This window comes from Amedibacillus sp. YH-ame10 (assembly GCF_053848885.1).
In genome coordinates, this window is sequence record NZ_JBSPFA010000016.1 from 1 (window position 1) to 57,671 (window position 57,671).

Here is a 57,671-nt window from a genome sequence, read left to right on the forward strand (position 1 = left end):
TAATTTGACTCTAACACATTGTTGTTTTCCATAGTTAAATTATACCAAAAAAACACGTCTTCCTCTTATGAGATTGACGTGTTTTTTTATGTTATGGCTGTTTCTTATTCGTTACAGCCTCTTAATCCATCATAGTCTTTACGAGTACAGCCTTTTGTGCATGTAAACGATTCTCTGCTTCATCAAAGATTTCATTTGCATGTGCTTCGAAAACCTTCTCTGTAATTTCTTCTTCACGATGTGCTGGAAGACAATGTAATACCATCGCATCTGCTTTAGCAACTTCCATCACTTGATCGTTAATTTGATATTTCCCTTCAAAAATACGTTTACGCTCATCCGCTTCCCCTTCTTCTCCCATACTTGCCCATACATCGGTTACCACAACATCTGCATCTTTCGCTGCCGCTAACACATCTTGTGTTAATGTAAAACGTCCAGTTGCACTTGCTCTAGCAACAATGTTCTCATCTGGCAAATATTCCACTGGACAAGCACAAGCAACTTCCATACCTGCCAATATACCACCATTGATTAAAGAATTGGCCATATTATTACCTGCCCCAATAAAACACATCTTTAAACCTTCAAGTTTCCCTTTATATTCACGAATGGTTTGTAAATCTGCCAACACTTGGCAAGGGTGTACATAATCCGTTAATCCGTTGATAATTGGAATACTTCCAAATTCAGCTAATTCTTCCAAATCACTGTGCTTATACGTACGAATCATAATACCATCAAGATAACGACTCAACACACGTGCTGTATCTTTAATTGGTTCTCCACGTCCTAGTTGCATATCGTTTCCATTTAAAAACAATGCATATCCACCTAATTGTGTCATTCCAACTTCAAAAGATACACGTGTTCTAGTAGAAGATTTGGTAAATATCATACCCAATGTTTTATTCTTAAGATAATCCTTAAAGATTCCATGTTTCACTTCATCTTTTAATTTATCAGCCAAATCTAATATTTCATACAATTCTTCTTTTGTAAGATCAGCCAGTGTTAATAAATGCTTCATATTATACCTCCCACGTTGCTAGAACGTCTTCTAGAATATCCAATGCTTTCTTCAATTCGGTTTTTGTAATGGTAAGTGGTGGCAAAAAGCGTAGCTTATCTTTTGCCGTCAACAACAACACGCCTCGCTCAATACAAGCTACAACAACATCTTTTGCGGCAACATTATCTAACACAACACCACGCATCAATCCCATACCATTCACTTGAACAACATGTTTCATAGTAAGTAAGCGTTTCTTTAAATACTCTCCTTTTTCTACGATATCGTCCAACATTTTTTGATTCATATTCTTCAATACAACGGATGCTCCTGCACATACAATAGGATTACCTCCAAAGGTAGTCCCATGATCACCAGCACCAAGTACATATTCCACTTTTTCGTTCAATAACACAGCGCCAATTGGTAGACCATTTCCTAGCCCCTTCGCACTTGTCACAATATCTGGTGAAATATCGAATTGTTCATATGCATACAAAGTACCTGTACGACCAATTCCCGTTTGCACTTCATCAACGATAAGTAATATATCGCGTTCTTTACATAGTTTCGCAACTTCCTTTACATATTTTTTTTCTAAAGGAAGTACTCCACCTTCTCCTTGTATCAATTCTATCATAATGGCGCATGTTTTCTCGTTTACTTTTGCCTTCATATCCATGATATCGTTTGCGATAGCATGCACAAACCCTGGAGTAAACGGATCAAAGTATTGATGGAAATGGTCTTGTCCAGTCGCACTCAATGTGGTAACCGTACGACCATGAAAAGAATTCACTAACGTGATGATTTCAAATCGATCATTTTGGTATTTATCATAAGAATATTTACGAGCAACCTTTATCGCACCTTCATTTGCTTCTGCACCACTATTCGCAAAAAATAGTCGTTTCATTCCACTTTTTTCACAAAGCGTTTTCGCTAGAGATGCCCCTGGAGTTGTATAGTACAAATTTGATACATGTGCAAGCTCACTGGCTTGTTTACAAACAGCATCTACCCATTCCTTATTCGCAAATCCCAACGCATTTACTCCGATACCCGCTGTACAATCGATATATTCTTTTCCAGTTTCATCGTATACAAGCGCATTTTTACCATGTGTCAACACAACATCATAACGAGCATACGTACCCGCAATATACGTAGTATCTATATCTTTTATACTCATCATAATGATACCTCACCTTCTTCAAACATCGTTCCAATCCCATCTTCCGAAAACATTTCAATCAAGATAGAGTGTGGTACACGTCCATCAATAATTACCGCTTTACGAACTTGTTCATGTACAGCATTTACACAACATTCCACTTTTGGAATCATTCCACCAGTGATTACACCAGATTCTTTTAAATACTCTACTTCATGTAAATAGATTTTTGAAATTAAAGAAGATTCATCTTTTGGATCAAATAAGACACCAGGAATATCACTTACTAGAATCATATTCTCCGCATTTAGTTTTGCCGCAATACTAGAGGCAGCTGTATCCGCGTTGATATTATAAGAGTGTCCGTCCGCATCACAACCAACACTAGCTATAACTGGAATATATCCCTTTTCAATCACATCGAGGATCAAACGTTCATCTATTTCTTCAATCTCTCCAACAAAGCCTAAATCTCCTTCTTCAACTTCATATTTTTTCGCATGAATAATATTCGCATCCATACCACTTAATCCAACGGCTCTTGCGCCTTTTTGATTGATTAAGGACACAAGGTCTTTGTTCGTTTTACCTGCTAATACCATCTGCACGATATCCATTGTTTCATCATCTGTATGACGCAATCCCGCAATAAACTCAGATTTCTTTCCAACTTTATTAAGCATATGGTTAATTTCAGGTCCCCCGCCATGGACCAACACCACATGAATTCCAACTTCAGATAATAACACGATATCTGTCATGACGTTCATTTTTAATTCTTCATTTTTCATGGCGTTTCCACCATATTTCACAACGACGATTTTCCCATTGTATTTTTGAATATAAGGAAGTGCTTGAGATAATATGGTCGCTTTTTGTATTGGATCTATTTTCATATAAGCCTCCTTACGTACGGTAATCTCCGTTAATTTTTACATAATCGTAGGTTAAATCGCATCCCCAAGCACAAGCTTTTTCTTCTCCTTGGTGCAAATCGATTAAAATTAGAATTTCATCTTTTTCTAAAATTTTCAATGCTTCTTCTTCATCGAATCCACATCCTGCCCCGTTTTTACAAACATCAATCTTCCCATTCGCACTTTCCAAAGAAACATCGATACAGTTTACTTCGAAATCGGATTCGCAATACCCAATCGCACAAAGAATTCTACCCCAGTTAGCGTCTTTTCCAAACATTGCTGCCTTAAACAAAGAACTGGTAATAACAGATTTCGCAATTTCTTTTGCGGCGGATATTGTATTTGCACGAATGACTTGAGCCGTTAATAATTTTGTAGCTCCTTCTCCATCTTTCGCAATATTCCTAGAAATTTCCGTACAAATATCCATTAGTGCAGCTTTGAAAATATCAAAGTCTTCTCCACGTTCAGTAATTTCTTTATTGTTTGCCATTCCATTTGCCAAAATAGATAACATATCGTTTGTTGAGGTATCTCCATCTACACTCACCATATTGAATGTATCATTAACAACTTCATGTATAACTTCATCAAGCATTTGTGAAGAGATAGCTACATCTGTAGTCAAAAACGCCAACATCGTAGCCATATTGGGATGAATCATCCCACTCCCCTTTGCCATACCGCCTACATGACAGGTTTTTCCATCAAGTACGAATTTCGTTGCATATTCCTTTTTAAACGTATCGGTAGTCATGATCCCTTCACAGGCATCACTTCCTCCATCATAGCTTAATTTCTTTACAAGCGCTCCCATATGTTTTTCAAATGGCGCAATGCTTAATGGCTCTCCTATCACACCCGTTGATGCGATAATAATATCATCTTCGTGTATTTGTAGTTCATCTGCACATAACTTGCACATCGCATTCGCAATATCTTCACCATCTGCATTACAAGTATTCGCATTTCCACTATTGCAAAGCATTGCTTGTGCTTTCCCATTTTCTAGATGTTTCTTTGTCACAAATATTGGGGCACCTTTTACTTTATTTAATGTATATGTGGCAGCTGCTGTACACATCGTCTCACTATAGATCAAAGATAGATCTTTCTTAAGACGATTCTTACGCACACCACAATGTAATCCGCTAGCCTTAAATCCCTTCGGTGTACAGATACCGTTCACTTTATATTCACTCATTTTAAATTCCCTTCCTAGAAGGATGCAGGTACCATCGTTAAACCTGTATTCTCCTTCAAACCAAATAGTATGTTCATATTTTGAATTGCTTGTCCTGCTGCCCCTTTTACCATATTATCAATTGCAGATACTACTATCAAACGTTGATTACGCTCATCCATATGAATGGAAATATCGCAATAATTAGAATACTTGATAAATTTTAAATCTGCAAAATCCCCTTTTGATAGTACACGAACAAATTGTTCATTTTCATAAAATTTTTGATACATTGCATATACCTCGTCATAACTTACATCCTGTAATAGATCAACATAAATCGTTGAGATTATCCCTCTATTTACTGGCAACAAATGTGGTGTAAAGCTAATCTTAGCTTGTTCACTCGCTAACTTTGTAAGTGTTTGTTCAATCTCTGGTGTATGACGATGTTGTGCGATTTTATAAGGCGCAAAGGATTCATTACAACGAGGAAAATGTGTACCTTCACTTAATCCTTTTCCTGCACCAGTGGTTCCTGATTTAGAATCAATGATAATATGTTTTACATCAGCCATGTTCTTTTGTAATACAGGAGCTAATGCTAATGCAATGGAAGTTGGATAACAACCAGGATTTCCAATGATTTGAGCATCTTTTATAGAATCACGAAACAATTCAGGTAATCCATAAACCGCAAGTTCATGAAGTTCTTTATCGTTATAATCAAGCTTGTACCACATATTGTAGTCTTTTTCATCATCCAATCGAAAATCTGCCCCTAAATCGATGAACTTCTTCTGAGCATCCATACATTTACGTGCCAAAGGCTCACTTAATCCATGAGGCAAAGACGCAAAGACAACATCACTTTTTTGAATTACTACATCTTCTTCTTCAAATACCATATCGCATACTTGATAAAATCCTGGATATAAATCACTGATTTTTTTTCCTATATAACTTTGGGAACTGATACCGCTTATCAAAACATTAGGATGTGTCCACAATAGACGTACAAGTTCAGCTCCAGCATAGCCACTAGCCCCAATAACCCCTACCTTAATTTTCTCCATTTATTTCATCTCCCTTAGGATGGTTTTCACATGTTCAATATGTGCCTCTACAACTTCAGGTGCAGGACCTCCTACAACTCCACGTTGATTGACACATGTATCTAAAGAAATGGCTTCAAACACATCTTCTTCAAAAGATTCATGTGCTTGTTTATATTCCTCTAATGTTAAATTTTCTAATGTTTTATCATGTTCTTGTGCATAGGCTACAAGTGCACCAATGACACGATAGGCATCACGAAATGCCATTCCTTTTTTTACTAAATAATCGGCACAATCAGTCGCATTGATAAAACCTTTTGCAGCTGCTTTACGCATATTTTCACTTAATACTTTACTAGTTGCTAACATCGGTGTAAATGTAGTTAGACATAAGTGTACAGTAGATAAAGCATCAAACGTGGCTTCTTTATCTTCTTGCATGTCTTTGTTGTATGCCAAAGGAAGCCCCTTCATCATAACTAACAACGTTTGTAAATCTCCATATACCCTTCCAGTCTTTCCACGAATTAACTCCGCAACATCAGGATTTTTCTTTTGTGGCATAATACTGCTTCCTGTCGCAAAAGCATCGTCTAATTCCATGAATTTATATTCCCATGAACACCAAAGAATGATTTCTTCAGAGAAACGTGATAGATGCATCATTAACATCGATACATTAGATGCCACTTCAATACAGAAATCACGATCACTTACACCATCCAAGCTATTCATAGATACACTATCAAACTCCAATAAATCTTTAACCATAAAACGATCGATTGGATAGGTTGTCGTAGCCAACGCCCCACTTCCTAAAGGAAGTGTACGAATACGTTTTTGACATTCTTGAAGTCTTTCAATATCACGTAAAAACATTTCTGTATATGCCATCAAATGATGAGCAAATGTGATTGGTTGTGCACGTTGTAAATGTGTATAACCAGGCATGATTGTTTTTGTATGAGCGCTTGCTTTCTCACAAAGCACATTTACCAATTCCTTCAATTCATCGATGACTACACTTACTTCATCACTGATGTACATTCTTGCGTCCAAAGCTACTTGGTCATTTCTTGAACGTGCTGTATGAAGTCTTTTCCCAGCATCACCGATACGGTTGGTAAGTTCTGTTTCCATAAACATATGAATATCTTCCGCAAAAGGATCAATTTCCAATGTTTTTTCTTCTATATCTTTTTGAATAGATAACAATCCCTCTTTGATTTTTAGAAAATCATCTTGCGCAATGATTCCACAACTTGCTAACATCTGTGCGTGCGCAAGACTCCCCTTGATATCATGTGCATACATCAAATGATCAACTGATATAGAAGAATTAAAATCATTCAATCGTTTGTCTGCCTCTTTTTTAAATCTTGCGTCCCATAAACTCATATGTTTTCTCCTATCCTCTTATTTTTTGTTTTTCGCATCCATCATTGCTTTTACTTTGATTGGTAATCCAAATAAGTTGATGAATCCTGCAGAATCATTTTGATCATAAGAATCATCTTCTCCAAAGCTTGCTATTTGTTCAGAATAAAGTGTAGTTGGACTTGTCATTCCAGCAGGTGTAATATTTCCTTTATAAAGTTTCAATTTTACATCTCCATTTACAGTTTCACTTACTTTATCCACAAAAGCACTCAATGCTTCTCTTAATGGTGTGAACCATTGTCCATTGTATAACATCTCTCCAAATTTAACGGAAATCAATTGTTTGTAATGTTGTGTTTCTTTATCAATTGTAATCGTTTCTAATAATTCGTGTGCTTTGTATAAAATTGTTCCACCTGGTGTTTCATAGACTCCACGTGATTTCATACCAACCAAACGATTTTCAACCATATCAATGATACCAATACCATTTTCTCCACCTAATTTATTAAGTTTTAATAATAGTTCTTGTGCTTTCATAGGTACACCATCAACAGCTGTTGGAATTCCCTTTTCAAAATGAATTGTCACATACGTAGCTTTATCTGGTGCTTTCTCAGGAGTGACACCCATCTCAAGGATCTTATCATAATCTGGCTCATTGTTAGGATCTTCTAAGTCTAATCCTTCATGTGATAAGTGCCAAATGTTTTTGTCTTTTGAATAATTTGTTTCTCTATTAATCTTCAAAGGAATATTACGAGCTTCTGCATATTCGATTTCTTCCTCACGAGATTTTAATTCCCATGTTCTCCAAGGCGCAATGATTTGCATATCAGGTGCAAATGCTTTTACCGCTAATTCAAAACGAACTTGGTCATTTCCTTTTCCTGTACAACCATGGCAAATAGCATCTGCCCCTTCTTTAATAGCAATGTCTACCAATCCTTTCCCAATGATTGGTCTAGCAAAAGCTGTTCCTAATAAATATACATCTTCATATTTGGCATTTGCTTTTAGGCAAGGGAAAATATAATCTTCTACAAAAGAATCTTTCAAATCTAAGACGTAACATTTACTAGCTCCTGTCTTGATTGCTTTTTCTTCCAATCCTTCTAATTCATCTTTTTGACCAACATCTCCAGAAACCGCAATAATTTCAGGATTGTTATAATTTTCTTTTAACCAGTGGATCATAATAGACGTATCTAATCCTCCTGAATATGCTAATACAATCTTCTTAATATCTTTCTTATCTTTACTCATCATGTTCTCCTCTACTTTCTTATTTTTTTATGATGTTTTCTTTACTTAATGTACGAACTCTTACATCGTCGTCGCTTTCTATAAATCAAATTCATCACACCCCTTATATGCAAAAAAAGCGCCTAGATATTTCTATCCAGAGACGCTTATAAACGCGGTGCCACTCTAGTTATCTTATATGTATTGTTTATAAGATCCCTCATTCATAACGCTGAATTACGCGTTCTGTGATACTATAACTTCCCACAGACTCTAGCCGGTGCGCTTCTTTCCAGATTATCCAATAGCCTTTCACCAATCGCTATTTCGCTTTGCGTCAAATCTGTAAATACTCTCCTGCATCATTGATTTATAGAACAATCATACATCAACAGGAAAACATTGTCAACGTAATATTACATTTATTTACATAATGTATGTAAAATTTTCATTAACATCACATTTGCATACAATTTATTTTCCATTATAATTCCTATGTATTCATTTTGACATTAAAAATGAAAAGCTTTACAATAATACTGTACAGATAAGGAGGACCTCTTATGAATTTTGTATTTATATCACCAAATTTCCCTGAAAGTTATTGGTTATTTTGCCAGGGATTAAAGAATAACGGAGTCAATGTTTTAGCAATCGCGGATGCCCCTTATCAAAGCTTATCAACGAATCTTAAAAATTCTATCACTGAATATTATCGTGTAGATTCGATGGAAGACTATGATCAGATGCTTCGTGCCGTAGCTTATTTTACCTTTAAATATGGGAAAATTGATTGGATTGAGTCCAACAATGAATATTGGTTACGCCAAGATGCGAAGCTACGCAAAGACTTCAATGTAGAAAATGGATTTCCATATGAGCGCATGGATGAATACCAAAGCAAATCACGTATGAAAGAATTCTTTCATAAAGCTGGTATTGCCACAGCGCGTTATCAAATCGCAACCACATTAGAAAATGCTACGAAGTTTGTTAAGGAAGTCGGATTCCCCATTGTTATCAAACCAAATGTTGGAGTTGGCGCAAATGATACCTTCAAAATAAAATCACAAAAAGATTTAATCAAAGCTTTTCAAGTTCCTTTTACACATGAAATGATTATGGAAGAATACATCAATGGAAGTTGTTTCTCATTTGATGGAATTGCGAATAGTGAAAAAGAAATCCTTTTTGTGACAAGTCATCAATATACAGATAGTATCATGGATGCGGTAAATGAACAAAAGAGTATTGGTTGTTATTCTTATGTCAATATTCCTGATGATATTATGGACGTAGGTAGCAAAGCTGTACATGCCTTCGATACAAGAAGTCGTTTCTTTCATTTCGAGTTCTTCCGATTAAACGAAGATCAACACGTTGGTAAAAAAGGAGATATCATAGGATTAGAAGTAAACATGCGACCACCAGGTGGATTTCTTCCAGATATGATCAATTATGCTTGTGATTCCAATGTATACCAATTATGGGCAGATATGATTGTTTATGATAAAATCAAATATCAACAAATCCGTAAATATGCATCTGGTTTTATTGGACGGCGTGACCATATCCAATACGCACACACCGTAAAAGATATCCAAAAGAAATACCAAGATTCCATCTTAATGGTACAACGTCTTCCAAAAGCACTCGCAAGTGCTATGGGAGAAGAGATTATTGTTGCACGTTTTAAGAGTGAAAAAGATATGCTTGCTTTCTTTAAGTATAGTGAAGAAATCACGAAAGATGAAACAAACACAACATTATAGTGAACAAATGTCTTAAAAAAACAGCCTTGTGAAGAAATCACTTGGCTGTTTTTTACATACTTGCTTGTTTTAACACTTCTTCTAATTTTTCCACACTAGGAATTCCTTCATGAACCTTGATATCATCTACAAAGTAGGTAGGAACATACCAGTAATCATACCCTGCAGTTTTTTCTTCTTCCATTTGTTCTTCGATTTCTTCTATTTCAATGCTTTGATATTCAGGATGGTTTTGTTTCAATTCTTCCATCATCGCAAATGCTTGTTTACAATAAGGACAACTTTTCAAATACATCATTTTAACATGTTTCATAGTATCACCTCTGTGTACATTATCGCACAATCCTTCCTATTTTCAAAAGCTTTTGCCTATTCCTAATATCATACATGAATAATCTTCTACTTTTTATGTAGTTTAACAAGATAATAACATTCAACCTCTCTTGATATATGCTATAATATTTACCATGAGGTGCTATTATGGTTAAAAAAGAACAAATCTACATTCCTTGTTTTCATGACATGCGAACTTTGCACATTTATTTACCACATGATTATGATTCTTCAAAGAAGAATTATCCAGTTATGTATATGTATGATGGACATAATCTTTTTCATGATGAAGATGCTACCTTTGGCACCAGTTGGGGTTTCAAAGATTATTTAGATAAGCAAGAACAAGATTTGATCATCGTAGGTATTGAATGTAACCATGAAGGCTATCGTCGCTTAGAAGAATTTTCCCCCTACGACTTTAAGGATACCCAAGTAGGTGAAATCCATGCACAAGGTAAAGAATTTATGGAATGGGTTGTAGGAGACTTGAAAACATGGATCGATCGTCGTTATCGAACTCTTCCCAGCAGAAAACATACTGCTATAGGTGGTAGTTCTATGGGAGGATTGATGGCATTATATTCCATTCTTCATCATAATGATACATTTTCAAAAGCAGCCTGTTTATCGCCTTTTATTTATAGCTTACAACAACCTATAGAACAGGAAATCAAATCTGCACGCTTACACAAAGATACACATATCTATATTTCCTATGGAAGTGATGAATTCCGTTCAAAAAATCAATTAGCAAAGGCTATGAATAACTTCCTAAAAATTCTTCAATTGCTTAATGAACAACAAGTTTCCATTCTTCCAAATCTTATATTTAAAGGAAAACATAGCGAAGCGAGTTGGCATGAAGAACTTGAGACATTCATCCCTTATTTATATAAATAAACCCATTTACGCAAAATGGGTTTTCTTTACATTAGGAATACAACTAAGCTTTATTCATTTATAAGAAGATCTTCTAAAGATCTTTTTGGTACATAGTGACGATCTTCTTCATCACGATAATAATTCGTTTTTTGATCTTGTACATCTGTAATGATTACTTCTTCATCTGGTTTTCCAATCGCAAGAATAAGATGTGGATATATCCCCTCTTTTAAATGAAGTGTTTTTTGTATATCTTCTACTTTGAAGTTTCCAATCATACAACCACCCAATCCCATTTCAACAGCGCGTAACAACATAGTTTGGGCAACAATCCCTACATCCCGAAGAAAAGCATCTGTATTCTTCATAATATTGGTATCCTGACAAATAACAATAAACCCCGTAGGACATTTCCCATCATGAGGTAATTTCATATCCAAAGCTTTTGCCCAACCAGTAAGAGGTTGTATTTTCTTTACCATTTCCTCATCATATGCCACATAATACTTTAAAGGCTGTTTATTTACACTACTTGCGCATAAACGTGCATGATTGATCATATCTAGCATTTCTTCTTTTGTAATTTTACGACTTTCATCATATCCACGATAACTTCTATTTTGTACAACTAAATCCATGAACATATACATCCCTCATTTCTCTAGCAAAAGTATACCATACTTCTTTATTTCAAGGCTATAGAATTAGATATCTTGATTGAAAATTGGTTTGATTGTATTTCGATTTCGTATCACAATAAAAAGTACTGCAATCATAGATAGTGATGCGAAGAACAAACATACATATGCAAATGGAAACACTTCACCTAACAATCCTGCTAATAGTCTTGCGCCTAATGTACAAAAAGCTACGATTACAGAGAAGAATGCGTTGACACGTGCCCTCATATTAGATGGTATATAATTCTGTGTACTAGCCTCTCGTATATTTAAGCTATTGATACCAAGGAAGCCCGCAGTAAATCGATTGACAATCATTAATGGATAAGCAATAAACAACAACATCATATCCAATGCTTCATAACTTACATAGACACTATCCGCAATATCAAAACGTCTTTTTGCTGGAATCTTAACAAAATAATGAAAGATAGATCCACATATACGTCCAGCCATCTCAGCAGTTGATAAGAATGCATACATTGTTACTGTAAAAATTGTGGACGATTGAAAGAATGCTTGCATCATAAGTGAAATCCCTTGTGCACTCCCATTGGAAACAGCCATATAGCTATATATATTTCGTATTCCCTTTTCTTTTTTCAAATACCCTAAGCCTTCAAAAATATCTTCCTTGTATGTTTTTAATGTATATGTATCTTCTGTACTATCACGATGTTCTTGGTAACGTATCAAATGTTCAAAAAACGAAGCACCCAATAATAAAATACCTTCTAATAAACATACACTTACTATACCAAAAGAAATATACATAAAAGATGCAATGGGTGTTACAAATGCCACAACGGATGGATAGATAACAGAAGAAATGGAATATCCTTTCTGTGCAAATCCCTGTGGGATAAGTTCTGGATATAGAGAACTATAAGCTAAGTTATAAATCGCCCCAATAGAACCAATTAATACGGTGAATAATAGATACATATAATAGGAGAAATCATTATTTAATAAATATATTGTAAATATCAAATAGAGTATTCCAGATAACATATCCAAACGAACAATCAGATGTTTGCGATTATGTTTATCCACATATGGTGCCACTAATAATGGGATTATAACCGATGGGATAAACGATATTGCCGTAAACACACCCGTTAACCATGTAGATTGCGTTTCATCAAAAACAACTAACGATAGTGCAAAACTCATCGCAACACTACCAATGGCACTAATAATTGTCCCTATCGTAATTACTGTAAAATCAAATGTCCAAAGTGTTTTTTTCATATTTTCTACCTCATACATATATTATAATCTATTGCACAAGTATAAAAAATACCCTATATTTGAGAAAATATTAACTCATTATATAAGGTAAATGGAATATTTTGTTCTTTTTCAAGAAAACTTGTATAAACCTAAGGATTCTTTTACTTGTAGTGCTTCTTTATAACGCCTCATTTTCTGATAAGCATCAAATAAATAAGTAGCATGAAAGATACGATATCCATAACCAATCGTAACAACACAGAATTCATCTTTATAGGAAGGCTTTGTTAATTGTATGAGCAAATTCAAATAAGCATCGTCATACACTCTTTCATCAGCACAATATAAATGTACAAATTCATGCATTTTCACTAGCAAACGATCTTTACATATTTTTGCCTCATCATCCGCTAATCCAAGATATTTTCTCATCTCTTTTTTATTCTCTAAATCTTTATATAGGATCGCAAGCTTTTGATAATTCAAAAACATTGGAAGGCTAGAAAAATCACCTTCATTTTGAACACTTAATAAAAGGTACTCTTCTGCTTCTTCAATCCTTCCCCACTGTAAAAGGGAACTTCCTATATTATAATGTAATGCGGGTAAAATATCCTCACGTTTCAAGCTATGAGTCAACATTTCGCATTGTTTATAGTGCTTCCGCATCAACGCATCATCATGTGTGTTTGAATAGCTATTCCCTAAAAAGAGTGCACTATCTAACATACATACTGCATTACCTTCTTCACTAGCAAGCTGATATGCTTGTTGGAAGTATACATTAGCTTCTGCATTATCTCCCATAAAATAATATGCCTGCCCTAACCATAATTTTTGTACACTGCAATTCTTTATATTCCCTGCTTTCTTTAAAGCATTGATCGCTTCTTTTGTATTTCCTTTTAAACCTACACTAAGGTAATATAAAAACAATTGATCATCATTCATATAAGATTCAAACTTTTCTAATTTTTCAAACAATGCGATATGTTCCTCAGTGTAATGTTCCCAATCCTTTGCGTACAACTCCACTAAGTGAAGATCAATCACAAGTTGACTTCCCATTAACACATCTGCTACAGAACGTATATCTTGAAGTTCTGCTTCGTAATCTTCTTGAAGAAAATAGTTATTAAAAAACCGTTTGATAGTTTTCTTATAGTTTTCAATAAATGCTTGATCTGATAAATACGTTAATCCCAATCGTTCAAATAAAGGAGCAATAACTTCTTCACTAGCATTTACTTTACCCTGTTCAATTTTGCTTAAATAGGAAACAACGCATATCCCTTTGCACAATCCTTCTTGAGAAATATTCTGTTGCAAACGCGCATAACGAATTAGAAATCCCGTGATATTATCCACTAAAGCATTCCTCCTCTACGAAATCCAACCAAAATGTTTTAAAGCAAAGGCAATACCATCTTCATCACTTCTCTTTGTAACAAAGTCTGCCAATTCTTTTAGTGTATTTACTCCATTTCCCATCGCAATTGAAATAGGAGCACTTTGAAACATAGTAACATCATTCATGCCATCACCAAAGACAACAATATCTTTCTCATTCCCTTTTAATGCTTTCACCATTTGCAAAACACCCTCATATTTATCATCGGGTTCCACAATAACATAATGATCATGATAACGAGAAGGAACCAAAGAGCCATAATGTTCAATTTTATCTTCATATCCTCGATCAATCGCAATCATCATACGAAATATTTCTGGACATGCAAAATAGTCAAAATTATCTATTACTTTTACATCCGCATGAAATTCATCTCTATTTACAAGTGTGAAGAATGTATCGTTATGTGTATAGAATACAAAGTCATCCTGATAAGCTACTAAAAAAGGTATATCTTTACCTAAACATTCCTGCATCAAATGATGACAATCTTTAAGTTCCATTCCTTTATTAGCAATGATTTCTCCATTAAGTACACATGTATATCCACCATTGCATACAACATTTTCAATCCCTGCATCCTTTGCGAATACTTTTGCGGCAACATAAGGCCTACCAGTTGCGATTGCTACTTCATGACCATTCTTCTTTAATTCCTGTATTGCATCTTTTGTAGATTGAGGTATCCCTCCCATAAAACTCTTTCCATCTGTTAAAGTTCCATCAATATCAAAAAAGAAATACTTCTTTTCCATGTTATACACCCTCACTACAAATGCACTTTTTAAAATCCTCACAGAATACATCAACCGCTTCTTTACTTGTTGCCCATGAAGTCACAAAACGAACCGCCCTAGATGTATCATCAATCGTACACCAATTTTGAAATAGATAATCTTTTTCAAGTGCTTTAATCAATGTATTAGGAAGTATCGGAAATAATTGATTCGTAGTAGATTCCATAAAAAACTTTATACCACAAGACTTCATTGTATCTTTTATCTGTTGCGCCATTTCATTCGCATGTTTTGCTAAATCATAGTATAGATTATTTTGGAACAAAGCGCGAAATTGTATCCCTAACAATCTTCCCTTTGCTAACATTCCGCCATGTTGTTTTATCATATAACGGAAATTCTCTTTTAGCTTATCATTCACAATAACAACCGCTTCTCCAAACATAGCACCATTCTTCGTCCCACCAATGTAGAATACATCACAATAGGTACATAAATCGCTCATACATACATCGTTATCTTTACTACAAAGTGCAACACCTAGACGTGCTCCATCCATGAACACATAAAGACCTAATTCTTTGCACACTTCATGAATGTTCTTTAATTCTTCTTTTGTATAAATGGTACCTACTTCTGTAGCATTAGATATATACACCATAGAAGGCTTTACCATGTGTTCATCTTCATGAAGACAGACAGCCTTACGAATACCTTCTATTGTTAACTTTCCATGCAAACTATCTGCAATAACTACCTTATGTCCAGTAGATTCAATTGCTCCTGTTTCGTGAACATTGATATGCCCACTATCCGCAGAAATAACACATTCAAAAGGACGCAACGCAGATGCAATAATCGTTGTATTTGCTTGTGTTCCTCCTACTAAAAAATGTATATCGCAGTTTTCGCATTCTAATTCTTTCTGAATGCTTTTTTTTGCCATCTCACAATATTCATCCAATCCATATCCCACAGATTGTATTAAATTACTCTCTTGTAGCGCACTCATAATACTTGGATGTGCACCTTCGCTATAATCATTACTAAAACTATACTTCATATTCGATTCCTCCATATGGCTTTAATTATAGCGCAAATATAAATAAAATGCTATGAAGGAATAGAACAGAAATAAGTCTAAAAAAACTAACATCACCACGGATATTAGTTTTCTGTTCCTATGACTGTATTCGCATTCAAAAGCAAATCTTGTTTGTGTTGCATTAAAGTAGATAATGACACAAATTGATACCCTTGTTCATGTAATTGAGGTAAGGCTTTTTTAATTGCATCGGCAGATGTATCATAGATGTCATGTAATAGTATAACTGCGCCATCCTTTACATCCTTCATAATATTTTGACTGATTACATTTCCATCACGACTCTTCCAGTCTTTTGTATCTACATTCCATAATGCAAAACCTAATGTAGATACCTCACGAACATTTTGGTTCAACGCTCCATATGGAGGTCGAAAGTAAGAGGGTTCTTCACCACAAACTTTATAAATCGTATCTTGGGTGTTGTATATTTCATCGATAACTTCATCCTTGTTCATGAAATCTTTTTTATTAGCGGCTATTCGCATTGAATGATCCCATGAATGATTCCCTAATTCAAAGCCTCGTTCATATATTTGTTTCACAATATCTGGATATGTAGCTGCATTTTTACCAAGCATAAAGAAGGTTGCACTTCCTCCATACTTTTCAAATTCCTTCATAATTGCATCTGTATTTGTCGCATGTGGCCCATCATCAAATGTAAAAGCAATCATAGGCTTACTTGGGTCTACTTTTTGTTGCTTTGTAACGATTGTTTCTTGTTGGTACAAAGAATCAATTTTACTATTTTTAAGTTTGATATACTTTGCATAATCTTTGTACTTAATAGGCAATTTTTTTCCATCTATGTGGAACACGATTTCTTCCTTCCCAATTAGAAATTGATTGAGGTTACTCATCTTAATACTATCTACTGCTATATCACCATGATTTTTTTTCATCATCGTTATATATTCACGCCTTAATACATCATTTACAGTTAGGACTTTCTTTGCTTTCTTATCGTAGTTTATATACTCCCAACTTTCCTGTAAAACTTTTTCCTCTTCATTTTTAACTGTTTTGTGAAAGGATAGTGTAATATATTGTTCAAACACTTCATCACTACTGTAATCTACATTAGTATAATACATTCCTTTCGAATCCTTATAAGTCAAATTCTTATCCTTATATGATGCAATAATTTTATTTAAAGCTTCATCCTCAAACTTTGGATAATAAAATGAATGGTGATATTTATCATCTTCCGTTTTCATATAATGTTCCATAGTTCCTGCACGTTTATTGTCTTCTTCATATATATCATATTTAGCATATGGATCATTATTGAGAAGCATAGATATTCCAAACCCCAATACACCAATCAATAGGATGAAAACCACAATGACAAGCGCTAATCTTTTGTAACGAATTTTATTCTTTCTTTTTCCTTTTACCATAGTTCCTCCATCTCTATAAATAGTATACCTTAATTATTACAAGTTTTGTAATAATCAACAAGAAAAGTTACCTTAAGATATCTTAATAATAGAAGTTTTCATTCTATAATCCCCTGTATTTATAAGCTTCATCACTTTCAAAAAAAAATAGGAATCTTTCGATTCCTACTTCGATTTTATTTTAACCCCATAGTTTCTGGTCTAAATAGACGTTCGTCCATCAATTTTAAATCCTTAGAAATTGCTGGTTTAAATTCCATATGAGCTAATACATCTTTTTCAAGGTCAATACCAGGTGCAACCTCCACCAAAGTTAATTTCCCTTCGATCAATTCAAATACAGCACGTTCTGTAACATATAACACTTTCTGTCCTGTATCAGTCGCAAATTCTGCTGAGAATGTAATTTGCTCTACTTCATTTTTGAATTTTTTAATTTTACCTTCTTGTAAAATTTGCAGTTTTCCATCTTCAAATGCAATTTTCAATCCACTCGCAGTAAATGTTCCACAATATACAACAACAGGTGCAGTTTGTGTTATATTAATGAATCCTCCACATCCAGCGATTTTAGGTCCAAAGCGACTTACATTGATATTTCCATCTTTGTCACACTCTGCTAATCCTAAAAATGCCTGACCAAGTCCTCCTCCATCATAGAAGTCAAACTGATATGGTTGATCGATAATTACATCAGGATTTGTACATGTACCAAATGCAGTTCCTGCCATAGGAACTCCACCGATTCCACCTGCCTCAACCGTTAGTTTAAGACCAGGCAATCCTTCTTCATTAGCGACATTAGCTATTCCCTCTGGCATACCAATACCAAGATTGATAATTGCTTCTGGATTTAATTCCATTGCTGCACGGCGACAAATTACCTTACGCTCACTCAATTTCATTGGTTCAATAGAGTTCACAGGTACTTTCACTTCTCCACTTAGTGCAGGATTGTATTGTTCAGCATATGTTTGCATATGATTCTCTGGACGAGAAACAACAATACCATCTACATAGATTCCTGGAATTTTTACCATTCTAGGATCTAAGGTACCGTTTTTCACAACTTTTTCAACCTGTAGTAATACGATACCACCAGAGTTTTTTGCTGCTTGTGCAATGGATAAAGAATCCAATGTAGCTGCTTCTTTCTCCATTGTTGCATTTCCATTTTCATCACAATATGTTGCGCGGATAAGTGCAACATTCACCGGGAACGGTTTATAACGTAACCATTCTTCATTATCAATGGTTACCAATTCAATTAAATCATCTTTTGAACGTTCGTTCATCTTTGCCCCTTCTAAACGAGGGTCAACAAATGTTTTTAAGCCAATTTTGGTAAACGTTCCTGCGCGATGTCCCGCAATATCACGGAACATTAATGAAATTGTCCCAAGTGGTAGATTATAACCTTCTACCTTATTTTCAAATACTAGTCTTTGAAGTTTTGGAATCAAACCCCAATGACCTCCTATAATTCTTTTCAATAGACCTTCATGACCAAGCTTATTCAACCCTAGATTATCAGTTCCATCACCAATTCCCGCAGAAAACATAATAGTCATATTATTAGGATGACCACTCTTAAGGAATGATTCTTCAATTCCTACTGAAAATTCTTGAGGATGTCCACATCCAATAAAACCACCAACACCAACAGTAGCGTTATCTGGTATCATAGAAACTGCTTGTTCAAGACTCATTACTTTACCCATAACGATTTACCTCCTTTATACTATATTCGTATATTTCCTTTATAGTATCCTATTTGTTTGAGAATGTCTTTTCTTTTGCTTTTTCAAGGAAGCAAGTCATACCATAAGTTTGGTCTTCAGTAGCGAAACAATTAGAGAATTCTCTAACTTCTACTGCAATACCACCATCGATATCTGTTTGTAAACCTTCATTGATTGCTTTTTTAGAATAAGCAACAGCAATTGGAGCATTTTTAGCAATACCATTTGCCATTTTCATAACTGTAGGCATCAATTCTTCACTAGCTACAACACTATTTACCAAACCGATAGCATACGCACGATCCGCTTTAATGTTACGAGCACCAAAAATCATTTCTTTTGCAATTCCTGCACCAACTAAACGAGCAAGGCGTTGTGTTCCACCAAATCCTGGAGTGATACCCAAACCAACTTCAGGTTGACCGAATACAGCATTTTCACTTGCAACACGAATATCACAGCTCATAGCAAGTTCACACCCACCACCAAGTGCAAATCCATTGATTGCAGCGATAACTGGACAACGGAATGTTTCAATTTTACGCAATACTGCATTTCCAAATTCTCCGTATTCAGCAGCAGCCTTTACATCTTTGTCTTTCATTTCAGCAATATCAGCACCAGCTACGAATGATTTTTCTCCTGCACCTGTAATTACAACTGCATATACATCATTGTTTGCATTTACTTCATCTAATGCTTGATTTAATTCAGTTAATACCAAAGTACTTAATGCGTTCAAAGCTTGTGGACGGTTGATTGTGATAGTAGCAACATGTCCTTCAGTAGTTAATAAAATAGTTTCCATGTTAGTTTTCCTCTCCTTTTAAAAGCGTGAACCCACAATTTCCATGGATGGCAATTATAGATTCACGTATGTTTTGTTTAATTATTTAGAGTAGTCGTAGAATCCTACGCCAGTTTTCTGACCTAATTTCTTACCACGTACCATTTTTCTAATTAAAGTACAGCAGCGATATTTTGTGTCACCTGTTTCATTGTAAAGTACATCCATGATTGCTTCAACGATATCTAAACCAACTAAATCACCTAATGCTAAAGGTCCCATTGGATGGTTAGCACCTAGTTTCATAGCAGTATCGATGTCTTCAACAGAAGCGATTCCTTCTTGAAGAATACAAGCAGCTTCGTTGATCATAGGAATAAGGATACGGTTTACAACGAATCCTGGACCTTCAGCAACTTCTACTGGAGTTTTTCCTAAAGAGTTAGAGATTTCAATGATTGCATTTTTAGTTTCAACTGGAGTGTTGATACCAGAAATTACTTCTACTAGTTTCATACGATCTGCTGGGTTGAAGAAATGCATACCAATTACATTGTGTTTGATTCCAGTTGCAATTTCTGTAATAGAAAGAGAAGATGTGTTAGAACCAAAGATACAAGAATCTTTACAGATTTCATCCAATGCAGTGAATAATTCTTTTTTCACTTCCATTTTTTCAAGAACTGCTTCTACTACTAAATCGCAGTCAGCTAAGTCTTTGTATTCTCCAGCTTTCAAGTTTGCTTTTACAGCGTTTGCTGCATCAGCAGTCATTTTTTCTCTTGCAACTAATTTATCTAATTTACCTGCAATTTTGTCAATACCACCTTGTGCCCATTCAAGTTTGATGTCACATACTGTTACATCGTAACCGTTTGAAGCAAATGCGTTTGCAATACCTTGGCCCATTGTTCCTGCGCCGATTACACCAACTTTTTTCATGTTTAAGTTCTCCTTTATGTTATTAGAAACAAGAAGGAAAGATTCCCTTCTTGTTATAAAACCTAATTATGCTTTTTTAACAGCGATGATTTCTTCTTTTAATGCTGGAAGTACTTCTTTTACATCACCAACAAATCCCATGTTTGCAATGTTGAAGATTTCAGCTTGTGGATCACGGTTAATCGCAATGATCATATCCGCTTTTTCCATACCAGCTACGTGCTGACATGCTCCAGAAATACCACATGCGATGTAAAGGCTAGGACGTACAGTCTTACCAGTTTGACCAACCTGGATTGCTTTATCAGCAAACCCATCATCAACAACAGCACGACTTACACACATTGCCCCACCTAATTCGTTAGCAACAGCTTCTACCATATCTAAGCAGTCTTCAGCACCACGGCCAGCTCCAACTAAGATATCGCATTTTGTAATATCAATTCCTTCAACTACTTTTTCGATTACTTTCTTTAAAACAACTTTTGCGTCTTTATCAGCAAATTCAGGTGTGAATTCTACTACTTCACCAGTACGTGCTTCATCTACTGGATCCATTGAGAATACATTTGGACGAATGGTTGCCATTTGTGGACGAGTATCTGGACAAATGATAGTACCAAATAAGTTACCACCGAAAGTAGGACGAGTTACTAATAATAAAGCTTCGTCTGTTTTATCAGGATCCATTGCAATCTGCGTAGCATCTGCAGTAAGACCTGCATTTAAACGAGCAGCAACACGTGGAGCCAAGTCACGACCCAATACAGTTGCTCCTGTTAAGAAACTGTCTGGTTTGAAAGTGTTAATTACTTGTGTCAATGCATCAGCATAGAACTGAGTAGAATAACCTTCTAATAATGCATCATCTACAACGATTACTTTATCAGCACCATGTTTGATGATATCGTTTGCTTTGTCTTTGATGTTGTGTCCTAAAATAACACCAGCAACCTGGAAGTTCATGTGAGGAATAGAAGCAACCAGTTTTCTAGCTTCGCTGATCAATTCATAACCAACGTTTGCAACTTCACCGTTTTTCTGTTCAACAAAAACGTAAATATCTTTGTATCCTTCAAATTTCGCCATGTTCGCTTACCTCCTATTTCGTAATTAATTGCTTTTCTTTTAAAGTTTTCGCAATTAATTTAGCTGCTTCATCAGCAGGTAATGTAAATGTTTCAGTTTCAGCTGTAACATCTTTTGTAAATGTACTGTGTACTTTTGTAGGAGATCCAGCTAAACCAACAAGGCTTGCGTCAATTCCTAAGTCTGCAAATGTCATGATTTTAACTTCTTTAGAGAAAGAGTCAACGATATCGTTACAGTTCATATAACGAGGGTTGTTCATTCCACTTAAAGTAGTTAATACACAAGGCAATTTTGCTTCTAAGATTTCTTCACAGTCTTCTAATGATTTTTTAACTGTAATAATCTTGTCATTGATATCAATGATTTCATCTACATAAGTAACCTGAGGGATTCCTAAACGTTCTGCAGTCTGAGGACCTACCTGAGCAGTGTCTCCATCGATTGCCTGACGTCCAGCAATAATCAAGTCATAACCTGTTTTGTTCAATACAGCTGCAAGAGTTGAAGAAGTTGCACAAGTATCAGCACCAGCGAATGCGCGGTCTGTTACTAAGATACATTCATCTACTCCACGAGCATATAATTCTTTTAACATATCTGCTGCCATTGGAGGCCCCATAGATACGATAGTAATTGTAGCACCAGTTTTTTCTTTTAACTGTAATGCTGCTTCAACACCAGCTAAGTCATCTGGGTTGATGATACTTGGTACACCAGCACGAATAAGAGTACCTGTTACTTTGTCTACACGGATTTCAGTTGAATCCGGAACCTGTTTTACAAGAACGATAATTTTCATGATTTAACGTTTCCTTTCTCTATTATTTGTTCAACATTGCACCACTAATAACCATACGTTGTACTTCAGAAGTACCTTCGTAGATCTCAGTGATCTTAGCGTCACGCATCATACGTTCAACTGGGTAGTCACGTGTATATCCGTATCCACCTAATAACTGAACAGCTTTTGTTGTAACTTCCATTGCAACTTCAGCAGCAAATAATTTTGCTTCTGCAGCAGCGTATGTATAAGGCTGACCGTTTTCTTTTGCCATAGCGGCATTGTATACCAATAAACGAGCTGCATCTGTCTTTGTCTGCATATCTGCTAATTGGAATGCAGTATTCTGGAATTTTGCAATTGCACGTCCGAATTGTTTACGAGATTTTACATAAGCAACAGTTTCGTCGATTGCTCCCTGAGCAATACCTAAAGCCTGTGCAGCGATACCAATACGTCCTCCATCAAGAGTTTGCATGGCAATCTTAAATCCTTTACCTTCTTGACCTAACAAGTGATCTTTGCTAACACGTACGTTGTTAAAGATTAACTCACAAGTTGCAGAAGCACGGATTCCTAATTTTTTCTCATGTTTACCAATTGTAAATCCTGGCATACCTTTTTCAAGGATAAATGCAGAAATACCTCTAGTACCCTGAGATTTATCAGTCATTGCAAAGATAACATAGATATCTGCTTCACCAGCATTTGTAATAAAGATTTTAGATCCATTGATAATGTAATCATCACCATCTTTAACAGCTGTAGTTTGTTGACCAGCAGCATCTGTACCTGCATTAGGTTCAGTTAAACCGAAAGCCCCTAATTTTTTACCTGTACATAAGTCTGGCATATATTTTGCTTTCTGTTCTGGAGTACCGAATGCATCGATTGGGAAAGTTCCCAATGAAGTATGTGCAGATAAAATAACACCTGTTGTACCACAAACTTTACTTAATTCTTCAACTGCAAGAATGTAGCTCAGGTAATCAGCACCTGCTCCACCAAATTCTCTTGAGAATGGAATTCCCAACATTTTGCAATCCACCATTTTAACAACGGTTTCTCTTGGGAAACGTTCTTCTTCGTCGATTTCTCCCGCGATCGGCTTTACTTCTTTTTCAGCGAACTCGGAAAATAGCTTTTTCATCATTTTTTGTTGTTCTGTTAACATGAAGTCCATAAATGTTCTCCTCTCCTATTTTTTTGAACATCGTTCCATAAAATGTATACTCTTATGGAATCTTAAGAAAACGGATAGTAATCATATTGCCTTGTATCCTTTACCATTTTATAACTGAATAACATCATAGTCAACCTTAATTGTTAATATTTTAACAAGTTCTTTTTGTTCTCTTAAATGTTAGCGTTTACATTATAAAATCATAGTTCTTGCATTGCTCCTCATGATATTTTCTTTCTCCTATCATTTCCTAGATTGTTCTTTGAAATATCATATGTTCTTTCTCATTCCATCACATTTTATTCACCTTAGAAAACTACAATAGAAGTAGAAAGTATTCTTTCTAATTTCACTGTTGTTTCATAAAAGGAGTCCACTATCATGAAAATAAAATTTACTAAAAAAGCTATCTTTATTTCATCTCTCCCCTGCCTTATTCTCTGCACAATTTTCATTGTGTTCAATATACTTCCACAACAAGAAGTATATTCCAACACAAATAAGAACTCCTCCACAAATACGAATATACAAGAAACTTTAACTGAAACTACTCTTTTAGAGCGTATAACTATCTATCTGGATGAAAACGAAATCCTCGAACATCAAATTTCCATTGCTATATATGATCCTTCTACCCAACAATCCTATCAACTATATGCAAATGAGGATATGTTTTCAGCGAGTCTATATAAAGTTCCCCTTGCCATGTTATATTATGAACACATCGAGGAAGGTACCATATCTTTAGAAGACACCCTTTTGTATAGCGAAGATTGTTATGAAGAAGGAGGACCTATAGCTAGTACGTATGGTATTGGTTCTTATATAGGTATAGAAGAATTGCTTTACGATATGATTGTGTATTCTGATAATACTGCCGCCCACATATTGTTTGAGCATTTAGGAGGTTGGACAACCTATCGAACGCTAATCGAGAAATATAGTACCAAAACTTTTAATGCATCTTTTTATGAAGAAAATGTATTCCCTGCTTCTTATGCAACTGATGTTTTACAATATCTCTATCAACACGCCTCCACTTATACAACCTTAATTCAACATATGAAACTCGTATATCCACAGGATTATTTAGGTAAAAATTTAGATGTACAAATCGCTCAAAAATATGGATCCTATGAAACATATGAGAATGCTATGGGAATTGTTTATGGAGAACATCCCTATCTAATTACGATTATGACAAGCCTAGGAAATGAGGCGACTCGAGTGATAGGAGAAATTAACGAAATCGCTTACAATTTCTTCCATGAAATGTAACCGAATTTTAACTTGTGAAAGTTTTCGTAAGTTATTGACAAACAAGTTTAAAACCTTTACTATTATTTATGTATTGAAACGCAAATAAAGATGCGTATTTAAAAGAAAGACAGGTAGAGAAAAATGAGAAAGACTTATGTAGTAAGTGCTAAACGTAGCGCAATCGGAAGTTTCTTGGGTTCTTTAACTACTGTTAAAGCTGCAGACCTAGGGGCTACTGTTGTAAAAGCTTTATTAGAAGATGCAAAAGTTGCACCTGAAAATGTAGACGAAGTTCTTTGTGGTAATGTATTAGGGGCAGGACTTGGACAAAACGTTGGACGTCAGGTTTCTATTCTTGCTGGAATTCCTGAAACAGTATGTGCTCACACATTAAACATGGTTTGTGGATCAGGTTTAAGAACTGTTATGGAAGGTGTAATGTCTATCCAAACTGGTTTCAACGAAATCGTTGTTGCTGGTGGTGTTGAATCTATGTCAGGAGCACCTTACTTAATTCCTGCGAACACTCGTACAGGAAACAAAATGGGTGATTTCAAATGTGTTGACCACATGATCTATGATGCATTAACAGATGCATTCAATAATATTCATATGGGTATCACTGCAGAAAATATCGCTAACAAATACGGTATTACTCGTGAAATGCAGGATGCATTAGCATACGCTTCTCAATCCAAAGCAATCGCTGCAGTAGATGGTGGACGTTTCAAAGATGAAATCGTACCAGTTGAAGTAAAATTAAGAAAAGAAACTGTAACATTTGATACAGATGAACATCCTAACCGTAAATCAACTCCAGAAAAATTAGCAGGTCTTCGTCCAGCTTTCGTTAAAGATGGTTCTGTTACTGCTGGTAATGCTTCTGGAATCAATGATGGTGCTAGCTTCGTATTATTAGCAAGCGAAGATGCAGTTAAAAAATACAACTTAACTCCATTATGCGAAATCATTGGTATCGGTCAAGGTGGTGTTGATCCATTAACAATGGGATTAGGTCCTACTCCAGCAATCCGTCATGCATTAAAAGATGCTGAAATGAACCTATCTGATGTTGAATTAGTAGAATTAAATGAAGCATTCGCAGCGCAAGCATTAGGTGTTGTTCATGAATTAGTTGAAGAACACGGAGTTAACCGCGATGAATTCATGTCTAAAGTAAACGTAAACGGTGGTGCCATTGCATTAGGTCACCCAGTTGGTGCTTCTGGAAACAGAATCTTCGTTTCCTTAATTCACGAAATGTTAAAACGTGACGCAAAAACAGGTCTTGCTTCTCTATGTATCGGTGGAGGACAAGGAACTGCAGTTATCGTTAAACGCTAACTATATTATTGAAAAGAATGGCAATCGCCATTCTTTTTTAGTTAATTTCCAGTTCAATTTTATGAAGATACAGAGCTATCCAAGTAAATGGATATATAAGTAAATATGGAAGAATCAATAATAATAAATACCATACGGTTGGTAATCGATAGGATACTCCAAAAATCAACATACCAGGAAGCCAAGTACAACTAATAAGTATCCTGTATATCCATTCATTCCTTCTATACCTCATGATTTCCTCAGTATAATATATATCTGTACCCTTATACTTGAAAGTAGATTTATTTTTCCAACCCTTTAATATCAAATGTGTTTTTTCTATAGTCCCCATTTAATGATTCCTCCTTTATTTATAGCTTTCGTCTATGTACATCTTATATATTCATTATAACAAAAAATAATTTGTATACAATACATTTTATAACATGCTAATTGTACATAAATAAAACAAATCACAGATGATATAGTGATTTGTTTTATTTTAAATTCTATATAAATATATGTGCTATTAAATTCACGCTCATACAAAGAAGTATTCCCAATACGGTTGGTAATACAAATGCTAATATGGTCCATTTCCAACCATCTGTTTCTTTTCGTATGGTCAATAAGGTTGTGGCACAAGGAAAATGAACAAGTGAAAACAACAAGGTACATATAGCAGTTACCCAGGTCCAACCATTGGAAACAAACAAAATTTTTAACACTCCTAAATCACTGATATCCATCATGGAACCATTTGCCATATATGCCATGATGATAATAGGCACAACAATTTCATTCGCTGGAAACCCTAAGATAAACGCCATTAAGATAACACCATCTAACCCCATTAAAGAAGCAAATGGATCTAGAAAATCTGCGATATACTTCAACAATGTAATCCCATCATATTGCACATTAGCCAACAACCAAATAAATGCCCCTGCTGGAATTGCGACACTTATTGCTCTTCCCAACACAAACAAAGTACGATCAAAAATGGAACGCACAATCACTTTAGTGAATTGTGGTTTGCGATATGGAGGAAGTTCTAACGTAAAACTAGATGGAACTCCTTTTAATATGGTTTTGGATAATAGTTTAGAAATCACAAGTGTCAAGAACACCCCAAATAAAATCACACCTGTTAACAAAAGGGTTGATACTACTCCATCCCATGGTGCCACCACAATTCCTGTAAAAAACATCGTAATGATTGCTATTAGTGTGGGAAATCTTCCATTACAAGGTACAAATACATTTGTTAGAATCGCTATTAAACGCTCTCTTGGGCTATCAATAATACGTGCACCACTTACTCCAACCGCATTACAACCAAAGCCCATACACATGGTAAGTGCTTGTTTCCCACAAGTACTTGCCCGTTGAAAGAAACCATCCAAGTTAAACGCAATACGTGGAAGATAACCAAAGTCTTCCAACAATGTAAACAAAGGAAAGAAAATGGCCATGGGTGGCAACATGACAGATATCACCCATCCACATGTCTTCACCACTCCATCGACTACAAACCCTTGAATAGGAGTGGATACATCCATCTGGGTAAACACCATATGCAACCAATCTTCAAAGTGTCCAAACATTGTACTCAACATAGCGCTTGGAATATTTGCACCTGATATGGTAATCCAGAATATTACACACAACAATACAATCATCCATAAAAAACCAGAACGCTTACTTGTCAAAATACGATCAATTTTCAAATCACGTTCTTGATAGCGATCATTGTTGAATATAATACATTCATTACTAATATCTTTTGCTTTATTATGAATTGCACGTACAACAATCTCTTCATAATTAGAAAGAATCCCCTCATTATCCAGTTGTTTCAATAAAACATCACATAGTTCTTTCACTTCTTCTGGATTTTTTATCTTCTCATAGAATGTTTTTGAATCCACATTAGGATCTAACAATTTAAGTGCTACAAAGCGTGGAGATAATTGTTCACATTCTATGATATCTTCCAATTTCTGTAGTGCGTGTTCCAATATTTCTGGATAGGTTACAATTGCTTCTTGATAGCCAACGACACTCTTTCCTACTTGTTCAATTGCATTTTTTAATTCATTGAAATCTTTTTCATTTCGAGCACTCATCTTCACTACTTCTACATGCAAAATCTCTTGAAGTCTTTTATCATCAATTGTAATATTCTTTTTTTCAGCTTCATCCATCAAATTTAAAATTACGATGACTTGGTGGCTAATTTCTAACGTCTGCAGCACTAAATTTAGATTGCGTTCCAAACAAGTACTATCACAAACCACCATACAAACATCACACTTTTCAAAACAAATAAAGTTACGCGTCACTTCCTCTTCACTAGAATGTGCTAGTAATGAATACGTACCTGGTAAATCTACCATTTTATGACGCATGGATTTATGAGTAAAGTATCCATTTGCTAATTCTACTGTTTTCCCTGGCCAATTCCCTGTATGCTGATTCATCCCCGTCATGGCGTTAAAAACAGTGCTCTTCCCTACGTTAGGATTGCCTAAAAGCGCAATTGTATAACCCATGGTTTCCTGTTTGTAACATGCATTAATTTTATCATTCTCCGCAATCAGTTTCTCAAACAGCATTCTCTTCCCCCTGTTCTATTACGTATATCCCTCTGCTTTCTTCATCACGTAATGCAATCTTACACCCCTTCATAAGATACGCTCTCATTTTCTTACTAGGACTATTTAAGACAGGCATGACTTTCACTCTATCCACAAATCCCAAATCCATCAATCTACGCTTCATAAAAGGTTCTTGTTCGATATGGTGAATCAGGACTTCTTCTTCTAATTTGACATCCAGTAGTGTTTTCATTTCTTCCCTCCTATGCCTAGTGTATCCATATGCCTACAAGTTGGTAAGCACAAATACCCATGAGAGCATAGAAAAAGCAGACAAATGCCTTGCATTCATCTGCGAGAAAAGATTATTTAACTTTTGTTATCATATCTTGATGCATTTGTTTTAAATCTTCGCGAATATGAATTTGTTGTGGACATAAGGTTTCACATTTCCCACATTGTTGGCAGTTTGCTGCTCGTTCTTGCTCTTGCATCGTATCAAAATATGCTTTATGGGTAGCTGGTTGATTTCTATATTTGGAATATTCATTCCAAAGTTTAAAGTTTTTAGGAATTTGTACACCAAATGGACAAGGCATACAATATTCACATCCCGTACAACCATTCATTGTTCTTTCTTTGATTGTTTTCGCAACTTCTTTCACTAACATCTCTTCTTCCGCATGCAACGGTTGAAATTGATCAAATGTTCGTAAATTATCTTCCACTTGCGCAAAGGTAGACATTCCACTTAAGATAACTTTTACATTTGGCTTACTTCCTACCCAACGAAGCGCCCAAGATGAAATACTTTTATCTGGTGCATAGTCTGTAAATTTACAAGCTACATCTTCAGGTAAAAAGGATAAGGAACCACCTTTGATTGGTTCCATAATGATAACTGGTACACCCATCTTTTCAGTTAACTCATATCCTTTATCTCCTGCTTGAATATCTGTATCTATATAATTGTATTGGATTTGACAGAAATCCCATGTACGATACGTTAACATTTCTTCGAATACTTCATATTCATCATGAAAGGAAAAACCTAGATTTCGTATCTTCCCTTGCGCTTTTAATTCCTCACAATATGTAACAACACCCAATGCTTTTGCTTTTTCCCATTTTTCTTTATCCATTGCATGCAATAAATAAAAATCTACATAGTCTACATCCAATCGTTTCAATTGGTTTTCAAACATTGCTTTGGCTTCTTCTAATGTTTCAACATTCCACAATGGCATCTTAGTGGTCAAATAATAACTAGAACGCTCATACTTCTTCAAAACTCTTCCTACAAATGGTTCACTATCTCCTCCATGATATGGAAAAGCAGTATCGATATAGTTTACTCCATTTACAATCGCATGGTCCAACATTCTTTCAGCTTCTACTTCATCAATCTTCCCATCTTGATCAAGTGGAAATCGCATACATCCAAACCCTAATAAAGATGGTTTGTAATTCTCATTTAACACCCTAAATTCCATAATGTTATCTCTCCTTTTTCCTCTAGTTAGTCTACATTCTCTGTATGTATTATACAACGTAATCAAAAATAATGAAATCCAACAAAATAAAAAAATAGCCAATACATCAGCTATTTAATATCATTTAAATCAAATGGTGTCATTTGATACACATAATTTAACCAGTTACGATACAACAAATTCGCATGAGAACGCCATTTAAAGACAGGTTCTTTTTCGGGGTCATCCTCTGGAAAATAATTGAATGGAATTTGAATTGGCTTTCCTTGATTTAAATCACGGAAATATTCTTGTGATAATGTTTCTTTTCCATATTCTAAATGTCCCAAGATATATACTTCACGAAAATCTTTCGTCGCAACGATATTGGATCCTGTGACATCTGATTTCGATAAAACTTCTAGTGTATTAATCTTTGAAAGAGCATCTTCATCAATCGCTGTATGACGAGAATGTGGAGTATTATGTAGTTCATCAAATCCATTGGTTAAGAAATTGTATTCATCACATAAAATCTGTGGAAAGATACCGAACACTTTATCTTCTAACACATGTTTTTGAATTCCATAGTGATAATACAATCCAGCTTGTGCTCCCCAACAAATATGAATGGTTGAAAACACATGATGTTTACTCCATTCCATGATTTCACATAACTCTTCCCAATAATCAACATCTTCATATTCCAAGTGCTCTACAGGTGCTCCCGTAATAATTAAACCATCGTAATTGTTATGTTTTAACACTTCAAAATCATCATAGAATTTTAGAAGATGGTCTGCACTTGTATTTTTTGAAACATGATTCCCTACCTTCATAAAATCAATATCTACCTGTAAAGGTGATTTTGAAATCAAACGAAGAATCTGTGTTTCTGTTTCAATCTTCTTAGGCATAAGATTCAAAATTGCAATCTTTAACGGACGAATATCCTGATGGTTTGCGACTTCTTCTTCTAATGCGAATATTTTTTCACTTTCCAGTATCTCTTTTGCTGGTAAGCCATTTGGTATATTGATTGGCACTACTCTTCACCTCTTTAACTAAATCTGTGCAAATGCTTGTTTTAAATCATCGATGATATCTTCTACGTTTTCAAGTCCAACAGAGAAACGAACCATTCCTCCATCAATACCCGCTGCCACAAGTTGTTCATCACTTAATTGACGATGTGTTTCACTTGCTGGATGAAGAACACACGTACGAATATCTGCCACATGAACTTCATTGGACGCAAGTTTTAAATAATCCATGAATTTTGCTGCAACTGGTCTTCCACCTTTAATGATAAAAGAGATAACACCACTACAACCTTTTAAGTATTTTTGAGCGAGTGCATAATTTGCATCCGATTCTAATCCAGGATAAATGACTCTTTCCACTTTATCGCTCGCTTCTAAATATTTCGCCACAACCATTGCATTTTCACAATACTGTTTCATACGTACATGTAATGTTTCTAGTCCTAAGTTTAATAAGAACGCTGAGTGAGCTGCTGGATACACCCCAAAATCTCTCATCAATTGCATTCTCGCTTTGATGATATATGCCATATTCCCATATGATTGTGTATAGGAAATTCCATGATATGATTCATCTGGTTCACAAAGAGATGGGAAGTTTCCATTTGTCCAATCAAATTTCCCACTATCTACAATAACACCACCAACTTGAACAGCATGACCATCCATGTATTTACTTGTAGAATGAATCACAATATCCGCTCCAAATTCAAATGGATTACATAAGATTGGAGTTGCAAATGTATTATCCATAATCAATGGAACCTTCATATCATGCGCAATCTTCGCAAATCGTTCAATATCAAACACAGTCAGTGCTGGATTTGCGATGGTTTCTCCGAACACCAATTTTGTAGAAGGTTTGAAAGCCGCTTTAATTTCTTCATCGCTAGAAGCAGCGTCTACGTAAATACATTCAATTCCTAATTTCTTTAACGTAAATGAAAATAAATTGATTGTTCCCCCATAAATTTGAGGAGTACTAACAATACTATCTCCTGCTTCACAAATATTCAAAATAGACAACAAAGTCGCAGCTTGTCCAGATGTTGTACACATCGCTCCAACGCCACCTTCTAAAGCCGCAATTTTTTCTTCTACTGCCATAACTGTTGGATTTCCAAATCTTGAATAACACAATCCTTTTGTTGGATCATCAAAGATTGCTGCTACTTCAGCAGCACTATCATATACATACGTTGTACTTTGTACAATCGGCAATACTCTAGGTTCTCCATTTTTTGGTTCATAACCCGCATGCAGACACTTTGTTTCAATTTTCATATCTATTCCTCCAAATTTCTTATGGTTATTTTACACTTTTTTCCTCATGAACGCAATTGCACACATGCATTTCTTCTAAAACTTTCATAATTTGTTCACTTCGTTCTTGAGAAAGAATCGGACTTTGTAAATATCCTTGTTGTATACAATCCACAGCATGTTCAATTTCTCCCGTAAAATCACTTTCCATAGAAACTTCAATACGTGTATCTTTCCCGTCTTTTCTGAGGATTGCACTTGTTGATTTCCAAAAATTTTCTGTTATGATAACACCCTCATCTCCATATAGATATCCTTGATTGATCATATCTACTCCCCAACTACTTCTAACGTATGCCATCACACCATTTTCATACCCCAACATTGCTTGCGTAAGTATATCGATACCTGCATAAGCACTATTTTGTTTCATCACTTCTACATGCGCTAAAGAAGCATTCGCAAAAAGGTTGGCATAACAAATCGGATACACACCTACATCGTAAAAACTTCCACCATCTTCTTTTCGAAACAACCAGCTATCTTTTGGATATTCTTCTACATCCATTTTGGTACAATACCCTGCTTCAATATAGCGTAATTTACCAATCACACCTTCTTCTACCATCTTTTTCAATTTCTGATTCAATGGTGTAAACAACGTTTTTTCGGCTTCCATCAAGAAACATCCTTGTTGTTTGGCATATGAAAAACACTCTTGTAATTGTTCTTGATTACTTACAAAAGGTTTTTCACATAATACATGTTTACGATATTTTAAACACAACATAATATGTTCTTTATGTAATACATTTGGAGTACATATATATACGAGTTCTACGTTATCATCAGATAAAAGCTCTTCATAACTTCCATATGCAACACTTGCCCCAAAGTTCTCTTTAAATTCATTTGCATTCTCTAAATTTCTACTTGCAACAGCATACAGTTCAGCATTATGTGCATACTGTACTCCTTTTGCTACACGTTTGGCTATTTTTCCTAGCCCTATAATTCCTATTTTCATATAATCACCTAGTATAAGTTTATGTCTTTTTAAAAAGAATTACAATATTTATTTCCAATACGCATAATTTCATTGAATAATACATATTTATCCTATATGATTACATTATAGAAAGAAGGTAACCTTATGAAATATGAAATCGTTGGGGGACAACTCCCTGTTGTTGTCTGTAAATTAGACAAGAACGAAAAGATGTTTACAGAATCTGGTGGTATGTGTTGGATGGATGATGGTTTTGATATGGATAGCAATACTCGTGGAGGTCTGATGAAAGGTATCGGACGTGCATTTAGTGGAGAATCTATTTTCATGACTACGTATACAAGTCCTCGTGATCAAGCAGAAATTGCTTTTGGTTCTAGTTTTCCTGGAAAGATTGTAGCCCTTACTCTTGCAGAAGGGGAATCAAAAATAGTACAAAAATCTGCATTCCTTGCTGCAGAAGATACCATTCAATTGACTACATTCTTTAGAAAACGTTTAGGTGCAGGAATCTTCGGTGGAGAAGGATTTATCTTGCAAAAAATCCAAGGACCTGGAACTGTCTTCTTAGAAATCGATGGAGATGTTGTAGAAAAAGAATTAGCACCTGGAGAATTGATTAAAGTGGATCAAGGATATGTTGCCATCTTCGAAGAGTCTGTACAATTTGAAATCACAACCGTAAAAGGATTGAAGAACAAATTCCTAAGTGGAGAAGGTTTCTTCTTAGCTACCTTACAAGGACCAGGAAAAGTTTGGTTACAAACGATGCCTTTCACTGTACTTGCGGATAGAATCATTAATGTAATCCCGCATAAATAATAATCTCAAAAAAGTTTCGTTCACAAAGCGAAACTTTTTTATACTTTTTTTACGAAAAGTATTGAAATTATAATCAATTTATTGTATATTATTAAGGCAATAGAAATGCGGGTGTAGTTCAATGGTAGAACTTCAGCCTTCCAAGCTGACTACGTGAGTTCGATTCTCATCACCCGCTCCATTTGAAGACAACTTACGAACCAATATGGTATCGTGAGTTTTATTTTTATATAAAACGATGTTCTCTTTCTAGGAAGGAGGACATTTTTTATGCTTGAATTTAAGGTAATCGAAGAATTAAAGCCAAATACTGAAATACTAGAAATCATTAAAAACTACACTTACAAAGTAAAAAAAGGTAAAATCAAGCACTTACTAAACACTAATCTACAAGTTATTACACCAACAGAATATCAAATTACATATCCAATTACTCTTACTATACTAGAATACCAAGTCAATGAAATTAGTAGTAAACCATTCTACATTAAAGAATATCATCAAAAATACAATCTGAAAGAAATTATACAAATTTTAAAGAAAATCAAAATTTAGACTTTACTTTTTTAGTTTCAGTGAGGAAACATATGAAGAGATTTTACAATTTAACTTCGTAAAACACCATTTTAGTTAGGAAACTAATAGAAAAGTAAAGTTTTTTCAAATTTAGACTTGCAATTTTTCCTTTTAGTGAGGAAACAAGTGAGGAGATGATTTTTATGAGATGTGGAATTTATGTAAGAGTTTCAACAGATGACCAAAGAGATAATGGTTATTCGATTGATTCACAGCTTCGTATGATTAAGGAACACTGTGAGAAAAATGATTATACTATTGTTGATATGTATAACGACGCAGGACATTCTGGAAAAGATTTATTAAGACCAGAAATGCAAAGATTACTAAAAGATATTAAGTCAAAGAAAATTGATAAGTTAGTAGCTATCAAAGTAGATAGACTTACAAGAAACAATTATGATGGTTTTTGGCTACTGAATTACTGTGAAGAACACGATGTTAAGATAGAACTAATACTAGAGCCTTATGACGTGTCTACTGCTAATGGTGAGATGATATTTGGTATGAATTTAGTTTTTGGACAAAGGGAAAGAAAAGAAATTGGAGCAAGAACTAAAAGGGCTATGGAAGAAATGGCACTTGAAAAAGTGCACCCAGCAAAGGCACCTTATGGCTATATTAGAAATAAAGAAACAGGACATTTGGAGATAGAACCAATTGAAGCACAAATTGTTAAAGAGATATTTAAACTATGTAAAGAAGGTAAATCAACAAGAGGTATAGCAACCATTCTAAAAGAGAATAACACCTATTTAAAGCAAGGCAAATGGAAAGCCGACAGAGTTTATAAGATACTTACTAATTCTACTTATATTGGTATATATGAGTATGGTAAATACAAAAGAAAACCACAAGATATTTTAAGAGTAGAAAACTATTGTGAGCCAATTATTGATGAGAAGACTTGTATTATTACTAGAAAGAATTTAGAGAAAAATAAGCATTCCAATTATGGGGAACATATTCATTTATTTACTGGTATTGTAAAGTGTCCTGACTGTGGAAAACTACTATCTTCTACCAATTCATTCAAACATAGTGGCACAGCAAAAGAAAAAGTATATTATCATTTAACTTGTAAAAATCCTAATTGTAAATCAAAAGGACTTCATTACAGTTCAGATAAAATTGAGCAAAAATTAAGTCGCATGTTAAATGAATTAACAAGATATATGTATGATATGGATAATGAAATTATCTTTTGTAATTCTACCAAAACAAATGATATTAAAGATATAGATAAGGCTATTGAAAAGTTAAAATTGCAAGAGAAAAAGTTAGTGGATTTATATTTATCTTCATCACTTAATGTTGAAACAATCAATCATAAAAATGATGTTATCAAAAAAGAAATTGATAAGCTAGACAAGAAAAAGAAACTACTTGATCCAGATGATGACTTTAAAGATTACACACTAGAATTATTGAGTAAGCTAAATTGTAAAGTGGAAAATGATGAAGTTATTTTTAAAAATAAGTTAGGTTTTACGTTTCTATTTGATAGTTTGAATAGAAAAGCCAAGAAAGAAATGATTAGCAAACTCATGACTTCTTTAGAAATAGCAAGAGATAAAAACTATAATATTGAAATTACTAATATAAAATTTACAGATGAATTTATTTCAAAAAGCAGTAATGAATATTTAGAATATTTGAATGATATTTTGCAAAATAACAAAATAGGTTTTATTTATAAAGAAGCAATTACAAAAAAGGAAAGAGAAAAATTACAAGATAATTATTATATTTTCTCTAGTACAAGAATTGAAAAAGAAGAATATTCGGAACTAGATTTAAAAATATATATGACACTATTACAAGAACATTTTTATGAAGATGGAATAATATGTTGTCCATATATTGAAAATAAAAATATTATTGACCAACTTATCTTAATACCAAAATCATAAGAAAATAAATTAAAAAATAGGAAAGGAAATGATGAAAAAATGAAATTAGAATATACAAGAATTGGAGATTATGAATTGCCAAATTTAACTCTAAAAAAGCAAAGTAATAAAGATATTAACAAGTATGGAAGATTAAGACTTAACTATCTGAAAGAAAATAATAAGACACTTTATACTACGTTGCTTATGACAAATGAACTAATAAATCATCTTGTTTCAGTTAGTAATGAAGCTGAACTATTACTACAAACTTTAATGGAAAATTACAAAAAGTTAGATAAAAAACTGGCTGAAAAAAGCAAAGAATTAAATCAGCTTGAATGGGTAAAACTGATAAATAATTATAAAAATATGGCTGAAGAAATTATCTTAAAAGAACTGATATTTATATAAGATATGTGAGGACAAGTATATTTTAGATGTACTAGCCAGCACTGAATTTGTTCTCCCACACAAATTCATATATGAGGAAACCCCAATCCCTGATAAAAAAGAAAGGATGAGAAAAAAATGAGACAAAGAAATTGGAAATTTAATGTATACCTAGATCACGATGAAAAGCAAATGATGGAGAGGAAAGCTAAAAAAACAGGACTAACATATTCCGCTTTGATACGTTCTTTACTAGAAGATTTTAAGCCAAAAGAAAAACCACCAGAAGAATTTTATGAATCACTAAATTCCATTAGAAAAGTTGGAAATGTAATCAATCAAATTGCAGTTAGAATGCATATGATTGGTTATGTGGAAGATGAAAAGTTTTTAAGAAAAACCATTACTAATCTCAATGATATAATACTAGATATAAAAACGTATTATTTATTACCTGATAAAACCGACAAAGACAATGCAAAGTAGCATTGTCTTTAGTCTATAAGATTCTATATAAATCTAATCGATAAATTGTAATTTATCTCTACATTAAACCTAAAAAATGTCCAGCTATACCAATGCAAGTTCCAAGCACAACAGACATAATAACTACCGGAATACAACCTTTTTTATCTGCCTTTGCTATAAGAATTGTTGTGGGAATAGATAACACAAGTGTAATGAATCCACCTTTTAGCCACCATACATTTTCTAATAATGTTAAATTGTAAATAATAAATGGCATAACAAAATAAAATGTAAATGCAGATGATATTGCATACTTATCAAGTTTCATTTTAATCATTGGCAATATATCTATACTTGCTACAATAATTCCTACCAATACTGTTAATAGAATTTCTTTCATAATACATTCCTCTCTTTCACTTAACTAAATAATATTATCCTTTTAACTTGTATGCGTGTCTTAACCATTCTAAAAGTTCATTGTCTAAATCTTTTGCATTAAAAATTTCTATAACATAATCCATTCTATTTTTAGAAAACTTATTAAACTTTACAAATCTTTCGGATATTATTTCTTCATCTGTTACAAAATTAAATCTTAATTTATTTTGTTTAATCTGTACTGCTGAAAAGTGTCCTGCATTACTAAAATGAACAGAAGTACCATTTATATTTGCCTTAACCTCTCCTAACTTTGATAAAAATTCAACTAGAAGATTATATAATTCTATTACCTTAACATCCTTACCATTTAATAATTCTTCTACTGTATATACTTTGCAAGAATGTAATTGATTTTCATTTGCATAATTTTTTCCACAATACGGACATTTCCAAGCATTATTATTCATTCTAAAACTCCCCACAAATTACTATTTGTATATTTGTTATATTATATCATTTTTATTTAATATAATCTATATTACCGTTGAAATTTGATAGAATTTAATATATAATTATCATAGAAAGAGAAGCTAGTTCGTAACTTGTAGCTTAACTGCTCCATGTAAACAATAAAGCCGACACAATGTGTTCGGTTTTTTTTACTTTTCCATTGAAAAAGCTAGATACTATACATCATACCTAGCTTCCTACTTTATATACTTATTCAATTCTATGAAATTTTCTTCGACATTCTTTCTGCATTATTTGCATACAATACAGCAGTATCTTTCGAGATGATTCCTTTCTGATACAAATCAAACAAGCTTTCATCCATCGATTGCATCCCTTGTTCTTTACCAGCAACAATAGAGTTATCAATTTGATGAATCTTACCCTCTCGAATTTGAGTACGAATTGCTGGAGTCGCAATCATAATTTCAAATACTGGAACAATTCCTCCATCAAGTGTCGGAACCAACTGTTCACTCACAACCGCATGAAGTGTCATAGAAAGTTGAACACGTATTTGTTGTTGTTGGGAAGGTGGAAATACATCAATCATACGATCCACAGTATTCGCTGCACCTACGGTATGAAGTGTTGAAAGAATAAGATGACCTGTTTCAGCCGCTGTAACAGATACATTGATCGTTTCAAGGTCTCGCATCTCTCCTACCAGTATTACCTCTGGTGCTTCACGCAAAGCACTGCGTAAGGCGTTTAAATAGTCTTGCGTATCATGATACACTTCTCGTTGTGATACAATGCTTTGTTTATGACTGTGTAAGAACTCAATAGGGTCTTCAATTGTTATGATATGAACATTTCTATTCTGATTGATTTTATCAATGATACAAGCAAGCGTCGTAGACTTCCCACTGCCTGCTGGACCACTTACTAGAATTAAACCTTTCTTAACAGAAGATAAATTTGTAATAACTTCTGGAACACCAAGTTTTACAGGATCTGGTAAATCAAATGTCACAACACGTAATACAGCTGCTTGAGAATTACGTTGCATATATACATTACAACGAAATCTCCCAACATCAGGAATAGAAAATGAAAAATCATCATCCTTTTTCTGAATAAAATCTTCATATCGATTTTGTACAACATAACCATAAATTTCTTTAATTAAAGATGCTGTTGTTTCTGGTTTTAATTTATCTTCACCCACAGAAATGATGGTACCATTTACTTTAAATGCATATGGATGACCTGCTACCAAGAAGATATCGGAAGCGTTCATTTGAATCGCTTGATGTAGCATTTCTTCTATACTGATCATGTCGTTTGCCCTCCTGTCGAAATAAGTTTCCAACTATTTGAAATCACTTCATCCCCTACTTGTTCAAGTACCACTTGTAAAGATTGTTGTGCGTTTACTTTGATATGTATACTTATGGTTTGATTTTGTAGTTCGTATTGAACATCTTCACTTTGAAATTGTTCTTGTACATCAAGACGTGCTAACGTCTTATCTAATAAACCATCTTCTTTCACATACGTATTTAATACTTCATACAAAATACTAGCTTTTGTATCTGCCTTCCTATAAGCTTCTTCATAAACAGCTTCTCGTTTCGCTATATCATAATTCTGCTTGGCCTGATTGTATGCCAATACAGATAAAATCATCATACATAATACCACGAATATCATAAGAATAGAAGATGCGCCTAGCCCTATCTGAACGTTTCTTTTTGTCTTTTTCATTCTTGTTCCCCCTTATCTAGAAGGAATGATAATTCTGTTTTTACATCCCCTTGAGCCAAAGACATAATACAATGTTCTTTGTTTTCAAGCCCATTTATCTCACTTCTTTTTATAGTAACTTTATACTTATTTTCTTGTTCCGTTGGATTCCCTTTAGCATCCAAGTAAAAACTATCTTTCTCTAAATACTTTGCTATATCTTGTTCCTCTTGATTAGCAATCAAGTTTTTTCCATAGAACATTGCATTTCGAAGACCAATAGCTTGTTCGTTTTTCTCTTTTGCATTCACAATGACAAACACACTAATCGCACTAGCAATTGTAAAAAAGAACAATACGAAGATAAGTTCCATTAAAAAAGATATGGTTTTACTGGAATGTTGTCCATTCATATGTCGTCCTCCTAATCACAATGTAATGCAATTGTTAATGTCTGTTCTTGCTGATGTTTATCACGCATAGAAAGAATTATCTTCTTTTCGTTTTTCACTACTTTAAATTCACGGATATCAAATAATGTAGTTCCAGTCGTAAAATCTGGTTCCACAGTATCCAAAATGCGAAGTTCTTTTAATTTATGATTATCTTCATAAATATACAACGTACTCTTTGATACAGTTTCTTTAATCTGAATCCCTTGTATACTACCACTTTCAAATACATCAATTGCATCTCGTTCATCACTTACTCTCAATTGTGTTTGAACATAAGCAAGTGGAGTATGAATACTTTCTACTTTTTTACCACTTTCAATGATCTGATGATACCCATTCGTTTGTAATAACAACACAAGAAATGAACAAATCACAAAGACCATGAACAAGGATAAGGAAAACAACAAATCAATCGAATGTCGTTGCCTCATATTCATTCACCTCTTCCTTTTGGATATACGTCCATCTCAGGCATGATGTTGGATGCGATATACTTATAACGAATCATATACTTATCTTCTTGGATAAAAAGTCCATAATGCTTCTTCAAATATGCAATATCTTTAGGATACGCTCCTTCGATACTATAGCATTCTCTTGCGGCCTTTTGAATAGCCTCTTCTGCACGTTTGCCGTCTTCCTTTGACATCCCTATATCTGCAGTTTGAAACCCATACAAGAAAATCACAATTAGTAGAAAAAATATCATTCCTTGTATAATATATGTTTTCTTCATATTAACCCAAAGATGTCATGATACTCATCAAAGGCAACATTACAGAAAGCAATATTACCCCTACAATCAAAGACAGGAAGACTACAATTACTGGTTCAATGGTATTTAAGAAAGAACTAATACTATGATCTACATCTTTCTCATAAAGTAACGATATCTTTTTCATTACGTCATCACTTTTCCCACTATGAAATCCAGTTATAATCATATTCGCATATGCACCATCATACAAATGTACTTTTTGAATCATCGTTTCAAAGGACTCTCCTTCTTTCATCCCTTGCATACATGCTATAATTTTTTCTTTTGTAAGTTCTTCATCAACAATACCAGGTAAATAGGATAAAGAATCTTCAATATCAAATCCTCCAGAAATAAACAAGGAGAATGCATACGTCATACGTGCCATGGATATATTATGAAACAAACGTTTTGTTAGAAAGAATTTAGAAAGAAATGTTGCGCCATTTCCTTCTCCCTTACGCACACGTAAAACTACATATAAAACAAGTAATAATAACACCGTTAATATCGCAAAGCTTACAATCGCAAACCCAGAACCAAATTGCATCATCATAGTAGCACTCTCTGGTAAAGGAGAACCCATATTCTCTAAAACATTCGTAAATATTGGTAATACCTTCCACATAATAATACCAACCACTACCCACATCATGAACAATAATACAAATGGATAAAATAACGCTTCACGTAATTGCTTTGACAAATCGTATGCACGTTCATAGTAAGCAGAAAGTTCTTTCATTACATTATCTAAATGCCCACTAACTTCTCCTATTTTGACCATTTGTTTCATATAGTCATCAAAGCATTCATGATCCTTTATGGCTTGATAAAAGGAACCTTGCGCAACCACTTCTTCATGAATTTGTTTACAAGCCTCTTTCATAAGTTTATTATCACTATCTTCCATGATAATTTCTAATCCCTCTTGAACACTAAGTCCAGAAGATAAAATCATGGTCATTTGCGTACAAAACTCAAAAGCTTCTTCATTATTAAATTTTTTCATAGCTCTTCTCCTCACTAATAGTAGTATTTATCTTCATATCCGTCTTCATAATCTGATCTACTAGCCGCAAACGTCGGATCCATTCTTGACCATTTCTTTGAATTCAATAATACATCTGCACTTATCCATCCCTTTTCAGGAAGATAAACTTCCACCCATGCATGATACTCAATGGATGTATTGCCAGTTACAAGTCGCGTGGGAATTTGTTGAGAGCGTAACATAGCTGTCAATAAAGCAGCATAATCGAAACAAATCCCTTTCTTTGTATCCAGTGTCTCATCAACCACTGGTAATACATAAATATCATCTACTTGATCTGCTTTCTCATCATCGTATTCAATTGTATCAACAACATAATTATATAAAGTCGCAATTCTTTGTAATACCGTTGTATCATCTTTTGTTAACGCAAATGCTTTCTGTATAGTTTTACTATCCGCATTATAATCTACAATCTGATTTGGGTATAGAAACGGAATTTGTTCATTTTCTAACGCTACATCTATGTACTGCGTAAACAACACAGAATACATATCCCCTGTTGTATTCAATAAAATCCGAACAAGATATGTACCACTTCCTGATGCAAAAGGAAATGTTTCATTTTTACCTACAACCATTAAATCATATGGGCTATTACCCGCATCATCCTTAGTAATGGAAAGTTTCACTTTCTTACCCGGATCTCTTTGCAAGGTAGCGCATAGGTAACCTTGATTCACATTGCTAACATCGATGCTAACAATACCCTGACTATCTCCCATCACTTGACCACCAGATGCTTGCGGCAACTTTAATTCCTCAAGCGTTGGACTTGGAGATTCTTCATATTCACTTGGGTATGTTTTGGAATCGCCACATCCACACATCACAATTACCAATATGAGCAAGAGCGATACTATTCTACTATATCGTTTCCTCATAACACTGCTCTCCTTATCACGTATCAAACATCTTTCGATTCTTCTCATTCTTAGAAAAAAAATTTATTTCTATTTACCTATAATTATACCATTCTTCTATATATTTTTTCATAAAGTTTTCATTTTCGAAAAAAAACAACGATACTATCGTCGTTTTCTATGGTTCAATAACAGTAGGTGTTCTGCCAATCCCTACAACCTCGTTCACAATCCTTGTCCATGTAGCACATCCTGCAATACCATCTCCACCTAACCCATTGTTTCTTTGATATGCGATTAACGCATTTCTAGTATTGTTTCCAAAGACCCCATCTAAGGTATATGTGGAATACCCCAATGCATTCAATGCATCTTGCAAAACAAGTACATACACCCCACGACTTCCAAGTCGCACGGTTGGATAACCAGCACTACATGCAGGTGTTCCATAACGCTTATCGAAATGCACCCAAGTAGGTGTCATACTAATAGGTTCTACATAAGACCAAACACCCAGCCTTCTTGCAGTGTTATAAATCTTATTTCTCTCCGCTTGGGAAAGCGCTTGTCCTACATCAAAGGACACCCCTGCATAATGTTGCGATTGCCTACCATGCCCTCCTTCCCAAATTCGTTTAAACGCATAACGAACTGGAATCGGTGCGCCATATGTTCGTCTTGTCGCATTCCATGACTCCATTGCCGCATTGGTTGTCCATAGTACGCTAGAGCGAGAAGATCCACGAAACTCCCCAACTGTTAATGAGCGATCATAAGAATAAGGCATAGGATCACTTTCATTTAACTGAAAGGTCTGTAATGCCTGTGTATAAACATCATAAACGATGACTTTTGCCATGTACACTCTCCTTTCGTTTCATACTATGAAACATAGGACAAATGGTATGGGGCTTTTATCTCGTAGGCAAATACAAATATCCAGCAAACTAAGTCACTGTGTACACAAAAAGACGAAGCAAAATGTTTTATAAAACCATCAAATAAACATACTCTATATAATACGGATTCATTCAAACATAAAAAAACTAAACATAAATGTCTAGTCTTTAAAGAGTTGCTACTGCGTTTAAAATTGCATCATAGTTTGGTTCATTCGCAATTTCCGCAAGATATTCAACATGACGAATCACATTGTTTTCATCCACAACGAATACCGCTCTAGTTAGTAATCCTAACTCTTCTACTAATGTTCCAGTCGCTTTCGCAAATTCACGATATTTATAATCACTTGTTGTAATTACTTGTTCATTTTCTTTTGCTTGGCACCAACGCTCTAACGCAAAAGGTAAATCCATAGACACGCTATAACACAATACATCACTATAAGCTTTCATATATTCCATAAACTTCGCAACTTCCATGCTACATACGCCTGTATCTAAAGAAGGTACACTCAAATAAATACGTTTTCCTTCTTCGCAACGAAGTTCACTTAAATCATTTTTCACTAATGGAAAACACGGCATTACATCATTCACCTGCAATTGTTTGCCTACTAATGTAACTGGATTTCCTTTAAATGTAATATTCATAAATAAAACCTCTCTTTCTATCTGTATCCTACCACATATGTTAGTTTAAGAAAACTTATATGCTCACACTATAGATATATGTGTCATAGAGAGGTTTTATTAGCTTAATTTTATTAACGTTTTACAGATTGTGCCATTTTAAAATATGTATGTCGTTTTCCACGTATCGCAATGGACATCGTCATAATATTCTCTGGCATCGCGATACCACCCCATCCAGCATCTCCAATATGCTGAATATCAATACCAGCACGTTTACTAGATAACGCAAACTCACGAATTGTTTCTGGATCACTTGTTTCTTGAGAAGTCCCAATTGCACTCATACTCAAAGCTCCTGCTTTACGTATACGCTCACACGCTTCATGAATTTCACGTTCTTGTAGCCCTGGCACAGTTCCACATGCAGGCATCAAGATAACATCTGCACCAGCCTTTATAAAAGCATCCATACTTTCCAAATCAATAACAGGCTCATCCACACCAGCCGCATGCATCTTCCCCGCAATAATCAATCCATGAAAGTATTGTTTTGCACATTTGATTGCTTCTGCGATTTTCACATTGCTAACACCAGTTCCAGGATTACCTGTCAAACATATAAAATTAAATCCTAATCTTTCAGCTTCCTTAAACGTTTCCTCGCATGCTGTTCTACCTTTTGCTATTTCTATACGGGATTCCATCATGTTCGCATCCATATCAACGGGTTCTAAATTCACTCCAATTGGACGTCCAGATAATTCGCGTAACGTACGAATTGGATCATCACTTTCAGGAATTCCATAAATAGTTGGATGAAATACATCACATCCATTCAACAATACCATATCAGAACCAAAGGATGCCGCTAGTTCCGCATTGGAAATTGAGCCTAACATCGGTTGAACTGTAGACACGGTTTCTGTTAATACTGTTCTTCCCTCACTTGCCATAATCGCTGCTTTTAATTCTGCGCCATTCATAGATAATATTTCACTAGAACTACAACTTAATAAACGTTTCATCATATCCTCTTTTCCGCAAATTTGCCTTTTCTATACTGTACCACAAGAATGAACAAGAATTTTATAGATAGATTTCCTTGTACTTAGGCAAAAAATAGAAGCATTCTTACACGCTTCTATTTGCTTCTATCGCTTGTATACCCGTAATTAACGCAATTGAATAAATAGTATCTTCATGAGTTAAGCGTGTCAATATATTCACAGGTTTCTTTAAACCCTGTAAAATTGGTCCAAACATTTTAAACCCACCCAACTCCACCGCAATTTTATATGTGATATTTCCTGCATCTATATTTGGAAAAATTAATGTGTTCATATGTCCCGCTAAGGTAGAACCCTTCGCTTTAATACTTGCGACAGTTGGTGAAATTGCAGTATCTGCTTGAATCTCTCCATCCACTTCAAAATCCAAAGGCATACGTTTCAAATGTGTAACTGCCTCACGCACTTTATCTACACTGACTCCACTTCCTGAGCCAAAAGAGGAATAAGAAAGTAATCCAACTTTAGGTTCGATTCCAAATTGTCTAGCAGTACGAGCACACTGTAATGTAATTTCAACTAGTTCATCCACATTGGGATTTACATTCAATGTACAATCCCCCATGATATAAACAACCTCTCCTCGTTCCAACAAAACACAACTGGATACGATTCTTTCTTGCGGTGCAGTTTTAATAAGTTGTAAAGCTGGACGCATCGTCTGTGCAGTTGTCGCTTTCACACCTCCAACAAGTCCATCGATATAACCCGCTTCAAGATACATTGTTGAAAAGTAATTCAAGTCCTGAAGTTTTTCCATGCACTCTTCTTTACTCCAACGTCCACGTTGAATGGTGATCATTTCATCCACCATCTCAGCTTTGTTAGGGAAATTCGTAGCATCCGCAATTTCAACCCCACTGATATCTACATCTATCTCCTTAGCACTTTTTAAAATTTCTTTCTTATCACCAATCAAAACAGGTATAATAACCCCTCCGTTTTCATGGCGAACTGCCGCTTTTATAACCTCTGGATGCGCACCTTCTGCAAACCCAATACGAGGATGCTTGCGTAATAGATTCTGTTCGATATTCAAAATCATCACCCACTCTCTGTCATCATTATAAACCCATGAAAGCGCTTGTACAACCTACTACTTAGTGATTATCTTCACAAGTATAGGCGGTGTTTCCTCTTCCATTATCCTATGATAATTGTTACGATATCCTTGGAAATCATGATATACTTCCTATATTGATATGAACTGGAGGTGCTCCTATGAAAAGAATAGCTACTATCTTCTCCATACGATTGCGTTGAATCTACGAGTTATGTAGTAAACGTTGACCTATTACAATAACTCGTTTTTTATGTTTCATCATTGTAATAAGGAGAAAATTAAAAATGAAATCAAATTGGAAAACAAAATTTTATAGAATCTGGATTGGACAATTCTTTTCTATTATCACAAGTGCCATCTTACAAATGGCTCTCATATGGTATATCACATTTCAAACTAAATCAGTACTTGTTTTATCAATCGCAAGTATTGCGGCTTTTTTACCAACCGCAATTCTTGGAAGTTTTGTCGGTGTGTTGGTGGATCGCTGGAATCGCAAGTTCGTTATGATTTGTGCAGATTTATATATTGCAGGCATTTCCTTGCTCATTGTAATCGTTGGCTTATTTCATACGATTCCTGCTTGGTTTATCATTATAATACTTTGCCTACGAAGTATTGGTACTGCATTTCATACACCTGCTATAAGTGCCGTTACCCCTTTATTAGTTCCAGAAGATCAATTACTATCCTGTAGTGGTTATACACAATCTATCCAAACCGTTGGCTATATTATTGGTACAGCTTTGGCTGGTGTGTTATATCCTATTTGTTCAATGGAAGTGATGGTCGCCTTCGATGTGGTTGGTGCATTATTAGCAAGTGGCTTCGTACTCTTTGTACATATTCCCAAACCCTCACTTACCCATCACGAAAACCCTCATTTCATAAATGAACTAAAAGAGGGACTACAAATTTATCGTAAACAGAAAGGGTTGTACGCTCTATTATGGATTGGAGCTGCCTTTATGTTTTTTTACTCCCCTATCAATGCATTATTTCCACTCATTAGCATAGAACATTTTCAGGGCACAACCACGAGCGCATCAATTGCAGAGATTGCATTTTCTGTTGGAATGTTACTGGGTGGTGTCATCCTTGGAACATGTTGCGTAAAATTCAAACGCAGTTCCTCTATGATATTCTCTCTAGCTTTGATGGGAATATCTATATTGGTAAGTGGTATTCTGCCTAGCACAATGTTTCCATGTTTTGTTTTCTTATGTATTGGTATGGGAATTTCAGTACCATTTTATACAGGACCACAAACAGCACTTATGCAAGAGCGAATAGAGCCACAATACCTTGGAAGAGCATTTGGGGTATATGGCAGTATTGCTTCCCTTGCTATGCCCCTCGGATTAAGCTTTTCTGCAATATTCGGAGATTCTCTCGGTGTACAGGCTTGGTTTATTATCTGTGGAATGGGAAGTATAGCCCTCACATGTGTTTCCTATCTTATTCCAAGCATTCGAAACATTGATGCGAATCACTAAAATCATAAGAAAAGCACCCTTTGCAACTACCTTACAATAAGGTAAAAGCAAAGGAGTGCTTTTTATTAGATTTATTACTTATTTCTCTATTTACTCAGTTACCTGCATATTGTTATTTTCATTTATATGAAATTTTAACTGTGTAGTTTCATAACTACCATCATTATAATCGACACGTACATCTAATACGGAATTATTGATAGCTTTCACTATTTCTTTATTGATAGCATCATTTCTTTCATCACTATATACTGTTGAATTAAGCAACTCCTTGTCAACATACAATCTGAATGAAAAACCATACAAGCCTTGAACCGTTCCTTGGTCTTCATTTTTAATCGTAATTTGATTGCCAACGGAACCAGATGAAGTATTTGAACCTTCAAAATCCACTAGTGGAAACCACCATATATTAGCGCTACTATCACTATTGGTTACTTGATAATGAAGATTTTCCTTTTCGGTTGACATAAATCCTCCATTACCATTATTAAGACGTATCGCTGACATTGGGTCACTTAAATCTTTATACGCTTCATTGATTTTGTAAAAATTTGCATTCTCTATGGTATAGGTTACTGATTTTACAGTATCCCCTTTAAAATATACAGTTAACGGTGAATCGAATACCTGCGTTGTAATTTCACCCGTTTCACAATTCAAGCCGAACTCTCCAGGAGTGGCCAATTCTGTATTTAATATCTCAAGTGTACTTTTTTCAATTTTATAGAATTCATCATTGGCTTGAATAGTGAAACTATTCTTGGTGCCAAATACGTTGTTACCTGTAAGAAATGGTACAGATAATAATGCTAGTGCAAACAATGGTGCTAATAAATAACGTGGTTTGAAAGAAAATCTTCCTTCTTTCTTCACTTCATGATGTAGTACACTATTTAAAATATCCTCTTTATAATCATCTCTTAAATCGATTTCATTAAATCGTTCTTGATAAGTTTTTTTCATAAGTCCTCCTCAATTTCTGATTTCAGTTTTTCCTTTGCTCTTTTCAAACGCATTTTAACTGCAGATTCACTAATTTCTAATAACTCCGCAATCTCTTTGATCGAATACCTCTCATAATAGAATAAGTGGATTACATTTCGATAAGTGAAAGGTAGGCTTTGAATGGTATAAAGAAACGTTAAATCGGCAACTTTGTCAGCGTAAATCATCTCTTCATCTAATGTAACTTTCTTTTGCCAAAAACTCCTTTGATGGCTTTTACACTCATTGATTGCGACTCGTATCAACCATCTTTTTTCATGTTCTTTATCTTGAAAAGCAGGAGCACGATAGCATAATTTCAGAAATGTATTCTGCAATACATCTTTTACATCTTCTCCATTTTTTAAATGGAGTAAACAAATCTTATGAAGCGTATTGTTATATTCTTTATACTTTTCTTCAAATTGTTGTGACATCACTTATCCTCCTTTCACCCTATATACGTTTACAAAAACAAAAAAGTCACTTATTAAAAAAAGATTTTCAAACGAATTGAAAATCTTACTTTACATATATGAAGAGATAAGAATGAAATTTCTATCTTTTTTCATAAGTTTTATAATTATCAGTATGTAATAATTTGTTTGCTTTTTCTATCATTTCTTTTGTAGGAGGTTGGATTCCTTTTAAAGCATATGGAATGTTAAGTTCTTCCCATTTGTAAGAGCCTAAGGTATGATATGGCAATACTTCTAATCGCTCTACATTGCTTAGTGTCTTTATAAAAGTAGATAATCTTTGTAATGAATCTTCATCATCATTGATGCTAGGTACAAGTACATGACGTATCCAAATTGGTTTTTTGATAGAATCAAGATAACTCGCAAATTCTAATATATTTTCATTTTTTTGTGATGTTAAAGCACGATGCTTTTCTGCATCGATATGTTTGAGGTCTAATAAAACTAAATCTGTATACTTCATCAACTCTTCAAGTTTGAAGAAAAACGATTCTTCCCTTGTAAAAGGTTGTCCACAAGTATCAAGTGTTGTGTGTATCCCTTTTTCTTTTGCTTTTTTGAAAATCTCTGTTATAAAATCTATTTGTAAAAGAGGTTCTCCACCACTTATGGTGATTCCTCCATCACTCTTCCAATAACTCTTATAACGCAATGCTTTCGCAAGAACTTCATCACTTGTATAATTTCGTTCTTTCATTTGCCAAGTATCCACATTATGACAATACTGACAACGCATCTTACATCCATTTAAAAAGATTACAAAACGTACTCCAGGTCCATCTACAGAACCAAACGTTTCAAATGAATGTACACTTCCCATACTTGACATAAAGTTGCCTCCTTTTTTAAGAAAGGTCCATCTCCTTTACAGAAATAGACCTTGCTGTGTTACATACTTGCGTGACAAGTTCTAGAAATTACATCCATCTGTTGTTCACGAGTTAAATCAATGAATTTTACTGCATAACCAGATACACGAATTGTAAAGTTCGCATATTCTTCTTTTTCAGGGTGCTCCATTGCATCCTTCAATTTTTCGATTCCAAATACATTTACATTTAAGTGATGTGCGCCTTGATCAAAATAACCATCTAACACGTTCATTAAGTTTTTCACACGCTCTTGCGCATTGTGTCCTAATGCATCTGGATTGATTGTTTGTGTATTACTAATACCATCAAGTGCATATTCATAAGGAAGTTTCGCAACTGAATTTAAGGATGCTAATAATCCATTTTGTTCTGCACCATATGCAGGGTTTGCTCCTGGTGCTAAAGGTGCGCCAGCTTTACGTCCATCAGGAAGTGCTCCTGTGGCTTTCCCATACACTACATTACTAGTAATTGTTAAGATAGAAGTCGTTGGCTCAGAATCACGGTATGTGTGACGTTTTTCGATTTTACCAATGAATGTCTTCAATAACCAAACAGCGATATCATCTGCACGATCATCATCATTACCATAACGTGGGAAATCTCCTTCTGTTTCATAATCAATGACAAGTCCGCTTTCATCACGGATTGTTTTCACTTTTGCGTATTTAATCGCACTAATAGAATCTACAACATGAGAGAATCCTGCAATACCAGTCGCAAATGTTCTACGTACAGCAGTATCAATCAATGCCATTTGACTAGCTTCATAGTAATATTTATCATGCATATATTGAATCAAATTCAAAATATTCACATACAAGTCTACCAACCATTCCATCATAATATCGTATTTTTGCATAACTTCATCGTAATCTAGATATTCTGATGTAATTGGTGTATATTGTGGGCCAACTTGTACTTTTGCTTTTTCATCCATACCACCATTGATGGCATATAATAAACATTTCGCAAGGTTTGCACGAGCTCCAAAGAACTGCATTTCTTTTCCCGTCTGTGTCGCACTCACACAACAACAAACGGCATAGTCATCTCCCCATACAGGACGCATTACATCATCATTTTCATATTGTACAGAACTTGTCTCAATAGAAATACGAGATGCATAATTTTTAAATGCTTCAGGTAAATGAGAAGAATATAATACAGTTAGATTAGGTTCTGGTGAAGGACCCATGTTTTCTAATGTATGAAGGAAACGGTAGTCACTTTTCGTAACCATGTGACGTCCATCCATACCTAATCCAGCAACATCTAAAGTTGCCCAAACTGGATCTCCAGAGAATAACTCGTTGTAAGAAGGAATACGAGCAAATTTTACCATACGGAATTTCATGGTCATGTGATCCACCATTTCTTGTGCTTCACTTTCCGTTAATGTTCCACTTGCAAGATCACGTTCGATATAAATATCTAAGAATGTAGATACACGTCCAATAGACATTGCAGCACCATTTTGTGTTTTGATAGCCGCAAGATATCCAAAGTATGTCCACTGCATTGCTTCTTTTGCATTTGCTGCAGGTTTGCTGATATCAAATCCATAAAGAGCAGCCATTTCTTTCATACCCTTTAATGCTTTGATTTGTTCTGCCAATTCTTCACGTTGACGAATGATATCATCCATCATTGTTCCACATCCACAGTTTGCTAAATCTACTTGCTTCTGTTCAATTAAATAATCGATACCATATAATGCAATACGACGATAATCCCCTACGATACGACCACGGCCGTACGTATCAGGAAGTCCTGTTACGATTTTATATTTACGAGCTTGACGCATTTCTGGTGTATAACATTGAAAAACTGCATCGTTATGAGTCTTATGATATTCATGGAAGATTTCATGAAGCTTTGCGCTTGGTTCATAACCATACGTAGTACATGCTTCTTCACTCATTTTAATACCACCATAAGGCATAAATGCACGTTTCAATGGTTTATCTGTTTGTAAACCAACGATCGTTTCTAACTCTTTCATTGCCTCACTAATATACCCTGGACCATAAGAAGTTAAAGAAGATACGATGTCTGTCTCCATATCTAAAACGCCACCCTTAGCGCGTTCTTCTTTTTGTAACTTTTGAAGTTCACCCCATAATTTGTTTGTAGCCTCACTTGGATCTGCTAAGAATGATTCATCCCCATCATATGGTTTGTAGTTGTTTTGAATGAAGTCACGTACGTTCACTTCTTCTTTCCAAATACGACCTTCAAAGCCTTGCCATTCATTACGATTGTTTGTTGTCATTGTTCTGCTTTCCTCCTAGTCTTATAACGTCTATATTATACTTTGATTTGTTTTTTCATGCAAAGCAAACGCCTTGCAATTCTTACAAATCTATATAAAGAAAGAGCCTAACACATACTGGACTCTTCTGCCCAGACGGTCGGCTCTGCTTAACATTATACTCCCTGTGGTCAATTCCACTTCCGTCAGTCATATAACTACTTATAATTTACCATTATTAAATGCAATCGTCAACACCTTTTCTTCATGAATTTAATTACATTTCTTTTCATATCCTCTGTAAATAAAGCATGTTTATTTTCATGAAATTATACTCTATTTTTACGTTTGTTTTTTAAGCGTTTGAATAAATAGTGAAACCACTCTTCCAATTCTTCTTTATTCGTAAAAACACGCGCAAGGATATTGGGATGTTGTTTACTTTCCACAATCGCCACTTGTCCTCCACTTCGCATTGTTGAAATAGCTTCTTCATAAATTATTTGCGTATCTTTCTGAAAATTAAAATCTTCATTTTTATACTGTGCCGCAATCTTGATAATATCTGCGTAATAAATGGTATATACAACATTTGCCGGTTGCCCAAACACACGAACCATTGCTTCGTAGGTAGTTAACCATACATTCCCACTCTTTCGTATCTCATGAGCTTCAAACTTGTTTCTCTCTACTGCCTTACGTAGTGTATTACCATCAGAAAACCCCCATTTTTCTGCTGCTTCACTAAACGTTAACACCTCATTCAAATCTACCATAATCTACTCCTGATAGCTAGTGCTATTCTATTTTCTAAGGACTTACTTACCTTGCAGCTTTTATTTCATTCCATAACGATTGGGCATCCATAATACCAAACACCCGTTGATTTATCATATGCGGTAAAATATCGCTTCCTACAAAAGCTTTCTCTATACGATGCATCATATATTGTGCTTGTGGAGCTACCCATATTTGTGATATTTTATGTTGTAAATCATACATCCTTACATTATAACGCGAATCTATCATTGAAATAGAACCATAAGCAACACAACATTCATATGTAGTAGACAATTGTTCATATGTTTCCAAAATATTAGAAAGAGAATCTACATATAAGGATTCATTTCCTTCCAGCTTGCCTATCTTTGTAGCTAACATATAGGAGGAACGTTGTCCAAAACAACCGATAACTATAAGTTCCATAAAAATTCTTCTTTCAAGAATTTATCGATACGTTCTAAAAACTGTAGTGGTTGATCCTCATAGATTTTGCGTCCACTATATGGGAAGGATTCATAAACAAGGAAAGGATTCTTCATTCTAACCAAGGCATCAATGATGTATCCTTCTTTCGCAATCACATCTTCACTTCCCTGCATCAATAATGTAGGTACAGTTACATCATGTAATGCTTCTTCACTTGGATGATCAAATAACCAACTAGAAATAGCCGCAATATGACGCAATGGAACCGATGTATTTTTATCGGAATGTATCCATTGGTTCACATGTTGATTTTGAAAAAATTGTACAGGTGTTTGATCTTCCAGAATAGTTACAAACTTTTTCAGTTCATTGTTTCCTCTTTCCAACGCACGATGTTTTAACATTTGATAAAACGCATCAGATGCCTCACTGGTCAACAACAAAATCGGATTCATTAAAATCATACCATCAAATACATCCGCATAATGATGTTGTGTTTGAAGCGCAAGAAACCCTGATAAATCTTCCGCACACAACAACAAAGACTTACAAGGAAAACGTTCTCTTATATCTTTGGCAACACAAACTACATCTTGCATGCATTCTTCAAATGAAATCCCTTGTTTTAAATCATAATACGAAAGTCCACATCCTCTTTGATCATAAAACACACAACGATACTTATCACATAGCTTTTGCATTGCCTCATGCATAATCAAAGGCCAAGCACCACTTCCCGGTCCTCCATGCAAAAACAACAGCACCATATCGCTCTCTGTCTTTGATGCAAATGTTTGTAAATATTCGTTCCCAGCTTTTACTTTATACTTTATCATATTCACCACCCTGTCACTACTTCGTGACAATATATTTTTATTTTAGCAGATGAAGTGAAAATTTTCAAGTATCAAAAAGGAACATCATTCATGTTCCTTTTCGTCTATGCTTTTTTATGAAATTGAACTGGCTTCTTCTTTACGCTTTTTTGCGCATACAGTTCATACACTTGATCTGCACTATTTGCGATAAGCGGAGAATGTGTCACAAGGATAATACATTTTTGTTCTTCATACGCCAACTGTTTGAATATGTTCATGATTTCATTTTGTGTGTCTTCATCTAAATTCCCTGTCGGTTCATCTGCTAAGATGATTTCTGGTTCATAAGATAAAGCTCTAGCGATTGCTACACGCTGTTGTTGACCACCCGATAATTTCAATATCCTACGATTTGCTTCATCATCTTCAAGTCCAACTTTACGCAAGAGTTCCATTGCATACTCTTTTCGATCTGCTCGTTTTATACCTGCGATATCCATTGATAACATAACATTCTCTACCGCACTTAAATTAGGCAACAAGTTAAAATTTTGAAATACAACCCCTACATACTTGCTACGATATTCATATTGATCAACTTCTTTAATATCTTTTTCATTATAGATAATTTTGCCTGTGGTAGGTTTTGTTAGTTGTGATAACAACGATAACAATGTTGTTTTCCCTGCTCCAGATTTCCCAACAATGGCATAAATCTTACCTTCTTCAAAAGAGAAATTCACATCTTGTAATACAACATCTACTCCATTGTAACTATATCCAACATTTTCTAATAGTAATTGCATGTCGTTTCCTCCTTTACTCTCGATTTGACAATATCTTCAACGGTTCATAACGTTGAATACTCATAACCGCAACACCACCCGATAAAATGGTTAATAAAATCCCAATTCCTACAAGTTCTACAATTACTTTCATATTCGTTGCGCTGTTAATTTCTTCGATATAGTTTGTAGTTCCTGGTGCAGAAGGCATTCCACTACCTTTGCCGGTCATACCTCCGGGTCCTCTACTACTATCTGAGAATCCATTTGTTGTTTCACTTGTTTGTGTCGATAACAAGGTATTGGTAAGTGGAACCGATGATATTGCACCAATGCCAGTTCCAATTAAAATAGCAAACAGTGTAGTCACAAATATTTCGATTACAAATTGTGACGCAACCTTCATTTTGTTCATACCTATCGCCGCAAGAACGCCAATTTCATATTTACGTTCACGTATACGATAAATATTTAATACAACCAAAATTATGCCTCCAATGGTTAAAATCACAATCAAGAAATACGTTGCATACTTACTAAGATTTTCCAAAGGTTGTAAACTTTGTTCATAGGCACTTACATCACTACTACTAATGGTATACGTATCCGATAAACCTAGTGCACGCGCTTGCGCTTCAAACGCTTCATAAGCATCTACATTTTCAAATACATACGTACCATTACTCATACAACGAAGTGCTGTTGAACTTTCTTCATTTGCTGTATTAGCAACGCTTTGATCCGCAATACTTTGCAATGCTTCATAGGACATATAAATCTGATTTGCAGGGTCCATCATAGCCATATTCATAAATCCACTGCTCTGTGTAGTTTCATTACTTGTATAGATACCAACCACTTTTACAATAAACGTTTCTTCCGTATTACTAGGATTTGTAAACGTGATACTATCTCCTACTTTAATTGAGTTTAAGGTTGCGAGTTCTTTGTTGATGATACACTCCAACGCATCACTACCTTCCTCAAAAACTTCTCCACTTGTTATTTCATTGCTTCCATCACTAAAAGATGTCATAGCTGCATAGGAACTATATCCAGTGAATGTAAAATCACCCTGATTTTCCATGCCACCTCGCATCCCTCCACCACCAGGCGCATTTTCATCTTCTGTGCTACTAGAAGTAGAAACAGCTTCTACCTCCGTACCATTCAAAGAGGTACTATTGGTGTAATAAAAATCTTTCACAG

General features: G+C 34.8%; 59 protein-coding genes, 1 tRNA gene, 1 riboswitch and 1 other annotated feature (1 of these 62 running past the window's edge). Of the genes, 11 read left to right on the forward strand and 49 right to left on the reverse strand.

The window, feature by feature from the left end; all coding sequences use genetic code 11:
* Nucleotides 1-121: 121 nt before the first annotated feature.
* Genes argF through ACWG42_RS08195 form a run of 7 tightly spaced genes read right to left on the reverse strand, consistent with a single transcriptional unit; the run spans nt 122 to nt 7,993 of the window.
* Entirely contained in the window at nt 122-1,030 is a 909-nt protein-coding gene (gene argF, locus ACWG42_RS08165) for an ornithine carbamoyltransferase (RefSeq protein ID WP_455791450.1), read from the reverse strand.
* A 1-nt stretch (nt 1,031) separates the two neighbouring features.
* Nucleotides 1,032-2,207 (reverse strand): acetylornithine/succinylornithine family transaminase, encoded by a 1,176-nt coding sequence (locus tag ACWG42_RS08170; RefSeq protein ID WP_455791451.1) that lies wholly within the window; start codon nt 2,205-2,207, stop codon nt 1,032-1,034.
* Nucleotides 2,204-3,082 (reverse strand): acetylglutamate kinase, encoded by an 879-nt coding sequence (gene argB / locus ACWG42_RS08175; RefSeq protein WP_455791452.1) that lies wholly within the window; start codon nt 3,080-3,082, stop codon nt 2,204-2,206. Before argB ends, ACWG42_RS08170 begins: the two co-directional genes overlap by 4 nt.
* A 10-nt stretch (nt 3,083-3,092) precedes the next feature.
* Complete coding sequence (gene argJ, locus ACWG42_RS08180) at nt 3,093-4,310, reverse strand: bifunctional glutamate N-acetyltransferase/amino-acid acetyltransferase ArgJ (protein ID WP_455791453.1); 1,218 nt, start codon at nt 4,308-4,310, stop codon at nt 3,093-3,095.
* A gap of 14 nt (nt 4,311-4,324) precedes the next feature.
* The gene (gene argC, locus ACWG42_RS08185) at nt 4,325-5,365 is read right to left on the reverse strand and encodes an N-acetyl-gamma-glutamyl-phosphate reductase (protein ID WP_455791454.1); all 1,041 of its coding nucleotides are present in this window, start codon (nt 5,363-5,365) and stop codon (nt 4,325-4,327) included.
* Nucleotides 5,366-6,745 (reverse strand): argininosuccinate lyase, encoded by a 1,380-nt coding sequence (gene argH / locus ACWG42_RS08190; RefSeq protein WP_455791455.1) that lies wholly within the window; start codon nt 6,743-6,745, stop codon nt 5,366-5,368.
* An 18-nt stretch (nt 6,746-6,763) separates the two neighbouring features.
* Nucleotides 6,764-7,993 carry an argininosuccinate synthase gene (locus tag ACWG42_RS08195; RefSeq protein ID WP_455791456.1) on the reverse strand — a complete coding sequence of 410 codons (1,230 nt, stop codon included), beginning with the start codon at nt 7,991-7,993 and terminating at the stop codon, nt 6,764-6,766.
* Nucleotides 7,994-8,128: 135 nt separating this feature from the next.
* Nucleotides 8,129-8,347, reverse strand: a binding site (T-box leader).
* 188 nt (nt 8,348-8,535) lie between these two features.
* Between ACWG42_RS08195 and ACWG42_RS08200 the strand changes: the two genes are divergently transcribed.
* Nucleotides 8,536-9,744: an ATP-grasp domain-containing protein gene (locus tag ACWG42_RS08200; RefSeq protein WP_455791457.1), complete on the forward strand. Its 1,209-nt coding sequence runs from the start codon at nt 8,536-8,538 to the stop codon at nt 9,742-9,744.
* 52 nt (nt 9,745-9,796) lie between these two features.
* Here ACWG42_RS08200 and ACWG42_RS08205 read toward each other — a convergent pair whose 3' ends face one another.
* A complete protein-coding gene (locus ACWG42_RS08205; protein ID WP_455791458.1) occupies nt 9,797-10,057 on the reverse strand; it encodes a thioredoxin family protein in 261 nt (86 codons plus the stop codon).
* A 167-nt stretch (nt 10,058-10,224) separates the two neighbouring features.
* Between ACWG42_RS08205 and ACWG42_RS08210 the strand changes: the two genes are divergently transcribed.
* Complete coding sequence (locus tag ACWG42_RS08210; RefSeq protein WP_455791459.1) at nt 10,225-10,980, forward strand: alpha/beta hydrolase; 756 nt, start codon at nt 10,225-10,227, stop codon at nt 10,978-10,980.
* A gap of 50 nt (nt 10,981-11,030) precedes the next feature.
* Here the strand turns inward: ACWG42_RS08210 and ACWG42_RS08215 are convergent, their stop codons facing one another.
* The 12 genes from ACWG42_RS08215 to ACWG42_RS08270 form a co-directional block, all read right to left on the reverse strand.
* Nucleotides 11,031-11,606, reverse strand: coding sequence for a nitroreductase family protein (locus tag ACWG42_RS08215; protein WP_455791461.1), 576 nt, complete (start codon nt 11,604-11,606; stop codon nt 11,031-11,033).
* Nucleotides 11,607-11,666: 60 nt separating this feature from the next.
* Entirely contained in the window at nt 11,667-12,893 is a 1,227-nt protein-coding gene (locus tag ACWG42_RS08220) for an MFS transporter (RefSeq protein ID WP_455791462.1), read from the reverse strand.
* 111 nt (nt 12,894-13,004) lie between these two features.
* Nucleotides 13,005-14,243 (reverse strand): helix-turn-helix domain-containing protein, encoded by a 1,239-nt coding sequence (locus ACWG42_RS08225; protein ID WP_455791463.1) that lies wholly within the window; start codon nt 14,241-14,243, stop codon nt 13,005-13,007.
* 15 nt (nt 14,244-14,258) lie between these two features.
* Nucleotides 14,259-15,041, reverse strand: a complete 783-nt coding sequence (locus ACWG42_RS08230; RefSeq protein WP_455791465.1) for an HAD family hydrolase — start codon at nt 15,039-15,041, stop codon at nt 14,259-14,261.
* A gap of 1 nt (nt 15,042) precedes the next feature.
* The gene (locus ACWG42_RS08235) at nt 15,043-16,086 is read right to left on the reverse strand and encodes a threonine aldolase family protein (protein WP_455791466.1); all 1,044 of its coding nucleotides are present in this window, start codon (nt 16,084-16,086) and stop codon (nt 15,043-15,045) included.
* A 104-nt stretch (nt 16,087-16,190) separates the two neighbouring features.
* The gene (locus tag ACWG42_RS08240) at nt 16,191-17,531 is read right to left on the reverse strand and encodes a polysaccharide deacetylase family protein (protein WP_455791467.1); all 1,341 of its coding nucleotides are present in this window, start codon (nt 17,529-17,531) and stop codon (nt 16,191-16,193) included.
* A gap of 176 nt (nt 17,532-17,707) precedes the next feature.
* Nucleotides 17,708-19,252, reverse strand: coding sequence for an acyl CoA:acetate/3-ketoacid CoA transferase (locus ACWG42_RS08245; RefSeq protein WP_455791468.1), 1,545 nt, complete (start codon nt 19,250-19,252; stop codon nt 17,708-17,710).
* 49 nt (nt 19,253-19,301) lie between these two features.
* Nucleotides 19,302-20,081 carry an enoyl-CoA hydratase-related protein gene (locus ACWG42_RS08250; RefSeq protein ID WP_455791469.1) on the reverse strand — a complete coding sequence of 260 codons (780 nt, stop codon included), beginning with the start codon at nt 20,079-20,081 and terminating at the stop codon, nt 19,302-19,304.
* Between the two features lie 81 nt (nt 20,082-20,162).
* Nucleotides 20,163-21,002, reverse strand: a complete 840-nt coding sequence (locus ACWG42_RS08255) for a 3-hydroxyacyl-CoA dehydrogenase family protein (protein ID WP_455791470.1) — start codon at nt 21,000-21,002, stop codon at nt 20,163-20,165.
* A gap of 66 nt (nt 21,003-21,068) precedes the next feature.
* Nucleotides 21,069-22,091 carry an electron transfer flavoprotein subunit alpha/FixB family protein gene (locus ACWG42_RS08260; RefSeq protein WP_455791471.1) on the reverse strand — a complete coding sequence of 341 codons (1,023 nt, stop codon included), beginning with the start codon at nt 22,089-22,091 and terminating at the stop codon, nt 21,069-21,071.
* 13 nt (nt 22,092-22,104) lie between these two features.
* Entirely contained in the window at nt 22,105-22,893 is a 789-nt protein-coding gene (locus ACWG42_RS08265) for an electron transfer flavoprotein subunit beta/FixA family protein (protein WP_455791473.1), read from the reverse strand.
* Between the two features lie 22 nt (nt 22,894-22,915).
* Nucleotides 22,916-24,058 carry an acyl-CoA dehydrogenase gene (locus ACWG42_RS08270; protein WP_455791475.1) on the reverse strand — a complete coding sequence of 381 codons (1,143 nt, stop codon included), beginning with the start codon at nt 24,056-24,058 and terminating at the stop codon, nt 22,916-22,918.
* Between the two features lie 381 nt (nt 24,059-24,439).
* Between ACWG42_RS08270 and ACWG42_RS08275 the strand changes: the two genes are divergently transcribed.
* Both ACWG42_RS08275 and ACWG42_RS08280 read left to right on the forward strand, forming a co-directional pair.
* Nucleotides 24,440-25,336: a serine hydrolase gene (locus ACWG42_RS08275; protein ID WP_455791476.1), complete on the forward strand. Its 897-nt coding sequence runs from the start codon at nt 24,440-24,442 to the stop codon at nt 25,334-25,336.
* Between the two features lie 123 nt (nt 25,337-25,459).
* A complete protein-coding gene (locus ACWG42_RS08280; RefSeq protein WP_455791477.1) occupies nt 25,460-26,662 on the forward strand; it encodes an acetyl-CoA C-acetyltransferase in 1,203 nt (400 codons plus the stop codon).
* A 37-nt stretch (nt 26,663-26,699) separates the two neighbouring features.
* On the opposite strand, the gene ACWG42_RS08285 is transcribed toward ACWG42_RS08280, so the two are convergent.
* From ACWG42_RS08285 to ACWG42_RS08315, 7 genes are all read right to left on the reverse strand, one after another.
* A complete protein-coding gene (locus tag ACWG42_RS08285) occupies nt 26,700-26,996 on the reverse strand; it encodes a hypothetical protein (protein ID WP_455791478.1) in 297 nt (98 codons plus the stop codon).
* A gap of 157 nt (nt 26,997-27,153) precedes the next feature.
* Nucleotides 27,154-29,262: a ferrous iron transport protein B gene (gene feoB, locus ACWG42_RS08290; protein ID WP_455791479.1), complete on the reverse strand. Its 2,109-nt coding sequence runs from the start codon at nt 29,260-29,262 to the stop codon at nt 27,154-27,156.
* Entirely contained in the window at nt 29,252-29,497 is a 246-nt protein-coding gene (locus ACWG42_RS08295; RefSeq protein WP_455791480.1) for a FeoA family protein, read from the reverse strand. Before ACWG42_RS08295 ends, feoB begins: the two co-directional genes overlap by 11 nt.
* 112 nt (nt 29,498-29,609) lie before the next feature.
* Nucleotides 29,610-30,737 (reverse strand): aldo/keto reductase, encoded by a 1,128-nt coding sequence (locus ACWG42_RS08300; protein ID WP_455791481.1) that lies wholly within the window; start codon nt 30,735-30,737, stop codon nt 29,610-29,612.
* Nucleotides 30,738-30,847: 110 nt separating this feature from the next.
* Nucleotides 30,848-31,762, reverse strand: a complete 915-nt coding sequence (gene metA, locus ACWG42_RS08305) for a homoserine O-acetyltransferase MetA (protein ID WP_455791482.1) — start codon at nt 31,760-31,762, stop codon at nt 30,848-30,850.
* Nucleotides 31,763-31,780: 18 nt separating this feature from the next.
* Nucleotides 31,781-33,043, reverse strand: a complete 1,263-nt coding sequence (locus tag ACWG42_RS08310) for an O-acetylhomoserine aminocarboxypropyltransferase/cysteine synthase family protein (RefSeq protein WP_455791483.1) — start codon at nt 33,041-33,043, stop codon at nt 31,781-31,783.
* Nucleotides 33,044-33,068: 25 nt separating this feature from the next.
* The gene (locus ACWG42_RS08315) at nt 33,069-34,049 is read right to left on the reverse strand and encodes a Gfo/Idh/MocA family protein (protein ID WP_455791485.1); all 981 of its coding nucleotides are present in this window, start codon (nt 34,047-34,049) and stop codon (nt 33,069-33,071) included.
* Between the two features lie 126 nt (nt 34,050-34,175).
* Between ACWG42_RS08315 and ACWG42_RS08320 the strand changes: the two genes are divergently transcribed.
* The 6 genes from ACWG42_RS08320 to ACWG42_RS08345 all read left to right on the forward strand — a co-directional run bounded on the left by ACWG42_RS08320 (nt 34,176) and on the right by ACWG42_RS08345 (nt 38,200).
* On the forward strand, nt 34,176-34,853 hold the full coding sequence (locus tag ACWG42_RS08320; protein ID WP_455791486.1) for a TIGR00266 family protein: 678 nt from the start codon (nt 34,176-34,178) through the stop codon (nt 34,851-34,853).
* Nucleotides 34,854-34,960: 107 nt separating this feature from the next.
* Nucleotides 34,961-35,034: transfer RNA gene (locus ACWG42_RS08325), tRNA-Gly, on the forward strand.
* 89 nt (nt 35,035-35,123) lie between these two features.
* Nucleotides 35,124-35,408: a hypothetical protein gene (locus tag ACWG42_RS08330; RefSeq protein WP_455791487.1), complete on the forward strand. Its 285-nt coding sequence runs from the start codon at nt 35,124-35,126 to the stop codon at nt 35,406-35,408.
* A gap of 164 nt (nt 35,409-35,572) precedes the next feature.
* Nucleotides 35,573-37,342, forward strand: a complete 1,770-nt coding sequence (locus ACWG42_RS08335; protein WP_455791488.1) for a recombinase family protein — start codon at nt 35,573-35,575, stop codon at nt 37,340-37,342.
* A 39-nt stretch (nt 37,343-37,381) separates the two neighbouring features.
* Nucleotides 37,382-37,735: a TnpV protein gene (locus ACWG42_RS08340; RefSeq protein WP_455791489.1), complete on the forward strand. Its 354-nt coding sequence runs from the start codon at nt 37,382-37,384 to the stop codon at nt 37,733-37,735.
* Nucleotides 37,736-37,852: 117 nt separating this feature from the next.
* The gene (locus tag ACWG42_RS08345) at nt 37,853-38,200 is read left to right on the forward strand and encodes a plasmid mobilization protein (RefSeq protein WP_455791490.1); all 348 of its coding nucleotides are present in this window, start codon (nt 37,853-37,855) and stop codon (nt 38,198-38,200) included.
* A 58-nt stretch (nt 38,201-38,258) separates the two neighbouring features.
* On the opposite strand, the gene ACWG42_RS08350 is transcribed toward ACWG42_RS08345, so the two are convergent.
* The 13 genes from ACWG42_RS08350 to ACWG42_RS08410 all read right to left on the reverse strand — a co-directional run bounded on the left by ACWG42_RS08350 (nt 38,259) and on the right by ACWG42_RS08410 (nt 47,541).
* A complete protein-coding gene (locus tag ACWG42_RS08350) occupies nt 38,259-38,582 on the reverse strand; it encodes a hypothetical protein (RefSeq protein WP_455791492.1) in 324 nt (107 codons plus the stop codon).
* Nucleotides 38,583-38,616: 34 nt separating this feature from the next.
* Nucleotides 38,617-39,033 (reverse strand): DUF5655 domain-containing protein, encoded by a 417-nt coding sequence (locus tag ACWG42_RS08355; protein ID WP_455791494.1) that lies wholly within the window; start codon nt 39,031-39,033, stop codon nt 38,617-38,619.
* 263 nt (nt 39,034-39,296) lie between these two features.
* Complete coding sequence (locus ACWG42_RS08360) at nt 39,297-40,358, reverse strand: type IV pilus twitching motility protein PilT (protein WP_455791495.1); 1,062 nt, start codon at nt 40,356-40,358, stop codon at nt 39,297-39,299.
* Entirely contained in the window at nt 40,355-40,786 is a 432-nt protein-coding gene (locus ACWG42_RS08365; protein ID WP_455791496.1) for a hypothetical protein, read from the reverse strand. Before ACWG42_RS08365 ends, ACWG42_RS08360 begins: the two co-directional genes overlap by 4 nt.
* On the reverse strand, nt 40,783-41,178 hold the full coding sequence (locus tag ACWG42_RS08370; protein ID WP_455791497.1) for a hypothetical protein: 396 nt from the start codon (nt 41,176-41,178) through the stop codon (nt 40,783-40,785). The genes ACWG42_RS08365 and ACWG42_RS08370 overlap by 4 nt, the downstream gene beginning before the upstream one ends.
* Before the next feature lie 11 nt (nt 41,179-41,189).
* Nucleotides 41,190-41,657, reverse strand: a complete 468-nt coding sequence (locus tag ACWG42_RS08375; RefSeq protein WP_455791499.1) for a DUF4860 domain-containing protein — start codon at nt 41,655-41,657, stop codon at nt 41,190-41,192.
* Nucleotides 41,654-41,956, reverse strand: a complete 303-nt coding sequence (locus ACWG42_RS08380; RefSeq protein ID WP_455791500.1) for a hypothetical protein — start codon at nt 41,954-41,956, stop codon at nt 41,654-41,656. Before ACWG42_RS08380 ends, ACWG42_RS08375 begins: the two co-directional genes overlap by 4 nt.
* Nucleotide 41,957: 1 nt before the next feature.
* Nucleotides 41,958-42,989, reverse strand: a complete 1,032-nt coding sequence (locus ACWG42_RS08385; RefSeq protein ID WP_455791501.1) for a type II secretion system F family protein — start codon at nt 42,987-42,989, stop codon at nt 41,958-41,960.
* 14 nt (nt 42,990-43,003) lie between these two features.
* The gene (locus ACWG42_RS08390; RefSeq protein WP_455791503.1) at nt 43,004-43,915 is read right to left on the reverse strand and encodes a transglutaminase-like domain-containing protein; all 912 of its coding nucleotides are present in this window, start codon (nt 43,913-43,915) and stop codon (nt 43,004-43,006) included.
* A 157-nt stretch (nt 43,916-44,072) separates the two neighbouring features.
* Nucleotides 44,073-44,753, reverse strand: a complete 681-nt coding sequence (locus ACWG42_RS08395) for a peptidoglycan-binding domain-containing protein (protein ID WP_455791504.1) — start codon at nt 44,751-44,753, stop codon at nt 44,073-44,075.
* Nucleotides 44,754-44,961: 208 nt separating this feature from the next.
* Entirely contained in the window at nt 44,962-45,447 is a 486-nt protein-coding gene (tpx, locus tag ACWG42_RS08400) for a thiol peroxidase (RefSeq protein WP_455791506.1), read from the reverse strand.
* A 113-nt stretch (nt 45,448-45,560) separates the two neighbouring features.
* Nucleotides 45,561-46,454 carry a DUF7916 family protein gene (locus ACWG42_RS08405; protein WP_455791507.1) on the reverse strand — a complete coding sequence of 298 codons (894 nt, stop codon included), beginning with the start codon at nt 46,452-46,454 and terminating at the stop codon, nt 45,561-45,563.
* Nucleotides 46,455-46,560: 106 nt separating this feature from the next.
* On the reverse strand, nt 46,561-47,541 hold the full coding sequence (locus ACWG42_RS08410) for a phosphotransacetylase (RefSeq protein ID WP_455791508.1): 981 nt from the start codon (nt 47,539-47,541) through the stop codon (nt 46,561-46,563).
* Between the two features lie 302 nt (nt 47,542-47,843).
* Between ACWG42_RS08410 and ACWG42_RS08415 the strand changes: the two genes are divergently transcribed.
* Nucleotides 47,844-49,055 (forward strand): MFS transporter, encoded by a 1,212-nt coding sequence (locus tag ACWG42_RS08415; RefSeq protein WP_455791510.1) that lies wholly within the window; start codon nt 47,844-47,846, stop codon nt 49,053-49,055.
* Between the two features lie 90 nt (nt 49,056-49,145).
* Here ACWG42_RS08415 and ACWG42_RS08420 read toward each other — a convergent pair whose 3' ends face one another.
* The 9 genes from ACWG42_RS08420 to ACWG42_RS08460 all read right to left on the reverse strand — a co-directional run.
* Nucleotides 49,146-50,021, reverse strand: coding sequence for a hypothetical protein (locus ACWG42_RS08420; protein ID WP_455791511.1), 876 nt, complete (start codon nt 50,019-50,021; stop codon nt 49,146-49,148).
* A complete protein-coding gene (locus tag ACWG42_RS08425) occupies nt 50,018-50,479 on the reverse strand; it encodes an RNA polymerase sigma factor (RefSeq protein ID WP_455791513.1) in 462 nt (153 codons plus the stop codon). Before ACWG42_RS08425 ends, ACWG42_RS08420 begins: the two co-directional genes overlap by 4 nt.
* Nucleotides 50,480-50,600: 121 nt before the next feature.
* Complete coding sequence (gene pflA / locus ACWG42_RS08430) at nt 50,601-51,353, reverse strand: pyruvate formate-lyase-activating protein (RefSeq protein ID WP_455791515.1); 753 nt, start codon at nt 51,351-51,353, stop codon at nt 50,601-50,603.
* 59 nt (nt 51,354-51,412) lie between these two features.
* Nucleotides 51,413-53,671 carry a formate C-acetyltransferase gene (gene pflB / locus ACWG42_RS08435; protein WP_455791517.1) on the reverse strand — a complete coding sequence of 753 codons (2,259 nt, stop codon included), beginning with the start codon at nt 53,669-53,671 and terminating at the stop codon, nt 51,413-51,415.
* A 122-nt stretch (nt 53,672-53,793) separates the two neighbouring features.
* Nucleotides 53,794-53,874: riboswitch (ZMP/ZTP riboswitch) on the reverse strand.
* A 105-nt stretch (nt 53,875-53,979) separates the two neighbouring features.
* Nucleotides 53,980-54,426: a helix-turn-helix domain-containing protein gene (locus tag ACWG42_RS08440; RefSeq protein ID WP_455791519.1), complete on the reverse strand. Its 447-nt coding sequence runs from the start codon at nt 54,424-54,426 to the stop codon at nt 53,980-53,982.
* A 46-nt stretch (nt 54,427-54,472) separates the two neighbouring features.
* Nucleotides 54,473-54,856 carry a hypothetical protein gene (locus tag ACWG42_RS08445; protein WP_455791520.1) on the reverse strand — a complete coding sequence of 128 codons (384 nt, stop codon included), beginning with the start codon at nt 54,854-54,856 and terminating at the stop codon, nt 54,473-54,475.
* On the reverse strand, nt 54,844-55,695 hold the full coding sequence (locus ACWG42_RS08450) for an alpha/beta fold hydrolase (protein ID WP_455791522.1): 852 nt from the start codon (nt 55,693-55,695) through the stop codon (nt 54,844-54,846). The genes ACWG42_RS08445 and ACWG42_RS08450 overlap by 13 nt, the downstream gene beginning before the upstream one ends.
* A 104-nt stretch (nt 55,696-55,799) precedes the next feature.
* Nucleotides 55,800-56,483: an ABC transporter ATP-binding protein gene (locus tag ACWG42_RS08455; RefSeq protein ID WP_455791524.1), complete on the reverse strand. Its 684-nt coding sequence runs from the start codon at nt 56,481-56,483 to the stop codon at nt 55,800-55,802.
* A 13-nt stretch (nt 56,484-56,496) separates the two neighbouring features.
* Nucleotides 56,497-57,671, reverse strand: the 3' portion of a protein-coding gene (locus ACWG42_RS08460) for an ABC transporter permease (protein WP_455791526.1). 322 nt of this gene lie beyond the right edge of the window; only the last 1,175 of its 1,497 coding nucleotides appear in the window; its start codon lies off the right edge, out of view; the stop codon is at nt 56,497-56,499.

What these genes read in the sequence shown, in the direction of transcription:
- argF (WP_455791450.1), bottom strand. Translation starts at nt 1,030, where the DNA reads ATGAAGCATTTATTAACACTGGCTGATCTTACAAAAGAAGAATTGTAT.
- ACWG42_RS08170 (WP_455791451.1), bottom strand. Translation starts at nt 2,207, where the DNA reads ATGATGAGTATAAAAGATATAGATACTACGTATATTGCGGGTACGTAT.
- argB (WP_455791452.1), bottom strand. Translation starts at nt 3,082, where the DNA reads ATGAAAATAGATCCAATACAAAAAGCGACCATATTATCTCAAGCACTT.
- argJ (WP_455791453.1), bottom strand. Translation starts at nt 4,310, where the DNA reads ATGAGTGAATATAAAGTGAACGGTATCTGTACACCGAAGGGATTTAAG.
- argC (WP_455791454.1), bottom strand. Translation starts at nt 5,365, where the DNA reads ATGGAGAAAATTAAGGTAGGGGTTATTGGGGCTAGTGGCTATGCTGGA.
- argH (WP_455791455.1), bottom strand. Translation starts at nt 6,745, where the DNA reads ATGAGTTTATGGGACGCAAGATTTAAAAAAGAGGCAGACAAACGATTG.
- ACWG42_RS08195 (WP_455791456.1), bottom strand. Translation starts at nt 7,993, where the DNA reads ATGAGTAAAGATAAGAAAGATATTAAGAAGATTGTATTAGCATATTCA.
- ACWG42_RS08200 (WP_455791457.1), top strand. Translation starts at nt 8,536, where the DNA reads ATGAATTTTGTATTTATATCACCAAATTTCCCTGAAAGTTATTGGTTA.
- ACWG42_RS08205 (WP_455791458.1), bottom strand. Translation starts at nt 10,057, where the DNA reads ATGAAACATGTTAAAATGATGTATTTGAAAAGTTGTCCTTATTGTAAA.
- ACWG42_RS08210 (WP_455791459.1), top strand. Translation starts at nt 10,225, where the DNA reads ATGGTTAAAAAAGAACAAATCTACATTCCTTGTTTTCATGACATGCGA.
- ACWG42_RS08215 (WP_455791461.1), bottom strand. Translation starts at nt 11,606, where the DNA reads ATGTTCATGGATTTAGTTGTACAAAATAGAAGTTATCGTGGATATGAT.
- ACWG42_RS08220 (WP_455791462.1), bottom strand. Translation starts at nt 12,893, where the DNA reads ATGAAAAAAACACTTTGGACATTTGATTTTACAGTAATTACGATAGGG.
- ACWG42_RS08230 (WP_455791465.1), bottom strand. Translation starts at nt 15,041, where the DNA reads ATGGAAAAGAAGTATTTCTTTTTTGATATTGATGGAACTTTAACAGAT.
- ACWG42_RS08235 (WP_455791466.1), bottom strand. Translation starts at nt 16,086, where the DNA reads ATGAAGTATAGTTTTAGTAATGATTATAGCGAAGGTGCACATCCAAGT.
- ACWG42_RS08240 (WP_455791467.1), bottom strand. Translation starts at nt 17,531, where the DNA reads ATGGTAAAAGGAAAAAGAAAGAATAAAATTCGTTACAAAAGATTAGCG.
- ACWG42_RS08245 (WP_455791468.1), bottom strand. Translation starts at nt 19,252, where the DNA reads ATGGGTAAAGTAATGAGTCTTGAACAAGCAGTTTCTATGATACCAGAT.
- ACWG42_RS08250 (WP_455791469.1), bottom strand. Translation starts at nt 20,081, where the DNA reads ATGGAAACTATTTTATTAACTACTGAAGGACATGTTGCTACTATCACA.
- ACWG42_RS08255 (WP_455791470.1), bottom strand. Translation starts at nt 21,002, where the DNA reads ATGAAAAAAGTTGGTGTAATCGGCGCAGGAACAATGGGCCAAGGTATT.
- ACWG42_RS08260 (WP_455791471.1), bottom strand. Translation starts at nt 22,091, where the DNA reads ATGGCGAAATTTGAAGGATACAAAGATATTTACGTTTTTGTTGAACAG.
- ACWG42_RS08265 (WP_455791473.1), bottom strand. Translation starts at nt 22,893, where the DNA reads ATGAAAATTATCGTTCTTGTAAAACAGGTTCCGGATTCAACTGAAATC.
- ACWG42_RS08270 (WP_455791475.1), bottom strand. Translation starts at nt 24,058, where the DNA reads ATGGACTTCATGTTAACAGAACAACAAAAAATGATGAAAAAGCTATTT.
- ACWG42_RS08275 (WP_455791476.1), top strand. Translation starts at nt 24,440, where the DNA reads ATGAAAATAAAATTTACTAAAAAAGCTATCTTTATTTCATCTCTCCCC.
- ACWG42_RS08280 (WP_455791477.1), top strand. Translation starts at nt 25,460, where the DNA reads ATGAGAAAGACTTATGTAGTAAGTGCTAAACGTAGCGCAATCGGAAGT.
- ACWG42_RS08285 (WP_455791478.1), bottom strand. Translation starts at nt 26,996, where the DNA reads ATGGGGACTATAGAAAAAACACATTTGATATTAAAGGGTTGGAAAAAT.
- feoB (WP_455791479.1), bottom strand. Translation starts at nt 29,262, where the DNA reads ATGCTGTTTGAGAAACTGATTGCGGAGAATGATAAAATTAATGCATGT.
- ACWG42_RS08295 (WP_455791480.1), bottom strand. Translation starts at nt 29,497, where the DNA reads ATGAAAACACTACTGGATGTCAAATTAGAAGAAGAAGTCCTGATTCAC.
- ACWG42_RS08300 (WP_455791481.1), bottom strand. Translation starts at nt 30,737, where the DNA reads ATGGAATTTAGGGTGTTAAATGAGAATTACAAACCATCTTTATTAGGG.
- ACWG42_RS08310 (WP_455791483.1), bottom strand. Translation starts at nt 33,043, where the DNA reads ATGAAAATTGAAACAAAGTGTCTGCATGCGGGTTATGAACCAAAAAAT.
- ACWG42_RS08315 (WP_455791485.1), bottom strand. Translation starts at nt 34,049, where the DNA reads ATGAAAATAGGAATTATAGGGCTAGGAAAAATAGCCAAACGTGTAGCA.
- ACWG42_RS08320 (WP_455791486.1), top strand. Translation starts at nt 34,176, where the DNA reads ATGAAATATGAAATCGTTGGGGGACAACTCCCTGTTGTTGTCTGTAAA.
- ACWG42_RS08330 (WP_455791487.1), top strand. Translation starts at nt 35,124, where the DNA reads ATGCTTGAATTTAAGGTAATCGAAGAATTAAAGCCAAATACTGAAATA.
- ACWG42_RS08335 (WP_455791488.1), top strand. Translation starts at nt 35,573, where the DNA reads ATGAGATGTGGAATTTATGTAAGAGTTTCAACAGATGACCAAAGAGAT.
- ACWG42_RS08340 (WP_455791489.1), top strand. Translation starts at nt 37,382, where the DNA reads ATGAAATTAGAATATACAAGAATTGGAGATTATGAATTGCCAAATTTA.
- ACWG42_RS08345 (WP_455791490.1), top strand. Translation starts at nt 37,853, where the DNA reads ATGAGACAAAGAAATTGGAAATTTAATGTATACCTAGATCACGATGAA.
- ACWG42_RS08350 (WP_455791492.1), bottom strand. Translation starts at nt 38,582, where the DNA reads ATGAAAGAAATTCTATTAACAGTATTGGTAGGAATTATTGTAGCAAGT.
- ACWG42_RS08355 (WP_455791494.1), bottom strand. Translation starts at nt 39,033, where the DNA reads ATGAATAATAATGCTTGGAAATGTCCGTATTGTGGAAAAAATTATGCA.
- ACWG42_RS08360 (WP_455791495.1), bottom strand. Translation starts at nt 40,358, where the DNA reads ATGATCAGTATAGAAGAAATGCTACATCAAGCGATTCAAATGAACGCT.
- ACWG42_RS08365 (WP_455791496.1), bottom strand. Translation starts at nt 40,786, where the DNA reads ATGAAAAAGACAAAAAGAAACGTTCAGATAGGGCTAGGCGCATCTTCT.
- ACWG42_RS08370 (WP_455791497.1), bottom strand. Translation starts at nt 41,178, where the DNA reads ATGAATGGACAACATTCCAGTAAAACCATATCTTTTTTAATGGAACTT.
- ACWG42_RS08375 (WP_455791499.1), bottom strand. Translation starts at nt 41,657, where the DNA reads ATGAATATGAGGCAACGACATTCGATTGATTTGTTGTTTTCCTTATCC.
- ACWG42_RS08380 (WP_455791500.1), bottom strand. Translation starts at nt 41,956, where the DNA reads ATGAAGAAAACATATATTATACAAGGAATGATATTTTTTCTACTAATT.
- ACWG42_RS08385 (WP_455791501.1), bottom strand. Translation starts at nt 42,989, where the DNA reads ATGAAAAAATTTAATAATGAAGAAGCTTTTGAGTTTTGTACGCAAATG.
- ACWG42_RS08390 (WP_455791503.1), bottom strand. Translation starts at nt 43,915, where the DNA reads ATGAGGAAACGATATAGTAGAATAGTATCGCTCTTGCTCATATTGGTA.
- ACWG42_RS08395 (WP_455791504.1), bottom strand. Translation starts at nt 44,753, where the DNA reads ATGGCAAAAGTCATCGTTTATGATGTTTATACACAGGCATTACAGACC.
- tpx (WP_455791506.1), bottom strand. Translation starts at nt 45,447, where the DNA reads ATGAATATTACATTTAAAGGAAATCCAGTTACATTAGTAGGCAAACAA.
- ACWG42_RS08405 (WP_455791507.1), bottom strand. Translation starts at nt 46,454, where the DNA reads ATGAAACGTTTATTAAGTTGTAGTTCTAGTGAAATATTATCTATGAAT.
- ACWG42_RS08410 (WP_455791508.1), bottom strand. Translation starts at nt 47,541, where the DNA reads ATGATTTTGAATATCGAACAGAATCTATTACGCAAGCATCCTCGTATT.
- ACWG42_RS08415 (WP_455791510.1), top strand. Translation starts at nt 47,844, where the DNA reads ATGAAATCAAATTGGAAAACAAAATTTTATAGAATCTGGATTGGACAA.
- ACWG42_RS08420 (WP_455791511.1), bottom strand. Translation starts at nt 50,021, where the DNA reads ATGAAAAAAACTTATCAAGAACGATTTAATGAAATCGATTTAAGAGAT.
- ACWG42_RS08425 (WP_455791513.1), bottom strand. Translation starts at nt 50,479, where the DNA reads ATGTCACAACAATTTGAAGAAAAGTATAAAGAATATAACAATACGCTT.
- pflA (WP_455791515.1), bottom strand. Translation starts at nt 51,353, where the DNA reads ATGTCAAGTATGGGAAGTGTACATTCATTTGAAACGTTTGGTTCTGTA.
- pflB (WP_455791517.1), bottom strand. Translation starts at nt 53,671, where the DNA reads ATGACAACAAACAATCGTAATGAATGGCAAGGCTTTGAAGGTCGTATT.
- ACWG42_RS08440 (WP_455791519.1), bottom strand. Translation starts at nt 54,426, where the DNA reads ATGGTAGATTTGAATGAGGTGTTAACGTTTAGTGAAGCAGCAGAAAAA.
- ACWG42_RS08445 (WP_455791520.1), bottom strand. Translation starts at nt 54,856, where the DNA reads ATGGAACTTATAGTTATCGGTTGTTTTGGACAACGTTCCTCCTATATG.
- ACWG42_RS08450 (WP_455791522.1), bottom strand. Translation starts at nt 55,695, where the DNA reads ATGATAAAGTATAAAGTAAAAGCTGGGAACGAATATTTACAAACATTT.
- ACWG42_RS08455 (WP_455791524.1), bottom strand. Translation starts at nt 56,483, where the DNA reads ATGCAATTACTATTAGAAAATGTTGGATATAGTTACAATGGAGTAGAT.